The organism is Tumidithrix helvetica PCC 7403, assembly GCF_965232925.1.
GTDB lineage: Bacteria > Cyanobacteriota > Cyanobacteriia > Pseudanabaenales > Pseudanabaenaceae > Tumidithrix > Tumidithrix helvetica.
Window position 1 is genome coordinate 1 of record NZ_CBDDRA010000039.1, and the last position, 42,763, is coordinate 42,763.

The window sequence follows — 42,763 nt, forward strand, 5'->3', positions numbered from 1 at the left end:
TGGTGCTCAATGGAACCGTCACAATGTTGCTCAAGTCTTGAAGCATCGTTGTGCTTACCTCAACGGTTATTTCTATGCCCCTAAGTATATTTGCTCAGTGCCTAATTGAGATGCTCCCATTGACGTTTGATGCAAAAGTGTATAGAAAGAGCATTAATTCTGTAATAGAGAATGAAGTCCTAAGGCAAATAGATAAATCCAACACAAATCACATTGGTTATTTCCATCAAAACATATTTCGATACATGGGTAATGGATGGGAAGTCCCAGCACAAGGCTATGACGTAGTTAATTCAAAACTTAATTATTTTGTTGAGATGAAGAATAAACACAACACGATGAATTCGTCATCTTCTCAAAAGACGTACATGAGGATGCAAAGTACCTTGCTATCTAATTCGGATGCAACATGTTTACTAGTAGAAGTCATTTCAAAAAAAAGTCAGAATGTTGTATGGAAAATGAGCTTAGATGGTCAAACTGTATCAAATGAAAAAATACGTCGCGTTTCTATTGACAAGTTTTATGAGTTCGTAACTGGTAATAGGTTTGCATTTAAAGAATTATGTGAAAAACTACCGTCGATCATCGAAGATATTCTAGAGAATAGCGATTTTGAAGCTGAGTCAAACTCTGTATTTAGTGAGCTAGCGGATATCGATCCTAATTTACTGAGAAGTATTTACTTACTTACTTTCAAAGAGTATGAAGGATTTAATGACTTTAATATTTAATAGAAAAACAATTTCAGCACAGTTACTAGCAGACATAGTTTCTGTGTCAAAAGCCACATTATTGAATTGGGAAAGAACTGGAAAACTAACTTCAGTTCAGAATCCAATTACCAATGCAAAAGAATATGAAATTTCTCAACTAATTCATTTTGAAGAGGTGAGAAACATGATCGGAACAAATTGGAATCAAGAGTTCAACGTACAAGCTCTAAGAAATTATTCATCGATTGAACTTTTTGCAGGTGCAGGCGGACTTGCCCTTGGCTTGGAAAAAGCTGGATTTAGTGCAGTTGCCTTAAATGAATTTGATAAAGATGCCTGTGATACGCTCCGATCTAATCGACCTCACTGGAATGTCATTCAAAATGATGTAAAAAATGTGGACTTTACTAGGTTCGCTGATATCGATCTTATTGCTGGTGGCTTTCCCTGTCAGGCATTTTCTTATGCAGGCGAAAAGCTAGGATTTGAAGATACTAGAGGAACATTATTTTTTGAATTTTCTAGAGCAATAAAAGAAGTAATGCCCAAAGTCTTTTTAGGTGAGAATGTAAGAGGTTTATTAAACCACGATAATGGAAAAACTTTATCCGTTATTACGTCAGTTATATCTGATTTAGGGTATACACTAATTGAACCACGGGTATTAAAGGCTCTTTTTTATCGCGTTCCTCAAAAAAGAGAACGTTTATTTCTTGTTGGGATTAGAAATGACTTAGTTAAGTTTGCAAAATTTAAGTGGCCATCACCATATCACAGAATACTTGTTTTAAAGGATGCTTTGAAAGCTGGTGAGCTATATGATACTGATGTACCAGAATCAGAAGGTCAATCTTATCCCAAAAGGAAGAAAGAGATTCTATCTTATGTCCCTCAAGGTGGGTACTGGAGGGACTTACCCAACGATCTCCAAAGAGAATACATGCAAGGTAGCTACTTCTTGGGAGGCGGTAAAACAGGGATGGCTCGTAGGCTTTCGTGGGATGAGCCAAGTTTGACGCTCACTTGTTCTCCTGCTCAAAAGCAAACAGAAAGATGCCACCCAGAAGAAACAAGACCGTTAACAATTAGAGAATATGCTAGGGTACAAACATTCCCAGATGAATGGCAGTTTTTAGGTTCCATAAGTAGCCAATATAAGCAAATTGGTAATGCGGTTCCTGTAAATCTAGCTCACGCAGTTGGAAGAATTGTCGTTACATTGTTAAACAGTATTGAGGAGAAAGTCGATCAAACTGGAAATTCTTTAATATCCTCTAATGAGTTATCTCAACCCAAACAATTGAGTTTATTAAACATATAACATGAAGTCATTTCAGGGTGTGTCAATAGAGAGCAATGCACCAATTTATTCCTCAATAGAAAAGTTATCATTGAGATCAGTACAAAATGAGTCAAGCAAAATTAGCCAGTTCTAGTAATCATTGAAGGAAATAAAATAATGAGCTTTGTTTTAGCGCGTGAAGTGCTTCCGCTAAGCGAAGATGAATCTGGAGCAGTTCGGATTGGCAAGTCAAGAGTTCTACTTGAGATTGTAATTCGAGCTTTTCAGGACGGAGCTTCTCCAGAGGCAATCACACAAAAGTACTCAACACTTTCACTGTCTGACGTTTATACCGTAATTGGTTACTACCTTCGACACCAAGAGCAAATAGAAGCTTACCTCGATCGCCGCGAGCAACTGGCAGAGTCCGTTCGTCAGCGATTGTCAAACATTCAACCAGACATGAGTTTGATTAGATCGAGACTTTTTGCTCAGCAAAGAAACTGATTCTCACTCATGGGGAGCAGGCAAACCTCGCAACATTCCCTCAGTGCTGAGATCTTCATCGATCTCTTCCCAGTGAATGCCATAACCACCGCCGCAAATCTTCCATTTCAAACGTTGTTCGGGTGTTGCTTTCAATAATCTTGGATACCATGTCAAAGGGACGATAATCGTTCGACCATCCATCAGATCGACAGCGATCGCTTTGCTGCCTATGAAAAAACTTATCCTAGGGAGCTAGAAATTCAGCGATTCTGCCAACTTCTAGCTCCTTTTTTGTTATCCCTTTGTCAAACAACAGGCTATATGGAGAACTCATACCATATCTTTACAAGCCCAAAATTTGAGCAGTCACCGTAAGACTTTCCTCGTAAAGCATATCGCGTCCCCAGCGTTGAAGCTGTTGCCCCATCAAGGTATCTGCGCTTTGGTCAGACAGAGGTGTCACCTGATGGATATGACAGGTTTGAGCACCACCTGAAGCCTCCATACGCATACAACCTGTGGACTCCGAGCAAAATACATTACAAGCATCTGCATTGAGATTGGTTGAGGTGAGTCGCAAACCAATCAAGTCTCCCACCACCTCCCCAGCATCAGCCGTAGGAATCGCCGCCAGTTCGGCCTCTACCTTCAAATCGTTCTTGCCCGTAAAGGTGATGCGTTGAATATCGTAGTCACCGCCTTCTTTAAATCTTGCAACGGGTTTCCAATCAAGGCGACTGGCAATCCAACCTAAAAACATGAGGGCTTGGGTACTATTACCTCGCTCGTAGTCAATCGTGATGCCATCCACATCCCAGATTGCCGCACGGCGATCGGGAGGGTCAAATGCCTGTGCCGTCAGCTCTTGCCATGGAGCCAAACGCTGCCAGTTGAGGTCAGCCACCTGCGCACCCGCATTAATCATGCTCTGCTTCTTCACCAGTCCCGCTTCTGAATCAGTAAATACGGCTGAGTCAAAAATTAGGCGATCGCTGAGGTTAACCAAGCGTTCAAACATTTTGGTATTCGGTGCAGGGCTATCTTTCCACCATAGAAATATAGGTAGGTCGGGAATAATTAAATCGGCAATCAGCGCATGGACGCGGTTGAACGCATCCTTTGTCCCTTGCAGCGTAATATATTCACCACAGACGAGCGAACTACGCGTTTTTTGAATCGGGCAATAGGCAGCAACTTGAGCTGTAATACCTTCGTCTTCGCCATGAATGGGAACCAGATCGATCACACGACAGGGGCTTTGAGAAGCGATCGCATCAATCGAAGCCATTCTCTCCATGGATGTCAATTCTTCTGGTTCGTATATCAAAAGGTTAAACGTGGTAGCGCGGGCGGCAGCGTTTTCACCATAGGCCTGCCAAATCTTGCTAAGTTCCAATTCCACTTGAGAAATCGAAACATCTTTAGGAGCCTGTAAAGATACGACTGGGGGTGATTGTGTGTTGGTCATAAGGATGAATCAGTTGTCGGTTATCGGTTATCAGTGATCGGAAGGCAGTTAGCGGTTAGCAATTAGCAGTGAATTGGAAAACTAAGGGACGTGACCTAAAGGAGCGGTAATCCTAATATCTTCTAAAGCCAATAGCTTTTAGCTAACTTACAGTCTTCTCCATTGCCGTCCATCGTTATTAATCAGAGCTTCGGACGCTGTCGGGCCCCAAGTGCCCGCTTCATACTGCGGTACAAGTAGCGGATCGCTAGGAGATTCCCAAACACTGAGCGCTGGGGTTACAACGCGCCAAGCAGCTTCCACCTCATCGCCACGCGTAAATAGGGTTTGATCGCCCAACATACAGTCTAACAAAAGCCGATCGTAAGCATCGGAGCCCTCAATTCCAAAGGTTTTGCCATAGCCAAAGTCCATTTCTACCGATCGCGATCGCAGGTCAGGTCCAGGCATCTTAGCTTCAAATCGCAACGCAATCCCCTCATTGGGTTGAATGCGTAGAGCCAAGACATTGGGACTCACTTGCTTGGCAGCAGATTGAAACAGCAGGTAAGGCACTTCGCGAAACTGAATTGCTATTTCACTGACTTTCTTGGGCATACGTTTACCCGTGCGTAAATAAAATGGAACGCCCTGCCAACGCCAGTTATCCACCAAAAATTTCATAGCTACATAGGTCGGAACCGTAGAGAGGGGGTTTACATTCGGTTCTTGACGATATCCAGGAATCTCTTTGCCTTTCATCCAACCCGAACTGTACTGCGCTCTGATGCTAGAGAAATCGAGATTGCGCGTATCCGCCAAGCGCGTCGCTTGAATTACTTTTACCTTTTCCGTGCGGAGCGAATCCGCATCCATGGCATTAGGAGGCTCCATCGCCGTCAGACAAAATAGCTGCATCAGGTGATTTTGCACCATGTCCCGCAATGCGCCTGAGTTCTCGTAATATCCCGCTCGATCCTCTACGCCCACAGTTTCAGCAACCGTTATTTGCACGTGATCGACAAATTGACGATTCCATAAAGGCTCAAAAATGGCATTGGCAAATCTCAGCACCAATAAATTTTGAACCGTCTCTTTGCCCAAGTAGTGATCGATACGATAGACCTGACGCTCATCACAGGCTTTTTGTACGGCACGGTTTAGCTCTTGACAAGAAGCAAGATCTCGTCCAAAGGGTTTCTCGATTACCAGTCGCGTTTTTACAGGGTCTTTGATCATGCCTGCTTCACCGAGCTTAGCGATCGCCTCTGGGAAAAAGTTAGGAGAGACAGCTAAATAGAAAACGCGATTGCCTCTCGTACCCCGCTCAGAGTCAATTTGAGTCAGGAGCCGATCGAGCTTAAAATAATCATCCAGGTTGCCCATATCCACAGGGCAGTAGTACAGTCCTTCGGCAAAGTTATCCCAGATTTCCTTTGCACCAATTCCACTAGAAAACTGCTCAACGCCCTCACGCATCTGCTCTCGAAAGAAGTCGTGGCTCCAAGGTCGTCTTGCTACACCTACAATTGTCAGTTCTGGCGGTAATCGTCGCTGCTGTTTTAGATGGTAAATGGCTGGTACCAGCTTACGCATCGTCAAATCGCCTGATGCCCCAAAGATTACTAAGATTAGCGGCTCAGGTGTCCTCTCTTGCTGTAAGCCAACTCGTAAAGGATTCTCTAATAGCTGAACCATAGGTGACTAGCCTGAATAGTGTTTATTTGGATAGATACAATCAGGATTCTAACTAAGTTCTCGCTAGACCCTTGGCTTTATCGCCTTTTTCTTTAGGTTTAAGCTGTTGCGTCTGAGGCTAAGAGTCGCCTTGTCAACTTTACAAGACAATTGACGATCTGATTATTTTCTGAGTTATCCCCAGGGGTTAGACCGTCTATAAATGTATTAGGGGGTATTAGGGGGATGTGAGGCAGGTATAGGGATACATAGGGGTACTGCCCCCTCCTAAAACTGAAAATCTCCTAAGACAACCACAGGGGCACGATCAAACCTGAAGATATGTAGTACTCCAAGCTCCTATACCGCAACCTTAAAAATTTGCAGGTAAAACACTTTTACATAAGATTACTTACGCTTTCGCATAGGTCTTTGACGTGCTAACCCAATGCCCCAAAAGTGTTAATTTTTTGTACAATTTTAAGTAAAGATTTATTACTATTCATAGTAAGTATGGATTAGCTTGTGGAAAACCTGTGGAAAACCCTGCTTTTTCTGTGGAAAACCCCACTTTTTCTGTGGAAAAAATAGGCTCTTCTGTGGAAAAGCTTTTATAGGTATTTATACCCTGTGGAAAAACCCCTTAGTTATCCACAGGGTTATCCACAGGCAAAAAACGGGGTTTAGTTGACTCTATATTGATCCCAGAAAGTTTTCCACAATTTCCACAGCCCCTACTACTACTACCAAGAGAATTTATAAAATTAGATCGGAATAATAGAGCGATGCAAAAAAAATGTAAAGCATTTAATCCCTAAAAAACCTGTAGTCACCTCAAAACAACAGTGTTAAGATTGGCTCCCACAGGTCAAATTTCTGTAAATTCACCACAAACCCTTTAGCCATGCGACTTGTCTGTTCACAAAGCCAACTTACCGCCAACCTTTCACTTGTTAGCCGTGCTGTCGCTTCACGCCCCACACACCCAGTACTAGGCAACATTCGGATTGATGCCGACCATAAGTCGCAGATGCTTGGCTTAATTGCCTTTGACCTCAACCTAGGGATTCAAGTTGGGTTTCCAGCCCAAGTAATCGAGGCTGGTTCGATTACCCTCCCAGCTAAGCTACTCAACGACATTGTGTCCCGCCTGCCCGATGAAGAGGTGACCTTGATGGTTGACCCAGGAAAGACAATGGCAATGATTACCTGTGGTTCTGGTCGCTATCAGTTGCACGGCTTGTCGGTTGAAGAATTTCCCGAACTGCCACAGATTGCTGAGGATGGCGAAACTGCATACCTACCCGTGCAATCGTTGATTGATGGTTTGAATGCTTCTCTGTTTGCGACTTCTAGCGACGAAACCAAGCGTGTCTTGACGGGGGTGCATGTTACCGCCAATGCCGATCGCTTAGAGTTTGCTGCCACCGATGGGCATCGCCTGTCCGTGATTCAAACCAAGTTTCTAGATGTCGATGATGTGCCCGTTGGTAGCGATATTAAAACCAATCTAGAGGTAACCATTCCTGCCAGAGCCTTGCGAGAACTAGAGCGGATTTTGAACCAACAGACTGAAGGGGCGATCGCGGTTCGATTTGACCAATCTCAGATGATTTTTCAGTGCGCCAATCAGGTGTTAACCTCGCGCTTGCTGGATGGGGGCTACCCCAACTATCGCCAACTTATCCCCACCCAGTTTGAGCGCCAAGTCACGGTAGAACGTAAAGCCTTAATCTCTGCCCTCGATCGGATTTCGGTGTTAGCCGACCAAAAAAACAACATCGTCAAAATCTCGATCAATGCCACAAGCCAAGAAATTGCCTTGTCGGTAGAAGCCCCCGATTTAGCCAATGGTAAAGAATCCCTCCCCGCTCAAGTTTCGGGGGACGACCTAGAAATTGCCTTTAACACCAAATATCTGATGGATGGTTTAAAGGCGTTACCTAGTAATGAAATTCAAATTCAACTCAACTCTGCGACGACACCTGTTGTCCTTGTACCCATTGGCGGTGTGAAAATGAGCTACCTGATCATGCCCGTACAAATTCGCAACTAATTCGGTTAGGAGTCACGAGCATCGTAGATCGTGACGAAGCTCTTTAAATTTGTGTATACTCTTTGTAGATACATTTAAGGGCGTTAAGATAGCATTATGACTGTACAAATTACAAAGTGGGGTAACAGCCTAGCAGTGCGTATTCCTAAAGCAGTTGCCGAGCTAGCTGAGATTCATGAAGGAACATACATGAGGTTTCAGGTAATTGATGGAGCGATCGTGCTTACACCAGAACCTCGCAAGCGATATTCCCTGAATGAATTACTGGAGGGTATGACTGAAGAGAACCTGCATGGTGAGATTTCTACAGGTGCAATTGTAGGGAATGAGGAATGGTGAGGCTATACATTCCAGATCGCGGTGATATTATTTGGTTGGATTTCAATCCGCAGGCAGGTAGAGAACAATCAGGTCATCGACCTGCTTTTGTTGTATCTCCCCAAGCATATAACAAGATTTCTCATCTGGCGATCGCTTGTCCTATCACGAGTAAAAGTAAGGGTTGGCGCTTTGAGGTGAAATTAGTTGGTTTGCAGACAAACGGTGTAATTTTAACCGACCAAATCAAAAGCTTAGATTTGCGTATGAGAAATTCCACCTTTATTGAAAGGGCAAGTGATGAAATTATTAGAGATGTACTGGCAAAAATCGAAGTTTTAGTGACTTAACCAGATTTATTCCCCAGATTTATTCCTATGTTATCCACAAAGCTTAAACAGTCCTCTAAACACATAAAATATTGCATAGATATTGCGGTAAAAGTGTTAAGGCAGACTCAACTCCACATCACACTTCTTTAAGAGCGTTCTGGTAACTTTTTGGCAATTAGTCCGTCAGGCTTTTAAATACTTGTGACTTCAAAAGGTTTTAAAAGCATAGACTTCGTTCTAGAATTGTTTATATGCCCTATCTTCCACCACCACCTGCACCGCCTTTGCATCAGGTCTCTTACGAAGATGTAAGGCAAATATCATCACCACAGCCGCTTCGACAGAAGGCGACAGATTTGCGGTTAGCATCTGTTTCACCCTCCGACTCATCTAAGATTCCGCCGCATGTATATGAAGAGTTGCAAGTTTTCATGCGATCGCTGCCTGCGATCGAGCTTAATCCTGACAACCTCATCGCTCAAAGGGGCATCTTAAAGCCCGGTGGGTTGCCTTTACCCAAACCTACTGATAAATTGCCACCACCCCCATTGCCCCCTAAAGGCGATCTGATTAGCGTCATAGCCGACAAGCAAGAATACAACATCAACACGCAGGTATTTGTTGCCACAGGCAATGTGATCGTTCGCTACAAACAGTCAGAGCTGAGAGCCGATCGCGTTCAAGTCAACGTAAATACCCAAGATGCCACAGCCGACGGCAATGTTTTTTTTACACGCGGCGATCAAAAATTGCGTGGCTCTCGCTTGGACTACAACTACAGAACGGTTAAGGGAGTTTTACTCAAGGCTTCAGGCTCAGTTAATCTCGGTACGCTCAATCGTGGGGATGCTGGTCGTTTGCCCTCCGATCAAGCCTCAGGTTCGGCAGTGGTAAATGTGCTTGGTTCGAACCAAGGTACCCAAGGAGATATTCGCCGCATTGGGTTTATTGCCGAGCGGATTATTTTAGAGAATGATACTTGGGTCGCTGAAAACCTCTCCGTTACCAACGATCCATTTACACCACCCGAACTGCAACTTGTTACCAGCAGGGCAACACTTACGCCAATTTCACCCACCCAAGATCGACTAGAGGCAGAATCTCCGACTCTGTTGTTTGATGGGGTGTTTTCGCTACCAGTTCCTGTAAATAGTGTCGTGCTCGATCGCTTTCAACGACCTGCCCCAGCCTTGTTTGGTTTCGATCGCCAAGATCGAGGTGGGCTGTTTTATCAGCAAAGCTTTAATGTGATCGCCCAGCCCGATGTCAGTTTAACGCTAGCGCCCCAACTGCTGATTCAAAAGGCTTTTAGCAGTCAACGTGGACTCTTAGTCTTTGATGCGATTGGGTTGGTGGCAAATTTGCAAACTAACCTAGGTGATGGGCAGTCCTTTGCGGCAACCGCAAGTTTGTCGGGTTTGGATGCTTCAGATTTAGGAAACCAACTGCGAGCCAATGCAAGGTATCAAGCCCAAGTCTTGGGAGATCACACCCTAGTGGCTCAGTATGCTTTTCGCGATCGCTTGTTTAATGGCTCGCTTGGTTTTCAGGATGTCAACAATTCGCTGAGTGTCAATCTGTTTTCTCCCGATCGCGTAATTGGAGATACGGGCATTGTGCTCAACTATCAAGTTGGGGCGCAACTCATTAGTGCTTTAAGAGGAGATCTTGAACCCAATACAGTTGATACCTTGGGGCGCGTACAAAGTGCCGCCGTACTGAGTCGATCGATTCCTCTGTTGCGTGGGACAGCCTTGCCTGAGGAACGAGATACGGGCTTAAAATATTCGGCTCGACCTGTCGTACCTGGCTTAGATGCCTATGTCAGTGTTTCAAGTGTTTATTCGCTCTACTCGAATGGCGCTAGTCAGGGGACTTTAACCGGCACGATTGGGCTATCGGCAGTAATTGGCAACTTCTCCAAAGAGTTCCTTGACTACACGGGGCTTAATTTCAGCTATAGTCAAGCGCTTGTCAGCGGTCAATCGCCTTTCTTTTTCGATCGCGTGGCAGATACCAAAGTCTTTACTTTAGGTTTTTTACAGCAGATCTATGGACCATTTCGGTTTGGGATTCAGCAAAGTTGGAACGTAGGCACGGGGCAGTTGTTTGACTCGGTTTATACCCTGCAATATGACCGTCGTACCTATGCTGTGATCGTGCGCTATAACCCCAATCAAGGTATAGGCGAATTTGTAATTCGGATTAGTGATTTTAACTGGACAGATACCCCTTCCTCTGGGGTTACACCCGTTCAAGGTGGCATCGAACGAGGAAGATAATAGGGGCTTGCAGGAGGTTAGAGAACCGATATTACGATGCGATCGCCGCGATCCAAGTCAAAATTTCTTGATTGACGCGTTCTGGGGCTTCGTCGTGGGCGCAATGCCCCATGCCGTCTAGATAGACTAAGTGGGCAAAATTGGAATATTGCACCAATCTAGCGCCTTCTGTGGGGGGGATGGCTTTATCTTGCGTGCCCCAAAGCATCAGTATGGGAATTTCTAACTCGGTGAGCGCTTGGGTTAAGCTTGGAGAATATCCTGGACGATTTAAGCTCTGCCCTAGTCTTACAAAGGCTTCGGCGGCTTGAGGGTCGCGGGCGGGTTTGGCAATGATTTCTACCAGTTCGTCATCAATATGGGTGCGATCGCGGTAGGCAATTTGACCCAACACAAATCGAATCACGGACGGTTGGCGAATAAGTTGAAAAATTGGCTTGGCAAAAATAGCCGAGACGAAAGCTTCTAAAGCACTTTTAATCGGGCGTACTGGCTTGGGAACCATTGCCTGTAGGGCTTCGATGTCGGGTAAGCTGATCGTGACGACGCCTTTGGCGATTTCGGGATGGGTATGGGCGGCGATCGTTGCCACCAAAGAGCCAATGGAGTTACCGACAAGAATTGTAGGGCGATTGATAAAGGTCTGCCAAAAATCAGCCACTTGTTCTACCCAAAGGTAAATGCTGTAGTCCGTGGGGGGCTTTTCGGAAGCACCAAATCCTACCAAATCAAGGGCATAGACGCTGTGATGCTGAGCTAAAGCGGGCATATTATTGCGCCAGTGATCGCCCGATGCACCAAACCCGTGGATCAAAAGAATCGGCACTGTGTGGGGGGTAAGGACTTCAGCCCGTTGAAATGTATATCGCGTCTGCCATCCCTGCCAGACCCAATCTCGATATCGTAAAGACCTAGCGACTGTTTGCAACTTTGTATCTCTGAGAATTTTTGAAGGGACTTATTTCAGTACGATAGCCTACCAAGCTACATAAAACGATACGAAAAGTAAACTTATTTGTGGATGATTTTGACTTCCTGTGCTAGCATCTTTTGAAAAGCCTGTTTGAGATTACGCAATGGCTAAGGTCTTGGTACTCAATGCTTCCTACGAGCCGCTAAACATTACTAGCTGGCAAAGGGCTGTGGTCTTATTAATTAAGGGTAAAGCAGAGCAAGTCGAGCACAATGGCAAAATGCTCTATCCAGACTTCCCCTTACCCACTGTGATTCGGCTGCTGCACTACATCACGCTTCCTTACAAAGAAGTGCCGCTAACCCGCCGCAATATTTTGCACCGCGATAACCATTCTTGCCAATACTGTAGTTATACAGGTGATGACCTTACCCTCGATCATGTTATCCCCAAGTCGCGCCGTGGTGGTGAAACATGGGACAACATCGTGACTGCCTGCGTGCGCTGTAATGTCAAGAAAGGCAATCGCACGCCCAAAGAAGCCTCCATGCCTTTACGTAAAGCTCCGCGCCGCCCTCATAGCGGCCTTTATTTTGAGGTAACGAAATATTTGCGCAGTGGCGGTCATCAAGAATGGCGTAAGTATTTGATTGGTTTGTGATTTCGATTTGTACGTCAGTTTGTAACTGTAAAGCTTTTGCAGACCTGCCTGACATACGGCGTACCGCAGGGCAACGTCATACACAAGCACTTTGTTTAGCCTTATTTACCCTAGCAGTTACGGCAGGGAATCGAGGATTTCTAGTGATCGGGGATTGGCTTAAATCCTATCACGATGATTTAGTTGTCCTATTTTCACCCCCTAAAGGACGTTTGCCGTCCTACAGTACGATTAGACGGACATTGCTGCGGTTGGATTATCGAGATTACTCGGGTTGTTTATAGAGTTCTTCAAGTAGAGCGGTTAGATCTGATTTTAGTTCTATTTGAATTAGAGCTTTTGCTACCTGTGCGCGATCGCTTGGTTGTAACTGCTGTAATGTAGCAATAAGTTGCTCTAGGGTTATCGGTAGTTGGATCACAGCTTTCAACAATATGTTCTCTTTTATTCTACATTACAAAAAATGCGCCCCTAAGATAACAATCGCCTCTCACTCCATCAACCAACGATCGCCAGACTCTTCCACAAACAAGCGATCGCCCTAAACTTCATCTCAGAACTAAGATCGATCCTAATCTCATAAAATAGCGATCGCCTAAACAATCGAGTAAAGTTGCTGAGCCTAGTCCTTAAAAGCCGTCTTGATGGGCAGGGGATTCGATGGAGCTATACTGTATTTAATCAATCAAAATTTAGTATTTTCTGCGAGGCTAGGGGCAATATGTCTGAGTCTATAACCTTAGAACTTCCCGAACCTTTGGTAAAAAAAGTTAAGGAAATTGCTGCACTCAATCGTCAGGGGATTGAAGAAATGCTAATTGAATGGATCGATCGCACTATTAATGAAATTCCCATAGATTCCTTGCCTAATGAACAGGTTCTTGCTCTTTGTAATCTGCAAATGCACGAACAGCAGCAAAGGATTTTTAGCGATTTACAAGCTCGACATAGTGAAGGATTACTTAATGCACAGGAAATTAAGAAGCTGAATGAGTTAATGAAGGTTTATCGTCATGGTTCGGTACGGAAAGCTAAAGCAATGCAGGTTGCGGTGATGCGTGGATTAATCCCTGCTTTGAATGCTCTCTCATGAGTCGTCCTTACATTTCGGTTGAGGTCGATCGCAAAGTTCGTAATCTTGTTAGGAACCAATAATGGCTTTGAGTCTTGATAGTGATTTTGATGCTCTGGAGGTTCGGAGTTATTGGGTACAAGCAGGTTGGCATCCGCCCAAAGACTGATGCCAAATCGCTACTCACTTCACCAACCAACGATCGCTCCCTAATCCCAAATCAAATCTCAATGAGTATATCGCCCCTCAAGTTCTAAACTCAAAGAGCGATCGCCTCTCAAAGTCCAAACAAACCAAAGATCGTACCAATTTCAATCCCAACAGCATCGATCCTCACCTCAAATTCTAAAAGTGATCGCCTATCGTAAAACAGCGATCGCCCATCAATCTCAAGGCAATTGAAGGTACTGTAAAATGGGCAATATAGGTTGAGTTAATAATCGGAGATATACGATGACTGTACAACGGTGGAATGATGAAATGCTTGATGAATTGGCATCAAGTGTGACTGAGTTGAGAGAAGGTGTGACTGAGTTGAGAGAAAGTGTGACTGAGTTGAGAGAAAGTGTGACTGAGGTCAAGGATGGCATAGACGGTTTGAGAATAACTGCTCAAGCCTTATTGCAGGTGGCTGCTCAGAGTCAACGAGATATGGAATTAATAAAGGAAAGACAGGCTGAAAGCGATCAAAGATTTAACATTTTACTTGAGGAAGTTCGCTATTTAGTTCGAGGCAATCATGGGGTGTAAAAAGTTGTCAGCAATCGTCACTCAAGTTCTAAACTCAATGAGCGATCGCCCCTTCACTCCCACAAACCAACGATCGCCCCTTCATCCCACAAACCAGCGATCGCCCCTCACCTCATCAATGAGCGATCGCCCCTTCACTCCCATCAACCAGCGATCGCTTCCTCGTCCCAAGTCAAACCTCAAAAAGCCGATAGCCCCTCAAATTCTAAACTCAAAGAGCGATCGCCTTTTACCCTATATCTTTGGATCAGATGAAGTCTCTAGTTCTAGAAGTTAGATCCCCGACTTTTTTGGTAAACTTGTAGATGTTTTTCCTTCAAGCAAAAAAAGTCGGGGATCTGAACACTGACTCAAAATGGAACTTACTTATTTATAAAGTTTGACCAATCCCTTTCTTACTGCGTCTTGAAAAACATCTGAGACAGAAAGTCTACCACTATTTGCGGGAGCTTTAGGCGCTTTACGATTGGACATGTCAACAGTTACTCTACCTTCATGAACTTCTACATGAGTGTGCGCTCCGTAGGATAAGCCTGTGTCACCTTCTACTCCAATTTGAGAGCCAGCTTCAATAGTTTTGCCTTTAAGGGTTTCATCAATAGATCCCTCGGAAAAGTGCCAGTAGATAAAGGTTTTGTTCAAGTCCTTGTTATAGATTGCGATCGTTCCATTGTAAGCCCACGATGAGAATGGTTTATTGCCATCCTTATCAGGCTCTATTGTTTTACCATTTCTCGCCTCTATCACTTCACCACCAACTAGAGCATACACCTTGCTATCATCATTATCTGAAGAATCAAATGCTGACGTTCCATCATGATCTGTCCGTTCAATACTATTCCTAGTTTTATCTTGATACAGTGTATTGAGGTAATCAGTAGCACTATATTTGTAATCAGGAATTACTGGAAGAGAATTAATTGCACTACCGCTTATTAAGCGTGGCATTTCAGTATTATTTTTCCAGCCAATGCTACTTGTAGAAGTAAAGTACTCGCCAATAGCGAATTTAGCAGCAGCAAAAGTACCATCACCATGCCTTTTGAAGTCTCAACTGTTCCTGTCCCAGTGCATCCCCTAAACTAAAAATGTCAACACCAGTATTTACGCTAGGAATTGCATTGGCATTCAGGTTTTCAGACATGATTGGTTTCCCCCTCAGATTTCAATTTTTAAGTTTGTGAATTTCGTTTTTTCCACCCTTAACTAAACAATACCCAGTTGATCCGTGAGGATTACACTTGAATATGTCGGAAAAGTTACTAAAAAGTTATATTGCGATCGAGATTGAGAAATTTTTTTGTATTTGCCGCAGTACCGCTATAATCTCGCCTAAAACAAGTTTTTGCCTTAAATTTCAATTTGACCTCGATCTCAATGCCCTAACTTATCGCGTTAATTTTGCATGACTACCAACACCGATGCTATTCAGGACTTTCTCGATCGCATCCCAGCGTTTCAGAACCTCGATCGCGTTGTTTTGAGAGAACTGAGGGAACGCTTACAGCCGCTACGCTATCGCATGGGTCAGGTGATCTTACGTCGCGAAACCATGCCAGCTCAGGTTCTGTTTTTATGGGAAGGTCAGGCAAGACTCATAGCACAAGTACCCAAAACCACATTCCCGACGACCCTAGAAATTCTCAAGCCCGGGGCGGCGATCGGCTGGGCGAGCTTGATCCGTAATGTGCCCTGCGAAACCGCGATCGCTTCGATTGAAAGCACTTGTTTAGCCTTAGACGCCAATGATTTCCTGCAATTTTGCGATCGCGATCCAGCCTTTAAGGCAGCTTTTAACAACCAAGTTTCTGCTTCTGAGGTCTTCGATCTCTTGGCATTAGAAATGGATCGACGCGCCCAAGCGCCTAGCAATTTTCCCCAACTTGCCCGCGAGGCGCTGCAAGATGCGACCGCGATTACTTTCTCATCGGGTAGAAACACCTTTACGAAACTCGATCCAGATTTTATTTGGCTCGTCAGTGGCGGACAAAATCTTACGCTTCCCGTTGGAACCAAACTCCATGCCAAAAATGATTTCATCGATATCGCGCTTGGAGGTTCGCTGCGCTTAATCGGTTTGCGCGATACCTTTGTTGCCACTGTGGAGGTCGTAGAAGACTTACCGCCACTCCCCACCGCACTCGATATTCCCTACGCGCCCGACCTGCCCACTGTTGCCAATCGGGGCGGAGGCGATCGCCAAGCCCAAGATTATCCCCATATTCAAGGTAGAGGCCCTGTCGATGCTTCGGCGGCCTGCTTTGAGATGCTGGCAAAGTACTGGCACATGCCCTTTAATCGCCATGCGATCAAACGCGCGATCGCCAATCAATACGAGCGCTCTGGCAAAATCTCTTTACAACTATGTGGCACGATCGCCGAACTGATGGGCTTGAACGGACAGTTGGTGGCAATTCCTGCCAGTGCCATTAGCCAAGTTCCTACGCCTGCCCTGTTGTCTTGGCATGATACCTTTGCAGTGCTCTATACAACTAGCGATCGCGAACAGGTCTTAGGCATTCCCGAGCAGGGGATTGTCGTGAAGAAAACGGCTCAGTTTGCCGATCTTTGGGGAGAGTCAGGACAAATTCTATTACTCCAGCCCACCAAGGACACCCCAAAACAGAAATTCGGAATATCTTGGTTCTTGCCTTCGCTCAAACGCTATCGCAATCCTTTACTTACGGTTCTGTTTGCCTCTTTCTTTGTGCAACTGTTGGGTTTGGCAAATCCACTGATCACGCAGGTGATTATTGACAAAGTGATTATCCAAAATGCACCCGCTACGCTCAACACCTTGGGCGTACTCTTGCTAACGGTGGCTGTGTTTGAAGCTGTGATTAGTGCCCTGCGCACCTATCTATTTGTGAATACCACCAATCGCATCGATTTAACCTTGGGCTCAGAAACCATCGATCACTTAGTTAGACTGCCTTTGCGCTATTTCGAGAAACGTTCTGTAGGAGAACTCTCTAGCCGCATTGGAGAACTTGAGAATATTCGTCAGTTCCTCACGGGTACGGCACTTACGGTCGTTCTTGACGCTGTCTTCTCCGTTGTCTATATCGTTGTGATGATCTGTTATAGCTGGCTCTTAACATTGGTAGCTTTGGGAACCGTGCCAATTTTTGGGCTGCTTACCTTTATCGTTGCACCGATCGTGCGATCGCAACTTCGCAGTAAAGCAGAACGCAATGCCGCTACGCAGTCCTATCTGGTCGAAGTGGTTTCGGGGATTCAAACGGTTAAAGCCCAAAGTATCGAACTACAATCGCGCTGGGAATGGCAACGTCGCTATGCACGCTACATTTCCGATGGATTTAAAACGGTGGTCACTTCCACGACAGCGGGTTCGATGAATCAGTTCTTAAATCAGTTCTCTAACCTGTTGTTGTTATGGGTCGGTGCGTTTCTGGTGCTAGATAATAAGCTCTCATTGGGACAGCTCATCGCTTTCCGCATCATTGCGGGCTATACGACTTCCCCTCTGCTGCGCTTGATTCAACTCTGGCAAAACTTTCAAGAGACCGCACTCTCGCTCGAACGACTCAGCGATATTATCAACCATCCCCAAGAACAGGAAGAAGCGGGTCGTCGCAATATTCCCATGCCTGCAATTCAAGGAGCTGTGCGTTATGAGAGTGTGAACTTCCGCTTCAATCCTAATGGCAACTTGCAGCTCAATAATGTCAACCTAGAAATTCCTGCGGGCAAGTTTGTCGGTGTGGTCGGAACCAGCGGCGCAGGTAAGAGCACGCTCACGAAGTTATTATCGCGGCTCTATGACCCCGAGGCAGGCAGGATTCTGATCGATGAATATGACATTGGTAAGGTCGAACTTTACTCTTTGCGCCGCCAGATTGGCGTGGTCTTACAGGATACCTTGCTGTTTGATGGCACGGTGCAGCAAAACATTGCCTTGACCAATCCCGATGCCACCCCCGAAGAAATCATTGCAGCAGCGCGAACTGCTTGCGCCCACGATTTCATCATGCAACTGCCTCAAGGTTACGAATCGAGGGTAGGAGAACGCGGCTCTTCGCTTTCGGGCGGACAAAGACAGCGAATTGCGATCGCGCGGACAGTCTTGCAAAAGCCGCAGCTACTCATTCTTGATGAAGCTACAAGTGCTCTGGATTACAATACCGAACGCCAAGTCTGCTTAAATTTGGCGGATGAGTTTCGAGGACGCACGGTTTTCTTTATTACCCACCGTCTAGCCACGATTCATAGTGCGGACTCGATTGTGGTAATGGATAGCGGACGCATTGCCGAGCAAGGAACCCACCAAGAACTGATGGCTATGCAGGAACGCTATTACTGCTTATACCGCCAACAGGAGGCAGCAGGGGAATCGTAAACTAGGCTTCATTCAAGGCTCCATTCAAAGCTCAGTGATTTGTGTAAATTCGGTTTAGGGAAGGTAAATAAGATATGTTCGAGCGTAAAAAAGATAAGCGAAGTAACAAGCGCGATCGCAGTCAAGCACAGAAGATAGAAGCGAGTACATCTCAAGACTTGACTGTCGGTCATGAGAATGTGGCAAGGCTTTCAGAAACGATCCCCCCCGAGAAACTGCCTACTGCGACGAAAAAGAGCTTCGATCAACCCTTGGCATTGAGTCAATCGCCCAAATGGATTCAAACAATTTTATGGACATTGCTTGGCTCGGTGACGGTGGGGCTAGTTTGGGCTTCGGTGGCAAAGATCGAAGAATCCATTCCCGCACAGGGAAAATTGGAGCCACAGGGAGCGGTTAAAGAAGTGCGAGCGCCCTCCAATGGCGTACTTAAGGAGGTATTAGTTCAGGACGGGCAGCGTGTTAAGGAAGGGGATGTCCTATTGCGAATTGACTCGACCGCAGCCAAAGCTCAGCTTGAATCCCTACAAAAACTACGCAAAAACCTGCAACAAGAGAATCAGTTCTACCAGGATGTCCTCAATGGCAAGCGATCGACAATCGACCCTTCTAAAGTAAAAGCTGTGCCTGCGGAGTTTTTTGCCCTCGCTCGTAGTCGCGAAGCTCTGACCTCTGAAATGCAACTTTATCGCATGCAGGTGAATGGTGGAGAGGCAAATTTAACGGGCGATCAACAGGATCGTCTGAGCGCCTCTAGAGCCGAGCTAAGTTCGCGATCGCAGGCTGCTGATGCCAGTATTGCCCAGTCGATCGAACAGTTAAATCAAACCCGCATTAATCGCGCTGGTCGTCAGAATTCACTGGCGATCGATAAAAAAATCCTTGATGGTCTTGAGGAACTTTATAGTAAGGGAGGGATTTCGCGCATCCAATATCTCAACCAAAAGAAGCAGGTGCAAACAGGGGAATCAGAAATTCGCCAACTAGCGCAGGAAGAAATGCGGCTTAAAGCAGCGATCGCCGAGGGACAGGCGCGTCTGAATAATACCTTTGATACCACACGTAAGGAGTTGACGAGTCAAATAGCTGATAATACTAAGCGAATTGCCGAAATTGATAGCCAGTTCACAAAAGCTTTAGTAGATAACAGCAAGCGTCTTGCTGAAATTGAAGGACAAATCCGTCAAGCTGAAGTGACGCTTAAATATCAAGAGCTACGCGCTCCTGCATCGGGTACGGTGTTTGAGCTAAAAGCGGGTCTAGGCTACGTAGCAAACCCCAATACTGGCGAAGTCGTTCTTAAAATCGTTCCCGACGATCGGCTAATTGCGAAGGTGTTTATCACCAACCAAGATATCGGTTTTGTCAAGGAAAATATGCCTGTAGATGTGCGCATTGATTCTTTCCCTTTTAGCGAATTTGGCGATGTTAAAGGGAAATTAATCTGGATTGGCTCCGATGCCCTACCCCCCGACCAAACCCACCCCACCTATCGTTTTCCCGCTAAGGTACAACTCGAGCGCCAATCTCTGAATATCAACGGTCGCGAGATTCGCTTGCAATCTGGGATGTCTCTGACGGCAAATATTAAAATCCGCGATCGCACGGTCATTAGCCTCTTTACAGACTTCTTTGTCAAAAATACAGAAAGTCTTAAGTTTGTGCGTTAGGCTCTCAAGTCCACTACTGGACTAAGTGCTGAGTTGAACTTATCGTTGATTCTGTTTTGAGCTGGTAAATCTCCAACTTCTCTTGGCGTTGGCGAATGTCCTCGCCATATTTGCCTAGCGCTAGCCGCAATAACATGCGTCCTAAGCAGGAAGAAGCCCGCCAAGAAAACACGGCATCCTGTAGATCGATATGGCTGCGCTCAAATAGAAAGTGACCTATCAAGCCCGATAGCTGGGTGAGTGGCAGACACAGCAGCAGCCAAGGATTCTGTAATCGCCAAGCCGCCAAGAGCAAGCCGTAAAACACAAATATGCCTACAACATGGAGTGCAATATTGATGGGGTGCTGATGTTTAAGCACAAAAATATCCCAATAGTCAGTGAATGGATGATCCTGAATCCGATCGCTGATTGGATGTTTCTGCTTTCGATCGAGCATGATATTGAATTTCTGCATAAAAGATTTTTCAGGGGGATCGGGCGTTAACACCTCTCCCAGCCGATCGCGCCCCAAACATTCGCAGATTTGCCCGCGATCGACAACCCGAACGCCACGAATGTAAACTGAGCGAACGATCTGCTCAGAACCCCGCTTAACCATACGGGGTTCGCCATCTAAGACTGGATCGGCTATCTCGATCGCTGGCGAGATCGGTTGAAGTAGGGCTTTAGGGTCAAGCATCACCAAATCGGCTTTTGCCCCAACTTTGAGAACCCCTGTATTGAGCCGAAACCAACGGGCGGGTTCTCCAGTGACGCGATGGATTGCCTGCTCAGGAGACAGGAAGTTGGTGGCGATCGCTTGTTTGAGCAAAGATAGCGCACCATCGTAATAGCCAAGGTTCCGCACATGCGCCCCCGCATCAGTAAATCCAGGTAAGATTCCAGCGTGTGCCATCATCGCCAGACGAGGCTCTAGGCGATCGTTTGCGCCCGTTGCCACCCAACGTAGTTGTTTGTCGTAGGTCTGCAAAGCATGGATAAAGAAATCCACAGGCTCCTGTTGGCGTTGCCGTGCGATTTCCGCAAAACTCAATCCCTGCCATTGCATTTCTGGACAACGAACGATCTGCATCAGTTCCAACTGACGATGAAATGACCTATGCTTTTTGTTAAGCCATTCTTGCCGAAACTGGTGCCGAAACCTATCCGATCGCCATAGTTGTAAGCGTTCCTGCTGCGATTCGCAGCTATTCAACTGGGCTCCCGTGGAAAACTCTTCAAATAACGGCGTTACAGGACCATCAGAGTAAATCGTAAAGGGTTCGGTTAAGGTTTGAAAGCGCATATTGCCCCCTAGAATCTGATTCCAGATCAAGAGCAATGGGGAAAAGATCCGCCACAGTCTGCGATCGTGAACGGCATCTAGGGCTGAGAGTACGGTCAAGCGCAGCGATCGCCGCCAAATGCCCAATCCCATCCAAAGGATTTCTATAAAAGAGGTGGAGCGCTGAATATTGGGTGTGACCTGAAACACGCGATCGCTTTGGCGACAGAGATCGGCTAACATGGCATATTCTTTATATTCAGCATGTTGCGATGGAATTGAGCATCCTCTCCACTCACCACTCATGCGATGCCAAGGAAACATATCGATCGAAATACCCACAAAACCAGCTTCTAAGGCATCCTTGCCAATTTTTTGCATTTTCGCAAGTTCAGTTTGAGAGGGCTGAACCGTGAGACTACGCTCCAATCCCATCACATGGGCACGCAAAGCGCTATGCCCAAACATAGCTGCAACATTGGGCCCAAGAGGTAACTGTCGCAGATGGTTGAGATATTCTGCGGGAGTCTGCCAAGAAACGGAATGCTGCAGCCATTTAGCAATCAGGTGATGGGATAGGGTCTCCACGCGCTGAAAAATATCCGCCAGCATGGAAGGCTCCCCAATGGCAATGGATAAACTGCAATTGCCAATCACCACCGAGGTAACACCGTGGCGCACGGATTCACTCAGCCCAGAGGCTATCTCTAACTCCAAATCGTAGTGGGTGTGAATATCGATAAATCCTGGAGTTACCCACAGTCCAGTAGCATCCACGACTTCATGGGCATCCATCGATAGAGGCGAACCCGAAGACAAATCCATGGCTACAATTCGTCCCTTTTGAATTCCAATATGTGCGCGAACAGGAGCGCCTCCCAAACCATCAAACACCAATCCATTTTGAATGAGTAAATCCAGCATAGTTCTTTGGTTCTCTCAAGAAATCTACCCGCGATGCTCAGTTTTAACCCAAAGCCGTTGCTGGGGTTTTACACAGATGCCGAAAATCACAACCATCATCACTGGAATCCAATGCATCATAAACAGAGATCCCTGTAGGGTTGCCCAGATTAATGACCATCCTTTCACCCCATGCAATTCGTGTAATCCAGCCATAAAACCAACGACCAATATGATACTGAGTAGGGTTTGGAGCGGCAATAGCATGGGATGATGGCTGTAAAAAACAGTCCAGAGTAAGTCTGGGATCAATGCGATCGGCAAGAGAAACTGCAATAAAAAAAACAGCAGCAAGTCAATTCCTTTAGCCCATCCCAGTGTCAAGATCTGAGGAAAATAGTCTAGGTAACGTTGATATCCCCCTTCAGCCCAACGACAGCGTTGATGCCAAAGATACTGCCATGTCGTCACCCCTTCTTCCTGTATGGATGGAACTGTCGTAAACGCAATTTCGCTGCCAGCTAGATAGAGTTTGAAGGTGAGATCTAAATCATCTGTAACCGTGTCTTCATTCCAACCATGGCACTTCTCTAACAATTTCCTGCGAACAAACATACCATTGCCACGTAACTCCGCCATTCCTCCTACGGCAATTCGATGGGTTTGCAAAAAGCTGTCACAGCTCATTTCCATCTGCTGGCAACGAGTCCAGAAGTTGGTGTCAACATTCGAGATCGTTTTGCGAACCTGTACCGCACCGCAAGTATCTTGCTGCCATAGAGGAGCTGTTTGTTGCAGAAAATCAGCAGGGATCTGGGCATCAGCATCGCAAACGAGGATGATTTCTCCTTGCGTGAGGGGAAACACAGCATTGAGCGCACCTGATTTAGCTCCTTTGGACTCCCGTCGATGCACTTGCAGGAAAAGGAATTGGGATTGCAATTCCCTCAAAATCTGGGGAGTTTCATCGGTACTACCGTCATCAACAATCCAGATTTCCAAGTGGGTGGCTGGATAGATGAGTTGCGATAGGTTATGAACGAGCTTGGGCAAGACCGCACTTTCATTTTTTGCGGGGATCAGAATCGAAACTTTGGGTAGGTAAGGGTTCTCTACGATCGCGGCGGCGATTGGTTTTGCGATCGACATCCGTAGGGTTTGAACGCTCAAAATGCCTGTTAACAACCATAGAAGCCACTGTGTCTGCGATCGCCAGTGGAGTAAACTCACAATGCCAAAAACCAGCAGAACCACCAAGGTTGACCTTAGCCGCCGATCTCGATGAACGCTGACTTGATGATTTGGCTCAAGGGTACTGCTGCCCATGATATTTACGAGATACTCTTGGGCGATCGGCTAGGCTGATTACGTCGCAAAAACAGTACCAAAGCGCCACCTAGTAAAATACCCCCTATCCCTGTGGCAATAGCCACATTACGAACCATACCTTGGGTACCACTTAGCACTGGGTTATCTAACAAATTCGCAGAAAAATGCAGTGATTGGATAGTCCATTTGCCCTGAAACTTTTGCAATACGGCTGTCCAACGCATTGCCATTGTTGCTGTATTCCCATCGGTGAAATAGAAAGTTGCATTTGCATCTCCATAGGCAACTTCAGTTTCTAGAGAGAGAAATGTCCTAGCAGTCTCACCCTTTAACTCCATCGCAATATTTTTGATCGGCCCAGAAAACTGCTGATTCCAGTATTTCTCAAACTCATCTGCACTATGAAATACGCGATTGTCAACCGTCGTGATCGTAAGCGTTGGATGCAGGTAGGGTTTAATCTTGGAAAAATCGTGAGAGTTGATAGCCTGTATTGCCATCTCTCGCGTTTGCATAATAGCAGTCATTTCCTGTGGGCTGACTTCTGCTAGCGCGGGCTTGGATACATTCAGAACTGTCAGCACAATCAAAGCAGCCCAAATTGCTGTACTAAATCTATATCTAGTCGCCTGGGTTAGTTTTAGCATTTGTCACTTCCTGGCTCGCCAATTATCCAATTATTTTGTACACCGTTCAGATATAACAATCCTATTTGATTTGTATATAGGGGCAATTCATGTTGCTCCTACGATTCTAGGCAGAGAAAAAATTACTGATGAATCATGCCTATTGCTATAACAATTCTACAGTTGCTTGACAAACAAAACTAGGGATTGTACTTGCCACATTCCTTGTCCGGCGAGAGTCAGATTGTCCTATGCTTAACGAACAAAACTTAAGATTCAGTCCATCAGGTTCTCTAATAGGGATTGTGCCTGCCACATTCGTTGTCCGGCACGAGTCAGGTTGTCATATCGAACTTCCGTCAGGCAAACTAGCTCATCTCCTTGTCGATAGCCAGGGTTGTTTGCCTCAAAAAAACGAATATGAGAATTGGACTGTCGCCCTTTTGGGATCTCGATCAAACTGTCCTGTAAAATTTGGGGATGAGGGAATCTGACAATACCCGTTGCTGGTTGATAAAAGTCACCATAATATACTTGCGCTAGATGATCGATCAAAGCTGCTGTGCAAGCAGGCGTTACGCCATCATACCGAGGATAAAACTCTTTCCAAAACGTAGGAAGAAAGCGGTAGGTACGGAAACCAGAACAAATCAGCAGCCAATAGAGCTTAGTCTGAGCGCAATATTGGTGATGAAGGAAATTGATCGATGCAATCCAAGCACGGGGCAAAATCGTACTCGTCCAGGCACTGGGATCTACGATCGTATCCCCCGAATATACAACATCGATCGCCTCTCCAGCAAAGCATGTATGCAATAAATAGCAAGTTGAAAATCCTTTTAGGATGCTTGATGTTTCATCTTTTACTAATAGCGCCCAATTTTTTCGATTTAAATCAGTCTGAAAGACATCCCACGTTACATCTTTAAAATAGCTTGTCAGAAGTTCAAACATTTCTTGGCGATCGCTCAGGTTCAGATCCGCAACTTTAATCAGCCAACTTTTCATCTTTTCCGTTCATACTTTATAGTTCGCTACTTCCTTTTTCTTCTGCTAGCAACCTTGCCGCGATCGCACCACCAATAAATCCAAATAGATGACCTTCCCAAGAGATGCCGACTTGACCAGGTAGCACACCAAAAATTAAGCCCCCATACATGACGCCGACAATGACAGACAAAGCGATCGCAACAATACTGCGTTCAAAGTAGCCTCGAAACAATAAATATCCTAAGTAGCCAAAGATCATGCCACTCGCACCAATGTGGAGTCCACGGCTACCAAATGCCCATGTGCCAGCACCGCTAATAAAGGCTGAAATTATAGAAACGGCAAAAAAGTCTTTGGTTCCACGCAACATCACCAACCATCCTAAAATCAAAAAAGGGACAGTATTAGCAGCAACGTGAGCAAACCCAACGTGTAAAAAGGGCGCGAACAAAATCCCTCTCAATCCGATGATTGTGCGAGGAAGGATGCCAAAATAATTGAGAGAGCCTCTTAAAACCACATCGACAACTTCTAAAGCCCAAATAATTGCAACAAATCCCCCCAAAATTGTGGCGTGAGTTTTGACCTCTGCACCCAGCGATTTCATTTTTTGCCGCATGATTTTATCTCCACGCTTAATAAGACTAAGTTTCAGAAAGCTTTACAATAGAGTTTAGCGCTTACCAATAAATTTTAAAGCTCAATAAGCGTTTTGGGGAGGTGAAAGCATTCCCCCAAGAAAATCAGCCCTAAGACTGAGAGAAGACCATTGTCACGTTTCTCAGATCCTATTGAGTTGAGAATAGCTAGTTTGCTGCGCTTGAAGCCCTCTCGTTACAGAAGCGCGTAATGATTTTGCTACTATTTCTAAGACAGGCGATGATTTGCCTATGCCCTAACCCCACCCGTACCCTATTTCCCAAAACTTCATGCAGATCAAGGATTTCCAAGTTTTTGACAACGATATAGACCTAGAGACACTCAACTATTATCTTAAATGCGATGCGATCGCCATAGATACAGAGACCATGGGGCTGATCCCACGGCGAGATCGCCTGTGTTTAGTGCAGATATGCGACCAAAGCGATCGGGTGAGCTTAGTGCGAATTGGTCAGGGCATCAAGTCAGCGCCTCATTTAAAGCTACTTTTTGAGGCTTCGGAAGTCATCAAGGTGTTTCACTTTGCCCGTTTTGACGTGGGTATGCTAGAGGCTCATTTGGGAATTGCCACCCATCCGATTTTCTGTACTAAAATTGCCAGCAAACTAGCCCGTACCTATACAGGCAAGCATGGGCTAAAGGAATTGGTGAAAGAATTAGAACAAATCGAGCTAGATAAAGAAGCACAATCTTCGGACTGGGGCAACGTTCATGCCCTATCAGAACAACAATTAAAGTATGCTGCTAACGATGTGCGTTATCTGCTTTCTGTCTATAAAAAGCTGATTGATATGCTAATTAGAGAACATCGCTATGACTTAGCCAAAGCTTGTTTTGCCCATATTCCCACATTGGTGTACCTAGATTTGCTCGGTTACGATGATATCTTTGCTCACTAAGGATAAGTATGGGATCGCTCCCTTTATATAGCAATCCTAAATGAATTGTAATCAATCTGTTGCGCAGGCATTCTGCCTGCAAGGGCTAGAAGCCCGTACTACGTTCACAAACGCTATAGGTTGCTTGGAATGCCGAGTAGATAGGCACTGGGCACTATCCCGACAAGCATCTGCAAGCATCGACCCAAATTAACAACTGGAATTTATTTAACTGCTATTCCCTATGACCTCTTCAATCTCTGCTTCGGTTACTGCTCCCATCGCTGCCAAGAACCATCATGAATTTGAAATTCACGGTGATAAGATTACCGATGATTATGCTTGGTTGCGCGACAAAGAGAATCCTGAGGTGATTGCCTATCTCAATGCTGAGAATGATTTCACCGAAGCAACCTTAGCGCCCTATACAGAACTGCGCGAGCAACTTTTCCAAGAGTTAAAATCTCGAATTAAAGAAGATGACAACACGGTTCCAGCCAAGTCAGGCAACTACTACTACTATTCAAAGGTAGTTGCAGGCAAGCAATATCGCGTCTATTGCCGCAAACACAACTCCCTTACGAATGACGAGGAACTTCTGCTCGATACCAATCAGTTAGCAGAAGGTGAATCTTATTTTAGTCTTGGCGCTTTTGACATTAGCCCCAATCATCAGCTATTAGCCTATTCCACCGATACAGATGGCTCTGAGGAGTATCTGTTGCAATTTAAAAACCTAGAAACGGGCGAATTGCTCGGCGATCGCATTCCCAACACCTATTATAGTTCGGCTTGGGCGAATGATAATCAGACCCTGTACTATACCGTTCTAGATGAAAATTCTCGTCCCTATCGCCTCTATCGTCACCACCTCGGTCAACCTGTCGAGCAGGATGAACTGCTGTATGAAGAGCTAGATCCACAGTTTTTTGTGGGCTGTTCAAAGTCTCGCGACGATCGCTATATTTTCTTAGAAATGGATGGCAAGATCACCAGTGAAGCCTACTTTCTCGATGCGAACGATCCCCAAGCTCAGTTCACATTAATTGAAAAGCGTCAAAAGGGTATTGAATATAGCGTGACGCACCATCAGGGGAATTTCTACATTCTCACCAACGATTGCGCCACCAACTTCCGTATTGTTAAAACCCCCGTAAGTCAGCCCCAAAAGCAGCATTGGCAAGACTTTATCCCTCATAACCCCGATTGCTATTTGGAAGGCATTGAGGAATTTAAAGACTTCCTCGTGATTTACGAGCGCATACAAGGATTAGAGAGAATCAAAATTCTTTCCCTATTAGACCACCAAGCTCACTATATTGAATTTGACGACCCCACCTATGCGATCGGAGGGTCGAGTAATTACGAATTCGATACCCATGTTTTCCGTTTTGCCTATACCTCAATGGTACAGCCCCTATCGGTTTACGACTATGACATGCGATCGCGAACAAAGACGATTTTAAAGCAAGAAGAAGTGCCTGGTGGTTATGATTCCAGCCTTTATACTTCTGAAAGAATTTTTGCCACGTCCCATGATGGCGCGCAAGTGCCGATTTCTCTGGTCTATCGCAAGGGGCTAGAGCGAGATGGTTCGCATCCGCTGTATCTCTATGGCTATGGTTCCTATGGCGCCAGTATGAGTGCTTATTTCTCTGCAAATCGATTGAGTTTGTTAGATCGGGGCTTTGTGTTTGCGATCGCACATATTCGCGGCGGCTCGGAAATGGGAAGGCAGTGGTACGAGGATGGTAAGTTCCTTAAAAAGAAAAATACTTTCTATGATTTCGTCGCCTGCGCCGAGCATCTTGCCCAAGAGAAATACACGAGCAAAGGCAATATCGCCATCTCTGGTGGCAGTGCTGGTGGTTTGCTGATTGGGGCGACGATCAATCTCAAGCCCGATCTCTTTAAAGCGGCAGTTGCGGATGTGCCTTTTGTCGATGTTTTAAATACGATGCTGGATGAGTCTTTACCCCTGACTCAGCTTGAGTATGACGAATGGGGCAATCCTAATCAGTATGAGTATTACCAATATATCCGCTCCTATTCTCCCTACGATAACGTGCAATCCAAGGCATATCCCAACCTGCTGGTTACAGGGGGGCTCAACGACCCACGTGTGACCTATTGGGAACCTGCCAAATGGACGGCGAAATTGCGAACTTTAAAGCAAGACACCAACTGGTTATTACTCAAAACCAATATGGATGCTGGTCATGGAGGAGCTTCGGGGCGCTATGAAAGTCTAAAGGAAGTTGCCCTAGAGTTCACATTTATTCTGGCGGTATTTGGGTTAGCCTAAGAAAGGGGTTATAGCACCTTTTCTAGTGCCTTGTGGGTATGCGTCCATGCCCATATCCCCAAAAATGCCACGATTAGACTGCAAGCAATCATCACAATTTGAAATCCTAACTTTTGCCCAAAGAAAGATGTTGAAAGATCTAGGGCTACTGCCGCCAGTACCAGCGGTAAACTTGCTGCGATATTCTCAGCGTTATTTAACAGACCAAATACCTTGCCACGCATATTTTCGGGGGTGTATTTTTGGATTGCAGTCTGCATCGGTACGGCAATCAAAGCCCCATGAAACCCCAAAAAGCCGCTGACGATCAGACTCAGCCATAGATTAGATACAAAGGCAAACATCACCAAAGCAAATGCCATACCCACAAATCCCACCAAGGGCAGGGGGCGATGGGCAAAGCGATCGCCAAATTGTCCCAAGAGCAAAGCCCCGATCGCCAAGCCAATTCCAGCCGCAGCAATTAAATAGCCAAAATCAGCCCGACTATTCGTGACCAATTCGGTCAGGTTCATCGAAAGTTTCATCAGCGCCGAGAGAATGCCATACAACACGCATAGCTGAATCATCGCCCCCGCAATTAGTTTGTTGTGGCGCACATATTTAAAGCCGTCGATCAGATCGCCCCAAAAACTATAGCCCTCGGCTCTAGGATGCACGATCTCCTGATTCTTCGGAATGACCAGTAACACCAGCCCAGACAATAAATACATTCCCCCTAAAAGCAACTCGCGACTAAAGTCTTTAAACTGCGGCAACCATGCCACTAAGCCCGACAGCAAAGGTGAGCCGATCGCATAGCCCACAATCATCGATGTCATCATCGTCATCGTAAATAGGGCATTTGCCGACATTAAGCCAGATTCTGGCACGATGGACGGGATCGCAGACTGTTCGGCTGGGGCAAAGACTTGGGTGAGGGCAGAAATGAGAAATGTTGCCGCCAATAACAAGGGCAGTGCTTTCGGAACGAAGGGAATCAGCAACACCAAAACACCACGAAAGACATTGCAAAGAATCATCACTTGCCGTTTAGGGTGCATATCGACAAAAATTCCCGCGATCGAGCCAAAGAAAATCGCAGGCAGCGTCGTGGCAATCATGATCAAAGATTCCCGCGTATTTACGGGGATGGGATAGTCTTTATAATCCGTAGAAGTCGCGATCGCAATCAGTAAAACCAGCAAAATCTTATCGACCAACTGCGCCAAAATTTGAGCCATCCACAAAGCCAAAAATTGATAATTGCGCAGTAACTTTAAATAACCCGAGGCTGAGTTGGAATCTATACTAGACATCTGTTTTGTGATTCATGCGTGATTGCGGCGACATAGAAATCGATCAAAATGAGCAGGAGTTTGGTGAGCTATAAAACTCTTACCATAACTGTACTCAGTTTGGCATTGGGAGGATGTCACTTCACAGAAAAGCTACGACGTCGCTTTGATGCTGCCAATTTTTCCTGCCTTTGGGCTCTAAAATCTTTTGGGTCGGTGGAAGAAGACCGCTTGAATGGTAGTACTTCGGCAGCAGACATCTCGCGTGCTGCCCGAATTAACATGCCAGCGACAAACAAGCTAGAGAGCATGGAACTGCCCCCGTAACTAAAGAAAGGAAAGGGTAAACCTGTTGTCGGCAATACACCTGCGGAAACCCCAATATTGAGAAAGGACTGCCCCACAAGTAACACGGTCGCACCAAGAGCAACCAAACGCACAAAGGGATCTTTACACTTGGATGAAACGATTAAGCCAACACCCGCAAAGATCAGCAGTAGCACAATAATACTAATGCTACCGACCAAGCCAAATTCTTCGGCAAAGATTGCAAAAATAAAGTCTGTATCTTGATAGGGCAAAAAGTGCTTCATTTCAGAAAAGCCAAAGCCTTTTCCCCAAACGCCACCCGAGCCGATCGCCATTAAACCCTGGGTTAACTGATAACCACTACCCGCTTGATCTGGCCAAGGATCTAAAAAAGACATGATGCGGACTAGCTGGTAACGATTAATCGAGACACTTGCCACACCTGCAACGATTCCAAGCGCTCCAGTTCCAAGCATTTGATACATCGGCAAACCTGCGGCTAGGGCAATCAGCCACAGTGTAAGTCCGCATAAAGCGGTGACGCTCAGACTTGGCTGTAGCAAAATTCCCAACAATGCCAGTAAAAAGACGCCTAACCACATTGTCCGCCGCAGGGGGCTAATCCGCGACCAGTGACCAAATAATTGGGCAGCTTGTAAGACTAAAAAAGGTTTAATCAGCTCTGAGGGCTGTACTGGAATTCCTGCTACAGAAATCCAGCGCGTTGCTTCATTCCGAGTTGTCCCCACCCCTGGAATATGGGTGGCAAATAGCAAAATTAAGACGATAAACAGACAGATACTGCCGATTTTTGCCAGCATCCGCAGTGGGAAATGGATGACTGCATTGAAGAGTAGCAATCCAAGTACGACCCAGCCCAACTGCATTTTGACGTAATACAGACCATCGGTTGTCCCTGCTCTTGCCACTGCGTAGGATGCCGAGAACAGGACTGCCAAACCCACAAATAGCCATAGGAACGTGAGCCATCGTAGCAGCCTCGCTTCGGTAGCCCACTTTCCTACAGTTCGATCGAAGAATGGAAAAATCTTAAATAGTTTCACAGCCGCTAGTATAAAGGCTTTTGCAAAAGTGTTATCCGCTAAACCGAAACTTTAAAATGATTTAATCATTTAGGCAAGTGCCTGACTGAAGCTAGAGAGCTGAATTTTACATCATGAGTCAAGTCTAGGATCGGTTTCTGGGTGAAGCGATCGCCTAGCATTACGATCTCGCAGAATTTACAACGGCTTGAGACTCGCGATCGCGAGTTGGACGAACTTCTCTAGTTTGATGTAAGCCCATCATCAGAAACATCAAGGCTTTTTTGGCGGGTAGCAGAGTAGCGATCGCGAGTAAACCTAAGCGACGAAATCCCTTAAACAACCAATTCTGGTTAGAAAATAATCGATTGGTCAAGTCTGTTAACAAGATTACGCCCAGGTTATCCCACCATCGTTTGGACTGATAGCGCTTTAAAACAACCATGGAGCCCAGATCTTCACCCTGTTGGTGCGCCGCGATCGCAACTTCTGCCAATACCGCCACATCGCGAATGCCCAAATTCATGCCCTGCCCCGCGACGGGGTGGGTGGTATGGGCGGCATCGCCTATCAAGGCTAGACGGGGCTGAATGTAGGTCTTTGAATGCATCCAACGCGGTACGTAGCTAGCACGGGTACGAGACTCTAGAGAGAGCTTGCCAAGGCTTGCTAGCAAGGACTTGCCAAAGCGCTGTTTGAGGGCTTGCATAAAATCCGCCTCGCTCAAGGCAAGTAAGTCAGGGGTCTCATCACGGGTTGCTGTCCACACAATGCAACAGCGATCGCTTTCGAGGGGCAAGATCGCAAAGGGCCCACTCTGCTGAAATCGCTCGTAGGCAATATTTTTGTGAGAATGCTCAGACTTGACCGTAACGACAATGCAGGTTTGTTCGTATAGCCGTTCGCTTACAGGAATATGCGCCAACTCCCGCACGACTGAGCGTCCGCCGTCAGCCCCCACCAGAAGTTTCGTCTCTAGGATTTGCTCCCCACCCCCTGAGCTGATTTTTACCCGCATCCGATCCGCAGCCTGCAAATACTCGATATCGGTAATGCAGGCGGGACAGATCGCATCAATGTTTTGGCATTGCTGCATAAACTCCCACAGAGAGGCTTGGGTAACCGCATTTTCCACAATAAACCCCAGTGCCTCTTTTCCCATGTCGTCCCGTTGTAACTGCACTTGATGGGGAAAGTCCCCGTCGGAGATTTGCACGGTGTGCATGGGGGTAACGCCCCGCTGCTTCATTCCATCCCACACACCGATGTTTCGCCAGATGTAGGTCGATCCCAAAGCGATCGCACTTGCCCGACCATCATCGCCAAACTGACCTTTTAGCCAATCAGCTTTGCTTTCAATTACGCCCACCTTTAAGCTGCGATTTGCTGGATTGCACTTGTCCCCCAACGCACAGGCAAGACTGGCTCCGACCATCCCTGCACCGACAATCAAGACATCAAATTTCAAAGTCGGTATAGAGCGTATAGATAAAGCAGACATAAAACCTGAAGATTTCCTATGGTTTATTCGATTTCAATCTTAAAAATTCAACACTATGTTTATGTTACTTAATAATTTAAGTAAGTTGCAGACTTAATCGGGTGTTTAAGCCAAAAAAGTCTACAAGTAACAAACACATAGCCTAGTGTGGTATAGAAACAATAGGTATGCGTTTCACGTTTGCACGTGTTTACACGCGGTAGTGTGCGTAAACGAGTCAGTCAAAGATGAGAACGGAGAAATTTTTAATGAATTCCCCAGCAGTTTCGCTATCAGAGTCCTTAGTTCAGATCGTCAATTCTCAAAACACATTGCGTCTAACTAATTCTCGATTGCGCTATCGACTCAAGATTGTTGAGGATTTATTAGAGTCTGTTTTACTTAAAGAGTGCGGTCAGGAACTCGTAGATTTGTTGCGGCGTTTGCGCGACATGTGTTCCCCAGAGGGACAAGCACCCGAATATCCCGCGCAGGAAGTCCTAAAGGTGGTCGAAAGCCTTGACTTGAATGAAGCAATTACGGCAGCGAGAGCCTTTGCCATGTACTTTCAACTGATCAATATCGTCGAGCAGCGCCACGAACAAGAAGAAACCAGCCAAAATCGGATCAATTCGCTCAGTGGCGAATCGCAATTTCCTGTTGGTACGTTTCGCTGGCTATTTCCAGAGTTAAAGCGGTTAAATGTGCCACCCCGCTTAATTCAATCCCTCGTAGATAATCTCGATATCCAGCTTGTGTTTACGGCTCACCCCACCGAAATCGTACGCCACACCATCCGAGATAAGCAGCGCAGCATTGCCAAAATGCTAAAGCAGCTCGATCAATTGACCATTTTTGATGCGGATGAGCAAGACCCCACACCTGCCTTTGTGCATAGCTGGGAAGTAGAATCTCTCCAAGAGCAGTTGGCGGAGGAGATTCGGCTGTGGTGGCGCACCGATGAACTTAACCAAGCCAAACCCACGGTTTTAGATGAGGCAGACTATACACTGCACTACTTTCAAGAAGTACTGTTTGATGCGATTCCGATTCTGTACGATCGCCTAGAGTTTGCCATGAAAGACTCTTTTCCAACCTTAAAGCCACCCCAATATAACTTTTGTAAATTTGGCTCTTGGGTAGGCTCAGATCGCGATGGCAATCCTTTTGTGACGCCAGCCGTGACATGGCAAACCGCCTGCTATCAGCGCAATTTAGTTTTAGAGAAATACATTGCCTCGATCGCCAAATTATCGAGCTTGCTATCTCTGTCGCAAAACCTATCGGATGTGTCTGAGGGCATCTTAAACTCGCTCAGCCAAGATCAGGTGCAGATGCCAGAGGTCTATGAGACCAATTCGATCAAGTTTCGTCAAGAGCCCTATCGCCTCAAATTGGCCTACATTCGCCAGCGACTAGAAAATACCCGCGATCGCAACGCGCAGGTACGGGCAAATGGTTGGCAGGCTTCTGAGTACATGCAGTCTACCAAAGCCTTAGAAGACTGTGCTTACAAGAGTGCCTCGGAATTTTTAGAAGAATTACATTTGATTCAAAACAGCCTGCAAGAGACCGATCTCAATTGCAAAGCTTTACAGTACTTGATTCGCCAAGTCGAAGTCTATGGATTTCATCTGGCGCACCTCGATATTCGTCAAGAAAGCGGACGTCATAGCGATGCCATTGCCGAAATTGCAGACACGCTCAAGATTTTGCCCAGTTCCTACAAGCACATGAATGAGGCAGAGCGCGTGCAGTGGCTCGTCAGTGAGTTGCAATCGCGGCGACCGATGATCCCCAACCACCTCAGCTTTTCCGATAAAACCAACGAGACTGTCAGTACGTTTCGCATGGTGACCAAGTTACAGAAAGAATTTTCGGTCGATGTCTGTAACACCTATGTGATCAGCATGAACCATAGTGTCAGTGACATTTTAGAGGTACTGCTGCTCGCCAAAGAAGCAGGGCTCTACGATCCTGCTACGGGAACGGGGACTTTATCGGTTGTGCCCCTGTTTGAGACCGTAGATGACCTCAGACACGCTCCTCTGGTTTTACAAGAATTGTTTGAGTTGCCCCTCTACCGTTGCTACTTGGTGAGCCATCAAAACCTTCAAGAAGTGATGTTGGGCTATTCTGACAGCAACAAAGATTCTGGGTTTCTCAGTAGTAATTGGGAAATCTACAAAGCCCAAAAAGCGCTACAGACAACCAGTCAAAAATATGGGGTCGAGTTACGCATTTTCCACGGACGCGGGGGGTCGGTGGGGCGGGGTGGTGGACCGACCTACGAAGCGATTTTGGCGCAACCTGGTCACAGTATCGACGGACGCATCAAGATTACCGAGCAGGGCGAAGTTTTGGCTTCTAAGTACTCGTTACCTGAAATTGCCCTCTACAATCTAGAGACGATCGCCACTGCCGTCATTCAAGCAGGACTGCTACCCACTAGCTCTGATACCCTGCCCTCTTGGCTAGATGCCATGGAAGACCTATCGGTGCGATCGCGCGAGGTCTATCGCGACCTAATCTACGAACAACCAAAGTTAGTGGACTTTTTCCATCAAGTTACCCCGATCGAAGAAATTAGCCAGCTACAAATTAGCTCCCGCCCAGCGCGTCGCGCTGGCAAGCGAGATTTAGGCAGCCTGCGGGCAATCCCCTGGGTGTTTGGCTGGACGCAAAGCCGATTTCTCTTGCCTTCTTGGTATGGTGTCGGTACGGCTTTAGAGGAGTTTTTGCTAGAAAACCCTGAAGGTCACTTGACGCTTTTGCAATTCTTTTATGCCAAATGGCCCTTCTTTAAAACTGCGATCTCCCGTGTCGAGATGACCCTCGCCAAAACCGATCTGCAAATTGCCCATCATTATGTACGCGAGCTAACCGAAGCAGGCTATGAGGAGGACTTCGATCGCTTATTTACCCAAATTTCCCTAGAGTACCAACGCACTTGCAACGTGGTTCTGCACATTTCTGGGCACAAGCAACTGCTCGATGAAGATCGGGACTTGCAGCGATCGGTACAACTACGAAATGGATCGATTGTGCCGCTTGGGTTTATTCAAGCTTCGCTGATTAAGCGCCTGCGGCAACATAGTAGCGATACGGTTAACCTGCGATCGCGCTACTCTAAGAAAGAATTGCTACGTGGAGCATTGCTAACCGTAAATGGTATTGCCGCAGGTATGAGAAATACAGGATAATTTAGGGAATAGAGTCGCTAAGCACGACTTTAGATATGAAACCTCTAGACACGAAACCCAAGTCGAATAATTATGTTACGATCCTCTCAAATTGAGCGTGTGTGAGGAATATGGACCCCAATCGTAGTCATCTGGAACCCATACGTGTTGGCGTAATTGGTATTGGTAACATGGGGCAGCACCATGCTAGGGTTCTAAGTTTACTTAAAGACGTAGAGCTAGTTGGGGTTGCGGATGTCAATGTCGAGCGAGGGCTAGACACGGCAAGCAAGCACCGCGTGCGTTTTTTTGAAGACTATCACGACCTATTACCTCTAGTCGAAGCCGTATGTATAGCCGTTCCGACACGGCTTCACTATGATGTCGGTCTGACTTGTTTAAAAGCAGGCATCCATGTTTTGATCGAAAAACCGATCGCGGCAACCATCGAGGAAGCGGAATCCCTCGTAAATATTGCGGCGGAATGCAATCGCATCTTGCAAGTGGGACATATCGAACGGTTTAACCCTGCCTACCAAGAGCTGAGTAAGGTGCTCAAGCATGAGACTTTGCTGGCGATCGAGGCGCATCGTATGAGTCCCTATTCCCATCGCGCCAACGATGTATCGGTTGTCTTCGATCTGATGATTCATGACATTGACCTTTTACTCGAGCTAGTACCTGGGCAAGTATCGCGGCTGACGGCTCATGGCAATAAGGTGTCTGATTCGGGCTTTTTAGATTATGTGACAGCGACCATTGGCTTTGATAGCGGGGTGATCGCCACACTCACCGCCAGTAAAGTTACCCATCGCAAACAACGCCGCATAGTGGCTCACTGTAAAAATTCCCTGACCGAGTCAGATTTTCTCAATAACGAAATTTTGATTCATCGTCAGACCACTGCCAACTACATGACCGATTACGGTCAGATTTTATATCGTCAAGATGGCTTAATCGAAAAGGTCTATACCAGCAATATTGAGCCGCTCAATGCCGAACTAGAACACTTTGTCGCCTGCGTGCGCGGCGGTCAACAACCTTCCGTCGGTGGGGTGCAGGCACTCAAAACGCTACGCCTCGCTAGCATCATCGAGCAAACGGCACTAGATGGGCAAGTATTGCAAAGCTGCGATCTCAAACTGCGTGAAGTGGCTACCGCTGGCAGTCAGCCCTGGTAGAGATATAAATAGAGATATAAATTAGGATTTAAGTTCCGCGTAATACGCGGTTTTTCAAAAAAGCAATGTCGTAGCTTTCTTGAAAATAGAATTTGCATGTCAAGAAACTTTTAGACAAATGTTTCGTCTTTTTTTAAGTATTTTGACGAATAGCCAGTAAATATCTTGACAAATCGACCATGAAAATACTCCCTCTACAAAATCATCTAGTAGGGCTGACAGCAAGTTTTGCTTTTTTATGCGGTTGTCTTAGTTCTCCTCAACTAGCTTTATCGCAACAAATCCAAGTTAAATTAGCGCAAAGGAATGTTTCTGCTGAAGCGATTGATATCTTTACTGACAGATTTTTCTATCAGGCTAATCCAAATATGCAGGGTTTAAAGATTCAGCTAGAAGATGTGAGTCACCAGCGTCAGTGGAACGCTATCCGTCTAGTGGTGCGTTCTCATATCAAGCAGTTTGATTGCGGGAACTTCTTTGTGGGTTCCTATGATGATGTTGCAGATGCAATCTTCTATGCTCGCAACCCTTGGCTCAATGGAAGAGCAATTCGCTCGAGTGAGTACGATTTGGCTCAAGAATGGAAGTCTATCCGTGCAAAGCTGAGAAATCCCAGTGATGCCCAATGCTTATGATTTGCAGAGTTCATAAACTACTGTAGGCTTAAATAAAAGCACTAAGGTAAAGATGTATGTAGATGTTCGATCCTAAAAAATCTTTTTCGATCTGGTGCAGGAATTTGAGGCTTGTCGATCTAGATTTAGGCTGTGAAGAGGAAAAGCTAATTGCTTGGCAACGAAAACAGCTCTATTGTTACGATATGGCGTGAGATATCGAAGGGTTACTGAGTAACAATTAAGTAACAAACCTATAACCTCGAAATAACGAATATATAACTAAAAATCCCAGTTTCCTGTCTTTACGCACATGACAGGCAAATCGGCAACGTGGTAAATTTTCATTAAGTGATACGTTCGTCTAGTAAATTGAGTTAATTCGTTGAAAGTTTTAACATCCCTGATTTCTAGAATTTCTGGGCGACTCCCGCTAAGACTGGTTCTGATTGCGCCGTTTGTCCTGCAAATTTTCGGTGCGGTAGGACTGGTCGGCTACCTGTCATTTAAAAATGGCGAAAAGGCAGTTGACGAATTGGCAACTCAACTCAATAGCGAAATTAGCACGCGGATTCAGCAGCACGTTCTTGAGTATTTAAACAAATCGCATCAGACGCTAGAAGTTACCTATGCAGGTATCAAGAGCGGCAACATTAACTTAGATGACTTCCCTGCCCTACAGCGCTACTTTTGGCAAATCGTGCAAAACCATGATTTGGAAACATATATTTATTTCGGCAATGCACGCGGAGAATTTGTTGGTGTCGAGCATCTGGAAGATGGTAGGTTTCAGCTTAAAATTCGCGATCGCTCGACTGCCCCCATGCGCGAAGTCTATTATCTCAACGATCGCGGCGATCGCGACACGCTGGCAACCCGCGCCAAGTACGATACGCAATCGCGCCCTTGGTTCCAAACTGCCGTTAAGACTGGGAAACAAAGTTGGAGTCCGATTTATCCCTTTTTCTCACGCAAAAATACCATGTTGGGTATTACCTCCGTCCTGCCCATTTATACTCCGAAAGGAGAACTACAGGGCGTTCTAGCTATTGACATCACGCTGCTACAGACTACGGAATTTCTTCGTGGTTTGCGGATCAGTCAATCTGGGCAAAGTTTCATTATGGAGCGATCGGGCGATCTGGTCGTGAGTTCGACCATTCCTCAGCCATTTCGGATTAAAGGCGAAGGAGAGAAGCGCGAAATAGAACGACTGAAGGCTGTGGATAGTGATAGTCCTATGGTTAAAGCGACGGCTCAGTATTTACGCGATCGCTTCCGCAATCTCAACGACATTCACCAAAGCCAGCAACTGAAATTTCAGATCGATGGCGAATGGCATTACGTACAGGTGCTGCCCTGTCAAGAGCGTCACGGCATTGACTGGTTGGTAGTCGTAGTCGTGCCCGAATCGGACTTCATGGCGCAAATTCACGACAATACGCGCACGACGATCCTGCTTTGCTTAGGAGCTTTAGGGCTGGCGATCGCGATCGGGCTGTACACAGCTCGCTGGATCGTCCGACCAATTTTGAAACTAAAAGAAGCGGCGATCGCTGTGGCAGAAGGAGATTTTACCAAAACTGTCCATTTAGATCGCTCCGACGAATTAGGCGTGTTAGCTGAGTCATTCAACAGTATGGCAGCACAGTTACAGACTTCTTTCACTGCCCTCGAAGCCAAAAACACCAAATTGAGGGAACTCGATAAGCTTAAAGATGAGTTCTTAGCCAATACTTCCCACGAACTGCGAACACCGCTCAATGGCATTATTGGATTGGCAGAGTCGTTGATTGATGGTGCTACAGGACCACTATCGGACAATACCAAGTCCAACCTCGATACGATCGCTGCCGCAGGACGGCGGCTGGCTACGCTGGTCAACGATATCCTTGACTTCTCGCGACTGAAACACCGCAATATCGATCTGCAAATTAAACCGATCGCCGTCCGCGAAATTGTCAGTGTTGTGCTTGTGCTATGCCAGTCTTTAGTTGGGAATAAGTCCCTGCAATTGGTGAATGCGGTCAGCGCCGATCTGCCCTTGGTCGATGCCGATGAAAATCGCCTGCAACAAATTCTCTACAATTTACTTGGCAATGCGATCAAATTTACCGAAACGGGCACGATTGAAGTCTCGGCAAAGATTGTGGCAGGGCATGTTTCTACACCATTAAGCAGAGACGGTTCGCTGACGGCGCGTCTGCAATCCTTCTTGCACAATTCCCAAATTGAAATTGCGATCGTAGATACGGGTATCGGCATTCCAGAAGACAAGTTAGATCGCATCTTTGAATCCTTCGAGCAGGCAGATGGTTCCACGGCAAGGGTCTATGGTGGCACGGGGTTGGGATTGGCTGTGACCAAACAACTCGTAGAACTACATGGTGGTGCGATCGCAGTATCCTCTAAAGTTGGTGAAGGTTCGCGGTTTAGCTTTACGCTACCTATGGCTAAAGAGCATTCTCAAGAGCATCACCCCAGCGATCGTCCAGCGATCGCGCATCAGTCAAAGGTTGGGCACGAAGGATCTGGGCAGGAAACAGTGGAAATGGAGCCAAGTCTTGTCGCACCAGAATTTGTCGCACCAGCACTCGCAGATCGCAACGGCTGGGCTAGCAATCTCCCTTCTGCCAACCAATCGCCGCTCGCTGCACCCTTGGTAGCCGACGCAGGCAATCTCAAGATCTTGATCGTAGATGACGAACCTGTGAACTTGCAGGTGTTGGCGAATAACCTATCTCTGGCAAATTATGCGATCGCCCAAGCCAACAATGGTCTAGAAGCATTGGAATTGGTTGAACGAGGATTTAAGCCCGATCTAGTCTTACTGGATGTCATGATGCCGCATATGACTGGCTACGAAGTCAGCCAAAAACTGCGGGAACGTTTCCTGCCGAGCGAACTGCCGATCGTCATGCTAACTGCCAAAAATCAGGTGTCCGATCTCGTGGCTGGATTTGAAGCTGGAGCCAATGATTACCTGACCAAGCCCTTTTCCAAAGACGAACTCTTAGCGAGAATCAAAACCCACATTAACCTCTGCAAGTTGATCTCCGAGAATCGCAATTTAAATCTCAAGCATGAGGAGTTAGAACAGGAAAAGACCGACCTAGAAATCTTGCTCGATGCCACTACCGAACATGCCGATGCCGTGCAAGAGGAGTTGAAGCAACAGGCGATCGAAGCCTTACAAGCCAGCGAACGGAGATTGAGAAAATTTCTCGAAGCCATGCCCGTTGGCGTCTTTGTGATCGATGCCGAAGGCAAGCCTTACTACATCAATTCCCTAGGCGAGCAGTTGCTAGGGAAAGGACTGGTCAAAAATTTAGCCTCCTCAAAGCTTTCCGAAGCCTATGAAGCCTACGTGCGCGACACAAATGAAATCTACCCTACTACCGATTCGCCGATCTATAAAGCCCTGCAAGGGGAAATTAGTTCCGTAGATGATATGGAAATTCGTCATGGCGATCGCACCATTCCCATTGAAGTTTGGGGTACACCCATCCGCAATGAGAGGGGAGAAATTCTTTATGCGATCGCTGCTTTCCAAGATATTACCGAACGCCGAAAAGCACAGGCAGAACGCAACAAGTTCACACGCGAAATTATGGAACTGAACCTAGCCTACGAGCGGTTCGTGCCTAAGGAATTTCTACGACTTCTCAATAAAGCAAGTATTACGGATGTCAAGTTGGGCGACCAAGTTCAACAAGAAATGACGATTCTCTTTGCCGATATTCGTTCCTTTACTAGCCTATCGGAAGGCATGTCGCCGCAAGAGAACTTTAACTTTATCAACGAATATCTCAGCGTTGTAACGCCCGAAATTCATTCCCGTAAAGGCTTTATTGATAAGTACATCGGTGATGCGGTGATGGCATTGTTCCCAGAGTCACCTGATGATGCTGTCCTTGGTGCGATCGCCATGCAAAAAAAGGTGGCTCTGTTTAACGAAAGTCGCCGACGCCGAGGAGAGAAACCGATTACGATTGGGATTGGCTTGCATACGGGCAGTTTGATGCTAGGCACGATCGGCGGAGCCCAACGCATGGAAGGTACGGTGATTGCCGATGCCGTGAATTTGGCTTCGCGATTGGAAGGCTTGACGAAAATGTATGGCACAGCGATCGCCATTAGCGAACAGACACTGTTTCAACTGGAAGATATGGAACAGTACAGCTACAGATTTCTCGATCGCGTTAAGGTCAAGGGGAAACAAGAGGCGGTTGCTGTTTTTGAAATCTACGACAGTGAACCTTTGCTACAACAGCAACTGAAGACGCGCACGCGGAGCAATTTTGAAGAAGCGATCGTGCTTTATTATCAACAACAGTTTGACCGCGCCCAGCAACTTTTTCAGACCATTGTGCAACTCAATCCCCAAGATATTGCAGCGCAGTTGTACCTCACCCGTTGTGAGAAATATCGCAAACATGGCTTACCCGAAGAATGGGAAAGCGCGCAGATCTTAGTTGAAAAGTAAGGGAATGGGCATTTAATAGGTTCGTTGGGATTGTTTTATTTTTAAAATAAATATGCCTAAAATATGCTTTAAATGCGAAGTTTTAATTACTTTAGTTTGGACTAATCGGCAGCAAGGCAAGAGCAACAGAAAGGCACGAGAAAATAGAGCAAGAAATTGCAAAGGCTAAGTCAAGCTCAAACATGAAAAGAGAATTAGAAGCTAAATG

34 protein-coding genes are annotated in these 42,763 nt (G+C 46.2%); 20 read left to right on the top strand and 14 right to left on the bottom strand.

The genetic code is table 11. The features are described 5' to 3' along the window. Positions 1–50: 50 nt before the first annotated feature. The 3 genes from ACP2WE_RS23680 (at position 51) to ACP2WE_RS23690 (ending at position 2,505) form a co-directional block, all read left to right on the top strand. A complete protein-coding gene (locus tag ACP2WE_RS23680) occupies positions 51–734 on the top strand; it encodes an Eco47II family restriction endonuclease (RefSeq protein ID WP_503473948.1) in 684 nt (227 codons plus the stop codon). After that, positions 706–2,037 carry a DNA cytosine methyltransferase gene (locus ACP2WE_RS23685; RefSeq protein ID WP_425217989.1) on the top strand — a complete coding sequence of 444 codons (1,332 nt, stop codon included), beginning with the start codon at positions 706–708 and terminating at the stop codon, positions 2,035–2,037. Before ACP2WE_RS23680 ends, ACP2WE_RS23685 begins: the two co-directional genes overlap by 29 nt. Positions 2,038–2,175: 138 nt before the next feature. Beyond that, positions 2,176–2,505, top strand: coding sequence for a DUF433 domain-containing protein (locus ACP2WE_RS23690; protein ID WP_425217990.1), 330 nt, complete (start codon positions 2,176–2,178; stop codon positions 2,503–2,505). A gap of 3 nt (positions 2,506–2,508) precedes the next feature. On the opposite strand, the gene ACP2WE_RS23695 is transcribed toward ACP2WE_RS23690, so the two are convergent. The 3 genes from ACP2WE_RS23695 to zwf all read right to left on the bottom strand — a co-directional run bounded on the left by ACP2WE_RS23695 (position 2,509) and on the right by zwf (position 5,632). Beyond that, positions 2,509–2,730, bottom strand: a complete 222-nt coding sequence (locus tag ACP2WE_RS23695) for a DUF2442 domain-containing protein (protein WP_425218019.1) — start codon at positions 2,728–2,730, stop codon at positions 2,509–2,511. A gap of 100 nt (positions 2,731–2,830) precedes the next feature. Continuing rightward, a complete protein-coding gene (opcA, locus tag ACP2WE_RS23700) occupies positions 2,831–3,955 on the bottom strand; it encodes a glucose-6-phosphate dehydrogenase assembly protein OpcA (RefSeq protein ID WP_425217991.1) in 1,125 nt (374 codons plus the stop codon). 147 nt (positions 3,956–4,102) lie between these two features. Then, positions 4,103–5,632, bottom strand: a complete 1,530-nt coding sequence (gene zwf / locus ACP2WE_RS23705; protein ID WP_425217992.1) for a glucose-6-phosphate dehydrogenase — start codon at positions 5,630–5,632, stop codon at positions 4,103–4,105. Between the two features lie 883 nt (positions 5,633–6,515). On the opposite strand from zwf, the gene dnaN reads away from it, so the two are divergent. The 4 genes from dnaN to ACP2WE_RS23725 all read left to right on the top strand — a co-directional run bounded on the left by dnaN (position 6,516) and on the right by ACP2WE_RS23725 (position 10,599). Continuing rightward, positions 6,516–7,667, top strand: a complete 1,152-nt coding sequence (gene dnaN, locus ACP2WE_RS23710; protein WP_330482919.1) for a DNA polymerase III subunit beta — start codon at positions 6,516–6,518, stop codon at positions 7,665–7,667. Positions 7,668–7,763: 96 nt separating this feature from the next. Further along, the gene (locus tag ACP2WE_RS23715) at positions 7,764–8,006 is read left to right on the top strand and encodes an AbrB/MazE/SpoVT family DNA-binding domain-containing protein (protein ID WP_330482918.1); all 243 of its coding nucleotides are present in this window, start codon (positions 7,764–7,766) and stop codon (positions 8,004–8,006) included. Further along, positions 8,000–8,335, top strand: coding sequence for an endoribonuclease MazF (gene mazF / locus ACP2WE_RS23720; protein WP_425217993.1), 336 nt, complete (start codon positions 8,000–8,002; stop codon positions 8,333–8,335). The genes ACP2WE_RS23715 and mazF overlap by 7 nt, the downstream gene beginning before the upstream one ends. A 233-nt stretch (positions 8,336–8,568) precedes the next feature. Continuing rightward, positions 8,569–10,599 (top strand): DUF3769 domain-containing protein, encoded by a 2,031-nt coding sequence (locus tag ACP2WE_RS23725; protein WP_425217994.1) that lies wholly within the window; start codon positions 8,569–8,571, stop codon positions 10,597–10,599. Positions 10,600–10,630: 31 nt separating this feature from the next. Here the strand turns inward: ACP2WE_RS23725 and ACP2WE_RS23730 are convergent, their stop codons facing one another. Further along, on the bottom strand, positions 10,631–11,527 hold the full coding sequence (locus ACP2WE_RS23730; RefSeq protein ID WP_425217995.1) for an alpha/beta fold hydrolase: 897 nt from the start codon (positions 11,525–11,527) through the stop codon (positions 10,631–10,633). A 148-nt stretch (positions 11,528–11,675) separates the two neighbouring features. Between ACP2WE_RS23730 and ACP2WE_RS23735 the strand changes: the two genes are divergently transcribed. Together ACP2WE_RS23735 and ACP2WE_RS23740 are read left to right on the top strand one after the other, a co-directional pair. Continuing rightward, positions 11,676–12,173, top strand: a complete 498-nt coding sequence (locus ACP2WE_RS23735) for an HNH endonuclease (protein ID WP_425217996.1) — start codon at positions 11,676–11,678, stop codon at positions 12,171–12,173. Continuing rightward, a complete protein-coding gene (locus tag ACP2WE_RS23740; RefSeq protein WP_425217997.1) occupies positions 12,170–12,457 on the top strand; it encodes a transposase family protein in 288 nt (95 codons plus the stop codon). The genes ACP2WE_RS23735 and ACP2WE_RS23740 overlap by 4 nt, the downstream gene beginning before the upstream one ends. On the opposite strand, the gene ACP2WE_RS23745 is transcribed toward ACP2WE_RS23740, so the two are convergent. After that, entirely contained in the window at positions 12,439–12,603 is a 165-nt protein-coding gene (locus tag ACP2WE_RS23745) for a hypothetical protein (protein WP_425217998.1), read from the bottom strand. The two genes, ACP2WE_RS23740 and ACP2WE_RS23745, sit on opposite strands and share 19 nt — an antisense overlap. A gap of 291 nt (positions 12,604–12,894) precedes the next feature. On the opposite strand from ACP2WE_RS23745, the gene ACP2WE_RS23750 reads away from it, so the two are divergent. The 3 genes from ACP2WE_RS23750 to ACP2WE_RS23760 all read left to right on the top strand — a co-directional run bounded on the left by ACP2WE_RS23750 (position 12,895) and on the right by ACP2WE_RS23760 (position 14,272). Then, complete coding sequence (locus ACP2WE_RS23750; RefSeq protein ID WP_425217999.1) at positions 12,895–13,266, top strand: hypothetical protein; 372 nt, start codon at positions 12,895–12,897, stop codon at positions 13,264–13,266. A 432-nt stretch (positions 13,267–13,698) separates the two neighbouring features. Beyond that, positions 13,699–13,995, top strand: coding sequence for a hypothetical protein (locus ACP2WE_RS23755; protein WP_425218000.1), 297 nt, complete (start codon positions 13,699–13,701; stop codon positions 13,993–13,995). A gap of 4 nt (positions 13,996–13,999) precedes the next feature. Further along, on the top strand, positions 14,000–14,272 hold the full coding sequence (locus tag ACP2WE_RS23760) for a hypothetical protein (protein WP_425218001.1): 273 nt from the start codon (positions 14,000–14,002) through the stop codon (positions 14,270–14,272). A gap of 89 nt (positions 14,273–14,361) precedes the next feature. Here ACP2WE_RS23760 and ACP2WE_RS23765 read toward each other — a convergent pair whose 3' ends face one another. Continuing rightward, entirely contained in the window at positions 14,362–14,943 is a 582-nt protein-coding gene (locus tag ACP2WE_RS23765; protein WP_425218002.1) for a M23 family metallopeptidase, read from the bottom strand. Positions 14,944–15,400: 457 nt separating this feature from the next. Between ACP2WE_RS23765 and ACP2WE_RS23770 the strand changes: the two genes are divergently transcribed. Together ACP2WE_RS23770 and ACP2WE_RS23775 are read left to right on the top strand one after the other, a co-directional pair. Further along, positions 15,401–18,355, top strand: a complete 2,955-nt coding sequence (locus ACP2WE_RS23770) for a peptidase domain-containing ABC transporter (protein ID WP_425218003.1) — start codon at positions 15,401–15,403, stop codon at positions 18,353–18,355. 74 nt (positions 18,356–18,429) lie between these two features. Next, complete coding sequence (locus ACP2WE_RS23775) at positions 18,430–20,025, top strand: beta-barrel domain-containing protein (protein WP_425218004.1); 1,596 nt, start codon at positions 18,430–18,432, stop codon at positions 20,023–20,025. 13 nt (positions 20,026–20,038) lie between these two features. Here the strand turns inward: ACP2WE_RS23775 and ACP2WE_RS23780 are convergent, their stop codons facing one another. The 5 genes from ACP2WE_RS23780 to ACP2WE_RS23800 form a co-directional block, all read right to left on the bottom strand. Beyond that, positions 20,039–22,216: an amidohydrolase family protein gene (locus ACP2WE_RS23780; protein ID WP_425218005.1), complete on the bottom strand. Its 2,178-nt coding sequence runs from the start codon at positions 22,214–22,216 to the stop codon at positions 20,039–20,041. Positions 22,217–22,240: 24 nt separating this feature from the next. After that, the gene (locus ACP2WE_RS23785) at positions 22,241–23,521 is read right to left on the bottom strand and encodes a glycosyltransferase family 2 protein (protein ID WP_425218006.1); all 1,281 of its coding nucleotides are present in this window, start codon (positions 23,519–23,521) and stop codon (positions 22,241–22,243) included. A gap of 5 nt (positions 23,522–23,526) precedes the next feature. Further along, positions 23,527–24,171, bottom strand: coding sequence for a YybH family protein (locus tag ACP2WE_RS23790; RefSeq protein WP_425218007.1), 645 nt, complete (start codon positions 24,169–24,171; stop codon positions 23,527–23,529). A 255-nt stretch (positions 24,172–24,426) separates the two neighbouring features. Next, positions 24,427–25,158 carry a hypothetical protein gene (locus tag ACP2WE_RS23795; protein WP_425218008.1) on the bottom strand — a complete coding sequence of 244 codons (732 nt, stop codon included), beginning with the start codon at positions 25,156–25,158 and terminating at the stop codon, positions 24,427–24,429. A gap of 16 nt (positions 25,159–25,174) precedes the next feature. Continuing rightward, complete coding sequence (locus tag ACP2WE_RS23800) at positions 25,175–25,759, bottom strand: rhomboid family intramembrane serine protease (RefSeq protein ID WP_425218009.1); 585 nt, start codon at positions 25,757–25,759, stop codon at positions 25,175–25,177. Between the two features lie 310 nt (positions 25,760–26,069). Here ACP2WE_RS23800 and ACP2WE_RS23805 point away from each other — a divergent pair, with 310 nt between their 5' ends. Further along, positions 26,070–26,699, top strand: a complete 630-nt coding sequence (locus ACP2WE_RS23805; RefSeq protein ID WP_425218010.1) for a ribonuclease D — start codon at positions 26,070–26,072, stop codon at positions 26,697–26,699. A gap of 223 nt (positions 26,700–26,922) precedes the next feature. Beyond that, entirely contained in the window at positions 26,923–28,983 is a 2,061-nt protein-coding gene (locus tag ACP2WE_RS23810) for a S9 family peptidase (RefSeq protein WP_425218011.1), read from the top strand. Positions 28,984–28,991: 8 nt separating this feature from the next. Here ACP2WE_RS23810 and ACP2WE_RS23815 read toward each other — a convergent pair whose 3' ends face one another. The 3 genes from ACP2WE_RS23815 to ACP2WE_RS23825 form a co-directional block, all read right to left on the bottom strand. Beyond that, complete coding sequence (locus tag ACP2WE_RS23815) at positions 28,992–30,281, bottom strand: MFS transporter (RefSeq protein WP_425218012.1); 1,290 nt, start codon at positions 30,279–30,281, stop codon at positions 28,992–28,994. Positions 30,282–30,397: 116 nt separating this feature from the next. Next, positions 30,398–31,633 (bottom strand): FtsW/RodA/SpoVE family cell cycle protein, encoded by a 1,236-nt coding sequence (locus ACP2WE_RS23820; RefSeq protein WP_425218013.1) that lies wholly within the window; start codon positions 31,631–31,633, stop codon positions 30,398–30,400. A gap of 160 nt (positions 31,634–31,793) precedes the next feature. Continuing rightward, positions 31,794–33,113, bottom strand: coding sequence for an FAD-dependent monooxygenase (locus ACP2WE_RS23825; protein WP_425218014.1), 1,320 nt, complete (start codon positions 33,111–33,113; stop codon positions 31,794–31,796). Positions 33,114–33,361: 248 nt separating this feature from the next. Here ACP2WE_RS23825 and ppc point away from each other — a divergent pair, with 248 nt between their 5' ends. The 4 genes from ppc to ACP2WE_RS23845 all read left to right on the top strand — a co-directional run bounded on the left by ppc (position 33,362) and on the right by ACP2WE_RS23845 (position 42,555). After that, the gene (gene ppc / locus ACP2WE_RS23830) at positions 33,362–36,295 is read left to right on the top strand and encodes a phosphoenolpyruvate carboxylase (RefSeq protein WP_425218015.1); all 2,934 of its coding nucleotides are present in this window, start codon (positions 33,362–33,364) and stop codon (positions 36,293–36,295) included. Between the two features lie 110 nt (positions 36,296–36,405). Beyond that, entirely contained in the window at positions 36,406–37,455 is a 1,050-nt protein-coding gene (locus tag ACP2WE_RS23835) for a Gfo/Idh/MocA family oxidoreductase (RefSeq protein WP_425218016.1), read from the top strand. A gap of 179 nt (positions 37,456–37,634) precedes the next feature. Next, entirely contained in the window at positions 37,635–38,090 is a 456-nt protein-coding gene (locus ACP2WE_RS23840; protein WP_425218017.1) for a hypothetical protein, read from the top strand. A 364-nt stretch (positions 38,091–38,454) separates the two neighbouring features. Next, a complete protein-coding gene (locus ACP2WE_RS23845; protein WP_425218018.1) occupies positions 38,455–42,555 on the top strand; it encodes a response regulator in 4,101 nt (1,366 codons plus the stop codon). Positions 42,556–42,763 lie beyond the last annotated feature (208 nt).

Excerpts from the sequence above, each read along its gene's own strand:
- ACP2WE_RS23725 (WP_425217994.1), top strand. The coding sequence starts at position 8,569 with ATGCCCTATCTTCCACCACCACCTGCACCGCCTTTGCATCAGGTCTCT.
- ACP2WE_RS23690 (WP_425217990.1), top strand. The coding sequence starts at position 2,176 with ATGAGCTTTGTTTTAGCGCGTGAAGTGCTTCCGCTAAGCGAAGATGAA.
- ACP2WE_RS23795 (WP_425218008.1), bottom strand. The coding sequence starts at position 25,158 with ATGAAAAGTTGGCTGATTAAAGTTGCGGATCTGAACCTGAGCGATCGC.
- ACP2WE_RS23685 (WP_425217989.1), top strand. The coding sequence starts at position 706 with ATGAAGGATTTAATGACTTTAATATTTAATAGAAAAACAATTTCAGCA.
- ACP2WE_RS23810 (WP_425218011.1), top strand. The coding sequence starts at position 26,923 with ATGACCTCTTCAATCTCTGCTTCGGTTACTGCTCCCATCGCTGCCAAG.
- ACP2WE_RS23800 (WP_425218009.1), bottom strand. The coding sequence starts at position 25,759 with ATGCGGCAAAAAATGAAATCGCTGGGTGCAGAGGTCAAAACTCACGCC.
- ACP2WE_RS23755 (WP_425218000.1), top strand. The coding sequence starts at position 13,699 with ATGACTGTACAACGGTGGAATGATGAAATGCTTGATGAATTGGCATCA.
- ACP2WE_RS23835 (WP_425218016.1), top strand. The coding sequence starts at position 36,406 with ATGGACCCCAATCGTAGTCATCTGGAACCCATACGTGTTGGCGTAATT.
- mazF (WP_425217993.1), top strand. The coding sequence starts at position 8,000 with ATGGTGAGGCTATACATTCCAGATCGCGGTGATATTATTTGGTTGGAT.
- zwf (WP_425217992.1), bottom strand. The coding sequence starts at position 5,632 with ATGGTTCAGCTATTAGAGAATCCTTTACGAGTTGGCTTACAGCAAGAG.
- ACP2WE_RS23770 (WP_425218003.1), top strand. The coding sequence starts at position 15,401 with ATGACTACCAACACCGATGCTATTCAGGACTTTCTCGATCGCATCCCA.
- ACP2WE_RS23840 (WP_425218017.1), top strand. The coding sequence starts at position 37,635 with ATGAAAATACTCCCTCTACAAAATCATCTAGTAGGGCTGACAGCAAGT.
- ACP2WE_RS23825 (WP_425218014.1), bottom strand. The coding sequence starts at position 33,113 with ATGTCTGCTTTATCTATACGCTCTATACCGACTTTGAAATTTGATGTC.
- ACP2WE_RS23750 (WP_425217999.1), top strand. The coding sequence starts at position 12,895 with ATGTCTGAGTCTATAACCTTAGAACTTCCCGAACCTTTGGTAAAAAAA.
- ACP2WE_RS23780 (WP_425218005.1), bottom strand. The coding sequence starts at position 22,216 with ATGCTGGATTTACTCATTCAAAATGGATTGGTGTTTGATGGTTTGGGA.
- dnaN (WP_330482919.1), top strand. The coding sequence starts at position 6,516 with ATGCGACTTGTCTGTTCACAAAGCCAACTTACCGCCAACCTTTCACTT.
- ppc (WP_425218015.1), top strand. The coding sequence starts at position 33,362 with ATGAATTCCCCAGCAGTTTCGCTATCAGAGTCCTTAGTTCAGATCGTC.
- ACP2WE_RS23735 (WP_425217996.1), top strand. The coding sequence starts at position 11,676 with ATGGCTAAGGTCTTGGTACTCAATGCTTCCTACGAGCCGCTAAACATT.
- ACP2WE_RS23775 (WP_425218004.1), top strand. The coding sequence starts at position 18,430 with ATGTTCGAGCGTAAAAAAGATAAGCGAAGTAACAAGCGCGATCGCAGT.
- ACP2WE_RS23790 (WP_425218007.1), bottom strand. The coding sequence starts at position 24,171 with ATGCTAAAACTAACCCAGGCGACTAGATATAGATTTAGTACAGCAATT.
- ACP2WE_RS23805 (WP_425218010.1), top strand. The coding sequence starts at position 26,070 with ATGCAGATCAAGGATTTCCAAGTTTTTGACAACGATATAGACCTAGAG.
- ACP2WE_RS23785 (WP_425218006.1), bottom strand. The coding sequence starts at position 23,521 with ATGGGCAGCAGTACCCTTGAGCCAAATCATCAAGTCAGCGTTCATCGA.
- ACP2WE_RS23715 (WP_330482918.1), top strand. The coding sequence starts at position 7,764 with ATGACTGTACAAATTACAAAGTGGGGTAACAGCCTAGCAGTGCGTATT.
- ACP2WE_RS23815 (WP_425218012.1), bottom strand. The coding sequence starts at position 30,281 with ATGTCTAGTATAGATTCCAACTCAGCCTCGGGTTATTTAAAGTTACTG.
- ACP2WE_RS23765 (WP_425218002.1), bottom strand. The coding sequence starts at position 14,943 with ATGCCACGCTTAATAAGCGGTAGTGCAATTAATTCTCTTCCAGTAATT.
- opcA (WP_425217991.1), bottom strand. The coding sequence starts at position 3,955 with ATGACCAACACACAATCACCCCCAGTCGTATCTTTACAGGCTCCTAAA.